Here is a 53158-nt window from a genome sequence, read left to right as displayed (position 1 = left end):
CTCGACATGACCAGGATCGAGTCGGGCGCTATGGAGCCAAACCACGCATTCCACTATGTCGGCGACGTCGTCGGCTCGGCACTGAACCGGGCGCGGAAGATCACCGCCGAACACAGAATAGAAACCGACATTCCGGCCGACCTGCCGATGCTGCGGCTCGATCCCGTTCTGTTCGAGCAGGCATTGTTCAACCTCCTCGACAATGCCGCCAAATACGCCTCGCCCGGCTCGGCCATCCGGCTGCAGGCCTGGGTCGACAACGGCGCCGTCATCCTGCAGGTGATGGACGAGGGACCGGGCATTCCGCCCGACGACCTGGAGCGGATATTCGACACCTTCTACCGCGTGCGCAAGCGCGACCAGGTGCGCGCCGGCACCGGTCTCGGCCTGTCGATCAGCCGCGGCTTCATCGAGGCGATGGGCGGCACGATCGCGGCGGCCAACCGCACCGACCGTCCGGGCGCGATCTTCACCATCCGCATGCCGGTGCCGGCTGAGTTGCCGGCGCTCGGCGCTTCCCTTACGGACGACGCGGCATGACGAACCAGACCGTCTCCATCCTGGTCGTCGACGACGAACCGCCGATCCGCAAATTGCTGCGCGTCGGCCTCGGCAGCCAGGGCTACGCGGTCTCCGAGGCGCCTAACGCCAAGGCGGCGATCGAACTCATGCAGGCCGAACGGCCCGACCTTATCCTGCTCGATCTCGGCCTGCCCGGCATGACCGGCCTCGAGCTGCTCGGCAAATGGCGCGGCGACGGCCTGGATGTTCCGGTCGTCATCCTGTCCAGCCGCACCGACGAGGCCGGTATCGTCGCCGCGCTCGAGCTCGGCGCCGATGACTATGTGACCAAGCCTTTCGGCATGAACGAGCTGGTCGCGCGCATTCGCGTGGCGCTGCGCCACAAATTCCAGCAGCAAGGCGAGAAGCCGGTGTTCCACACCGGCGACCTTTCCGTCGACCTGGTGAAGCGCATCGTCAAGGTCGAGGACAAGGAAGTGAAACTGTCGCCCAAGGAATACGACATCCTGCGCATGCTCGTGCAATATGCCGGCAAGGTGCTGACGCACCAGTTCCTGATGAAGCAGATCTGGAACGATTCCACCGACGTCCAGTATCTGAGAGTCTATGTGCGCCAGCTGCGGCAGAAGATCGAGAAGACGCCGGACCAGCCGCGCTACATCATCACCGAGACCGGCGTCGGCTACCGTCTGCGCGAGGTGGAGTAGCGAGGCAAACCGTGGTGGTTGGCCGAAGCCTTCCAACCTCGTCATCCCTGGGCGGAGCAGCCGCGAAGCGGCGTCGCGGAGACCCTGGGATCCATTCCGTAACCTGGATTGTAGAGCGCAGCGGTGCAGAATTCTGCACCGTGAGCGGCGCTCCTATGTCACGGAATGGATCCTCGGGTCTGCGCCGCGTCGCTTCGCTCCTTGCTTCGCCCGTGGATGACGAAGCGTTCAGCCGGCCGGTCTCCGACAAACTAGTCCGCCGACAGGTCCGCCGTCCGCGCCAGCGCGCTGCCGAAGCCGTTGAGCGAGATGGTGAAGGAGATCGGCTGCGTCGTGTCGGCCGCCGTGGCGTTGATTTTCAGCGTGGTGCCGTTCTGCAAGAGCGGCGTGGTATCGGCATCGAACGTCACCGGCACCAGGCAGCCAACCGCCTGGCAGGTGTTGAACTGCAGCGTCCCGTCCAGCTTCTTGTCGTCGATCTCGAGCGAAATGCCGTTGGCCAGGGCAAGCCCGAAGGGCAGCGCCAGCGTGCCGGCGGCGTCCTGGCCCGTCTTGGTCGTCAATTCGATCGCCAGCAGCCGCTGGCCGCTCTGCTTGTTGAACTGCTGATGCGACAGGCTGCAGACCTTGTTCGTGCCGGTGACCTGGCAGTTGACCGTCCAGTCGCCATGCGTTTCCGACAGCGCCGAGGCGCCGCCCGGCAGTTGCGGCTTGGCCGCTGCGTCGGCGGGCTGGGCCGCTGGCGCCACCTTGTCGCCCTTGTTCTGCGCGGCAAATCCCACCGCCGGCACACAGGCAATGCAGGCGGCTGCCAGCATCGCCGCGAGATACGCGTACTTCGTCCTCATGACTTCCCTTCTTGGCCGCCGCCCCGCGTCAGCTAGAAGCTGACCTTGAGAGACGCGCTGACCGCGTTCTGCTTGACCGTTTCCGCGAAGGCGCCGTTGTACCTGACCGCCAACCCGACTCCGTTGACGCCATTGAGCTCCAGCCCGGCGCCGACCCGATAGAGCGGCGAATCGATGGCTTCCGTCAAGTGCAATGCCGGGTTGCCGGGCAGATTCTCGGCGGCGGCGAAACGCCCCTCGATCTCCCACTGCTTGGTGGAGAATTCGACGCCGGCCTTTCCGTAGATGCGGAAGCTGGCGATGTCGCTGACCGGGATGTCGGCCCGACCTCCAGCGCCGGCGTCACGGCATAGCCAATCGCCCGGCTTCCGTGGGCCGCATCACGTTTCGCAGTGCCCATGGCGTTATTGGCCGCCCGCACTATATGAAGTGCATGGTTTTTCCTATGGGAGCCGTGCGGATGCTTCGTCACATTCAGGCTGTTCTGGCAGGCGCCGTGCTGGTGGCCGCGATTTCTCAGGTTGCGGCGTCTCATGCGCAGATCGTCATCCCGACGAATCGCGACGCATTGGTGCAGCAGAACCAGCTGCAGCAGTTGCAGAACCGCTTGCAGCGGCAGCAATACCAGCAGCAACAGCAATTGTATCGCGAGCTTGACCGGCAGAGCGCGCCCAAGCCCAAGCCCGATGTGCCGGTATATGACAAGACCTGTCGGATGGAAGCGGTCGGCAACACGATTTCACGGGTTTGCCGCTGACATTTTGTTTTTTTCAGTTTATTAGCCGACTTACTTGCTGGCAAAATGCCGGATTGCAAGGGCGGTGGTTCTAGCGCAATTCCAGGAAAAGTGTGACACGGTTTTCCGTCGGGAATAGCGTCAAAACTAAAGAGATAGAGCGGTTCGCCGTTTCCGAGAAACGGTGAAACGCTCTAGGGTTTGCAGGAGGACAGGTTTTTGCCGCGCGAGAGCGTATGGCAGGGATGCTGCTCTCACCGGAATTTGGGATGGCAACAACCAAGAAGAAAGCAGTTCGCAGAGCCAAGAAAGGCCAACGGATCCGCCAGGTGGCGGCCATTCCGTATCGCTTGCGGGAAGACGGCAACCTGGAAGTGTTGCTGGTCACCTCACGCACCACACGGCGCTTCATTGTGCCAAAGGGCTGGCCGATGAAGGGCAAGAGCGGGCGCAAGGCGGCAACGATCGAAGCCCAGGAAGAAGCAGGCGTTCTCGGCAGGACGCTGAAGCAGCCTGCCGGCATCTATTCCTATTGGAAACGCATGACCAATGGCTTCATCCGCGTGGACGTCGCGGTCTATTTGCTCGAGGTCACCGAGGAGCTTGCCGACTGGCAGGAAGCCGCGAACCGGCAGCGTGCATGGCTTCCAGCAGCCGACGCCGCCCTGCTCATCGACGAACCCGAGCTTTCGACGCTGCTTAGGGATCTGACCGTTCCGGCGGTCGATCCGGCATAAAGCAACCATCCTATTCGGTGTCGTTCGGGAAAGGTCGTGCCGGCGTGCCGGTATAGGCCCAAAGCCATTCCCTGGGCAGCGGCCCCTTGTTGCGGTCGCTTTGCTGCGGCTGGCGATTTGCTGCTTGACTCATACATATCCCAGTGGTTATACGTAATCAATAGCCAACGGGTTATTGATTGAGATGTCGGCCTCGCACGATATACTGTTCAGGACGCTTGCCGATCCGACACGGCGCGCCATCTTCGAACGTCTCTGCCGCCAGGGCGAGCAGACGGTCGGTGCCCTGACCGCGCAGGCCGGCGTATCGCAGCCGGCGGTGTCGAAGCATCTGGGCGTCCTCAAGGAGGCGGGACTGGTGCGCGACCGCCATGAAGGGCGCCAGACCCATTACAGCGCCCAGCTCAAGGCGCTGGCGCCGTTGATGGACTGGACGCGCGACATGGCGGGGTTTTGGGAAAGCCGGTTCGACGATCTGGAGGAACTGCTCAAAAGGATGGATCAATGAATGAAGTGCCGGCCGCAACGCGCTCCGTCATCGTCGAGCGCGAGATACCTTTTCCGCCGGAAAAGATCTGGCGCGCGCTCACCCAACCGCATCTCATCGAGGAGTGGCTGATGAAGAACAGCTTCAAGCCGGTCGTGGACCATCGCTTCAATCTGAGCGCCGAATGGGGAGGCGTCGACTGCCAGGTGCGGACGGTCGAGCCCAACAGGACCCTGTCCTACAGCTGGGACACCAAGGACCTCGAGAGCGTCGTCACCTGGACGCTCACCCCGACTGGCACGGGCACGCATCTGCGCATGGAGCAGGTCGGCTTCCGCACCGATCAGGAGCCGTACTACCGCGGCGCCACGGTGGGCTGGAAGCGCAACTTCACCGCCCTGGAGCAGCTGCTTTCGCGGATCGATTGAAGTCCGCCGAAGCTTCAAAAGACAGACACGGTCCTGGCGGGGCGGCAAACCGCGGGCGCAAGCAATGGAGACACGACAATGAAGATCAAGCTGACCAGCATCTATGTCGACGACCAGGAAAAGGCTCTTCGTTTCTACACCGACGTCCTGGGCTTCACCAAGAAGGCCGACTTCACCAACGGGCCTTTTCGCTGGCTGACAGTCACCTCGCCTGACGATCCGGACGGCACTGAACTGCAGCTGGCCCTCAACGACAATCCGGCTGCAAAGACTTATCAGCAGGCCATCTTCAAGCAGGGCCAGCCGGCCCTGATGCTATTCACCGACGACATCAAGAGCGACCATGAGCGCATAAAGGCCAATGGCGGCAGCTTTGCCATGGCGCCGACCGCGGTGACCGGCGCGACCATCGCCCAGCTCAACGACACCTGCGGCAACCTCATTCAGCTTTCGCAGCTGGCGCGCTGGTAGGCAGCTCGATCCGTATCGTCATTTGCAAGGGAGGTTAGATTGAACTGGAGCAAATGGATCAGGCAGCTTCACCGCTGGCTGTCGATCATCTTCACCGTCACCGTCATTGCCAATTTCGCCGCCATGGCCATGGGCCCACCGCCCGCCTGGATCGTCTATTCGCCGTTGATCCCGCTTTTCCTGCTGCTGTTCAGCGGGCTCTACATGTTCGTGCTGCCCTATGCCGTCAGGTGGCGCAGCGAGCAGACGGGCGAGCGGACGGGATCGGCCTGATGGCGAAGGCAAAAGCAAAGGTTGCGCGATCCGTGGACGCGGAACCTGTCCTGCTTTCAGGCGGCAACCCGCAGATCGCCAAGGGCTATGGCGACGCGCCTGTCCAGGCCTATATCGCGGCGATGCCAGGCTGGAAGAGCGAGGTCGGGCGCCGGCTCGACCAGCTCATCGTTGAGGCAGTTCCCAACGTGCAGAAGGCCGTCAAATGGAACTCTCCCTTCTACGGAATGGAAGGCGAAGGCTGGTTCCTCGGCGTCCATTGCTTCGCCAGGTACATCAAGGTGGCCTTCTTCCGCGGCCTGTCGCTCACGCCCGTGCCGCCCGTCGAATCCAAGAGCAGGGACACGCGCTATTTCCACATCCATGAGAGCGACCGGGCTCGACGAGGAGCAATTCGTTTCCTGGGTGAAGCAGGCGAGCCGGTTGCCCGGCGAACGGATGTAAGCGCACGAAAGATCAAGCGTCGCCTCCCTGAAAAGGCCATGGTGGCGATCTCTTATCAAGCCCGAAGGAGAACCGGATATGCAAGAAGGCAGCGCGCAGGACGACAAGTCTGCATCCGAGCTGATCGACGGAAGGATCGAGGAACTCGGCGACTGGCGCGGCGAGACGCTTGCCCGGCTCCGCGCCCTGATCAGGCAAGCCGCGCCGGAGGCCGTCGAGACATGGAAATGGCGCGGCGTGCCGGTCTGGGAGGATGCCGGCATGATCTGCACCGGCGAGACCTACAAGGCCGTCGTCAAGCTGACCTTCGCCAAAGGCGCGGCGCTGTCCGATCCCAAGAAGCTCTTCAACTCCAGCCTCGAAGGCAACACCAGGCGCGCCATCGATTTCAAGGAGGGCGACGCGGTCGACGCCGATGCCCTGAAGGCGCTCGTCCGCGAAGCCGTGGCCCTCAACAAATCCAAGACCAAGCGCTGAGACGCGGCTGCCGCGCAGCGCTATCGGATTGATGTTGCCGGCTTTTTCTTCCGGGTCCCCGCACTCTGGATCGATACTATGCACAAAAATATCGGCATCAAGCGGCGCACGCATCCTTTTGTTGCTGAGCAACAACTCATAAAACAAATACTGAACAAATTTATCGGCTGTTAAGCCAGGCACGCTATCTGGATTGATGTCGCCAGTAACCGGACGACATGTGGGGAAAAACATCGTCTCAACCGGCGGATGAGCCAGTCGGACAGACACCGAGGGAGCCCGCGCACGCTCCATGGGAATGGGATGAAGCTGTCATCGACCGATGCCGCCCCGCGTCTCATCGGGCTGGTCTGGCCTTTCGTCGCGGTCGTCCTGATCCAGGCACTGGTTGCGACGCTTAGCCTCCACACGCTGTCAGCTGTCCGCGCCTATGTCGGCGGCGAAAGCCAATGGTCGAAGGGACAGAAGCACGCCATCTATTTCCTCAGCCTTTATGCCGACACCGGCCGGGGAGAGTATTTCAGCGAATATCGTCAAGCCATCGCCGTGCCGCTGGCCGATCGCGCCGCGCGGCTCGCGCTCGAACAGGCCGAGCCCGACACGAATGCGGCCAGGCTCGGCTTTCTTGGCGGCAACAACCATCCCGACGATGTCGCCGGCATGATCTGGCTGTTCCGGAATTTTCGCGCCGTGAGCTATCTCGACATCGCCATCCGCCACTGGGCTACGGCCGACGAAATGATCCTCGCCATCGAAAGCCTTGGCGACGACATGCATCGCAGGCTCGAGAACGGACCGGCCTCGACGGCCGAGATCGGTCTCTGGAAGGCGCAAATCCACCAGCTCGATCTCCGGATCGGGCCGCTCTCCAAAGCCTTTTCCGACAGTCTGGGCGAGGGATCGCGCTTCATCAAGATGGCGCTGACGGCGGCCAATCTCGCCACCGCCGCACTGCTTATCCTGCTTGCCGTCTGGCGCACGCGCAAGCTGATGAAGCAACGCCAGGCCTTCCAGAACGCTCTCAATGCCGAGCGCGAGCGTGCCCAGATCACATTGGCTTCGATCGGCCAGGCCGTCATCAGCACCGATGCCGAGGGGCGGCTGGACTATATGAATGCCGGAGCGGAAAGGCTGCTTGCCTGTTCGCTGGCCGCCGCCAAGGGCAGGCCGGTCGCCTCATTGCTCCGGCTCGTCGACAAGGACAGCGGCGTCGAGGAGACCGATCTGGTCCCGCGCCTGCTGGCGGGCGAGCCGCGCCGCTCTAATGTGCGCCCGCAGCTTCTGGAGCGTCCCGACGGTTCGGTCGTGCCGGTGGCGCTGAACGGTGCTCCGCTGATCGTCTCCGGCACGATCCTGGGGTGCGTCCTTGCTCTGCACGACATGACACGTGAGCAGGACTATATCGAGCGGCTGTCGTGGCAGGCATCGCATGATGCGCTGACCGGTCTCGTCAACCGCCGCGACTTCGAGAACCGTCTGGCGAGCGCGATCTCCGAAGCGCCGGAAAGGCCCCGCCGGCACGCGCTGATGTATCTCGACCTCGATCAGTTCAAACTGGTCAACGATACCTGCGGCCATGCCGCCGGCGACCAGCTGCTGCGCCAGATCTCGGTGCTGCTCGCCAATGAGCTGCCGCCCGGCGACATCCTGGCGAGGCTGGGCGGCGACGAGTTCGGCGTGCTGCTCTTCGATTGCGATACCGACTGTGCCGCCGCCACCGCCGAACGGTTGCGCGCGACGGTCCAGGATCTGCACTTTTCCTGGGAAGGTCGTCCCTTCAACACCAGCGTCAGCATCGGCATGGTCGAAGTCGCCAATGTCGGCATGACGCTGGAGGAGGTGCTGCGCGCCGCCGATGTCGCCTGCTACATGGCCAAGGAAAAGGGCCGCAACCGCGTCCAGATCCACAGCGACGGCGACACGGCGTTGCGCGAGCGCTTCGGCGAGATGGCCTGGGTGCAGCGCCTGCATGCCGCACTGGACGAGAACCGCTTCAGGCTGCATGCGCAGGAGATCGCGCCGCTGCGGGACGATATTGCCGAGCCAGGCGCGCATATCGAAATCCTGCTCAGGCTGACCGACGACGACGGCAGCTTCGTCACCCCGCAGAGCTTCATTCCGGCGGCGGAGCGCTACGGATTGATGCCGGCGATCGATCGCTGGGTGGTGAACAACGCTTTCGCCACATTGGCGGCCAGACGCACCGATCCGCGCGCGACGCCGATATCCACCTGCGCGATCAATCTCTCCGGCGCCACGTTCGGCGACGAGACGTTTCTCGGCTTCATGCGCGAGCAGTTCGCCGCGCACGCCATTGCGCCCGAAACGATCTGCCTGGAGATCACCGAGACCAGCGCCATCGCCAACCTGACCGAGGCCATGCGTTTCATCGCCGACCTGCGCGGACTGGGCTGCCGCTTCGCGCTCGACGATTTCGGCTCCGGCATGTCGTCCTTCGCCTATCTGAAGCATTTGCCGGTCGATTACCTCAAGATCGACGGCAGCTTCGTCAAGGACATGCTCGACGACCGCATCGATCGCGCGATGGTCGAGATGATCCATCATATCGGCAAGGTGACCGGAAAACGCACCATCGCCGAATTCGTCGAAAGCGACGGCATCGTCGAAGCCTTGAAAGCGATCGGCGTCGATTACGCACAGGGCTATGCGATCGCGCGACCCCAGCCATTCGACGCGGCCGCGGTCCTGCACGGCGGGCACACGGCACAGGGTGCGGTGACGGATGCCTGGGACACGCTGGCCAAGACCCTGCGCCGCAAAGCTGGTTAGGCCTTGGCGCCGCTCGATCCGGCCGGCCTCTCCAACAGGATCGTCGGCTTTTCGTGATAGGTGGTGCGCAGGATTTCGCGATAGCCGTTCTTCTCGGCCACCTTGAGCGACGCGCCGTTTTCCGGATCGATGATGCAGACGGTTCTCGCCTGCCCCAACGCCTCGTCGCTCCAGGCGACGATCCGCCCGACGACTTCGCTTGCAAGCCCCTGGCCATGCGCCTCCGAGGCCAGCGCCCAGCCTGCCTCCGGCACGCCTTCGATCGACGGCTCGATCTCACGCTTCAGATCGTGGAACCCGGCCTCACCGATGAAGCGCTTCGTCTCCTTGTCCTCGATCGCCCAGAAACCGTAGCCGATCAGCGACCACAGGCCGGCATGGCGCAGGAAGCGCATCCAGCTCTCTTCGCGCGTGCGCGGCTTGCCGCCGATGAAACGGGTGACGGCGGGCTCCGCCCACATGACGGCATAGGTCTCGAAATCGTCCAGCCTGTGCGGCCGCAAAACGGTGCGCGCTGTTTCGAGAAGCGGCACGCCGGCTTCCGTCTTGATGCTCATGGCATTGCCCTCCATCGACGCGACAGCGCTTAGCAAAACAGCACGCTCGATCAAGAGCCAGGCCAATGTGTTGGCTCTTCCAGCCATAATGGCCAGGCACGGCTGCATCGCTATGGGCTTTTCGCCTGGCGATGCTAGTTTGCGCGCGAAACCGACCCAAAAGCGCAAGTCGACCGGAGACGCACCATGGACACCACGGACCTGTTGCTGGCGATCGCGCATCACCTTCTGGTGTTCTCGCTGGCCGGCATCATCGGCGCGGAGTTCGTGCTGGTGCGCGGCGATCTGGCAGCGGCGATGCTGAAGCGCCTCGCCGGCATCGACCGCCACTACGGCATCGTCGCCGCGCTCATCGTCATCGTCGGCGTCTGCCGGGTGTTCTTCGGTCTGAAAGGCTGGGAATTCTACGTCTACAATTGGGTGTTCTGGGCAAAGATGGTGGCCTTCGCCATCGTCGGCCTGCTGTCGATCGCGCCGACCATGCGCTTCATCTCCTGGAACAGGCAGGCGAGCGGCAATCCGTCTTTCGCGGTGCCGGCGGCGGAACTGGCTTCGGTGAAGAACTATGTCCGCGCTGAGGGCTTCATCTTCCTGCTGATCCCCGTCTTCGCCGCGGCGATGGCGCGCGGCTACGGCTACTAGGCCTCGGCCGGAAACGTCTCGTCCAGTGGCGTGATCGGCACCAGCGGGGCCGGCACGTCGGTGGTCTTTTCCTTAGACTTGCAGATATCGGCGATGACGCAGGCCGGGCAATCGGGCTTGCGCGCCTTGCAGACATAGCGGCCGTGCAGGATCAACCAGTGATGCGCATGGCGCATGAATTCAGCCGGGATGACCTTGAGCAGCCCTTCTTCGACCTGCTCCGGCGTCTTGCCCGGTGCCAGCCCGATCCGGTTGCCGATGCGGAAGATATGCGTGTCGACCGCCATCGTGTGCTGGCCGAAGGCGACGTTGAGCACGACATTAGCGGTCTTGCGTCCGACGCCCGGCAGCTTCACCAGCTCGTCGCGATCCTGCGGCACCTGGCCCGCATGGTCGTCGATCAGCGCCTTCGACAGCGCGATCACGTTCTTCGCCTTGTTGCGCCACAGACCGATGGTGCGGATGTAATCGCCGACCTTGGCCTCGCCCAGCGCCAGCATCTTGGCCGGCGTGTCGGCCGCCGCGAACAGCGCCTTCGTTGCCTTGTTGACGCCGGCGTCCGTCGCTTGCGCGGACAGCACCACCGCGACCAGCAGGGTGAAGGCGTTGACATAGTCGAGCTCGCCTTTCGGCTCAGGCCGCTGCACGCAAAAGCGCCGGAAGATCTCATGCACCTCGGCGGGGCTATAGAGCGACCGCGAGGCGGCCTTTCGCGGCCGCCGACCAGGCGCCCGGCTGCCACCGGCAGTGGAGGGTTGAGACTTTTTGACAGCTGCGGATTTTTTCGACTTGGGAGGCGCCATTTCCTTCCTATAATATTCCCTCATGAGCGACACAAACGCCTCGTTCCAGGCCGACGAGCCATTTTTCCAGGCCTTGCTGACGCCGCACCGCTCGCTCGGCCGCACCGGCTTCCTGATCCTGATGGGAGCGCTTCTGTTCGGCTGGGCGGTCACCGGCGCCTTCTTCCTGGCGCACGGCGCCTGGCCGGTGTTCGGCTTCTTCGGTCTCGACGTGATCGCCGTCTACATCGCCTTCCGCGCCAATTACCGGGCCGCGCGCGCCCGCGAGGAAATCTCGGTCTCGCGCACCAGTCTCGACATTCGCAAGACAGCGCCGTCCGGTCGTTCGGAGGCGCATCATTTCAATCCGTTCTGGACGCGGTTTTCGATCGCCCGCCACAGCGAGATCGGCATCACCAAGATGGCCGTCGAAGCGCAGGGCAAGAGCGTGGCGATCGGCGGCTTCCTCAATCCCGACGATCGCGAGAGTTTTGCCACCGCCTTCTCGCGCGCGCTGGCGACCGCCAAGACACGCTGAGCATGATCCCGAACCGAAGGTCCGCGTCAGCGAAAAGCGGACGCCGGTTTTCGGACAAGATCATGCTCGGAGCAAACAAGCCTTTCAGAACCGGTAGCGCAAGAGCCTGCCGACCTTGCGCATCGCTGGGATGAGCTTCCAGAGACCGACGAACAAACGCGCCGACCAGCCCAGCCGCGCCCCTTGCTCCGGCTTGTAGGATGGGATCTCGCCGATGAAGCGAAGTTTGGGTACCGCGCGCTCCAATTCGCGCGGATCCTCTATGGCCCAATGGACTGCGGCGCCGGTCGCCTTGATGGCCGGATTGAGGCGCATCAGCTTCAGGCCGAACCGGCTATAGGCGTCGAACATCAGCTCGCCGCCGGCAAGATGCGAGACAAGCCGCGCAAGCAGCCGCGGTCCCTCCTCGGCTGGAAGATAGGGTGTCAGCCCCTCGGCCGCCACGATCGCCAGGCGATTGCGGGGCACCGCGGCCAGCCAGCCCGGTTCGGTCACCGAGGAAGCGATCAGATGGTAACGGTCCCTGGACGGATAGAGCCTGCGCCTGAGCTCGACGACGTCCGGATAGTCGACGTCGAACCAGTCGACGCCTTGCGGCGGGTCGACGCGAAATATCCGCGTATCGAGCCCGCATCCCAGATGCAGCACGATCGCGTCCGGATATCTTGCGAGGAAATCCGCGACGCAGACGTCCAGTGTCTTCGCCCTGATTGCAAATCCCAGCCCGAGATTGCCGTCGACCTTGAGCCTTGCGAAATCATAGTCGATCTTGCGCACCGCCTCGTCGGCGAAGCGATCCTGAAGCAATGAATTGGGCAGCCGGCTCTCCAGCGCCTTGCCGTAGAGCGTCATCAGCAAGGTTTCCCTTGCCCCGGTCATATCGACCTTTTCGCCGGCCATGATCGTCCTTTTCGGCCCGAAGCTCACTCTATCTGGGTGTGGATGGCAGGAAGGCAAGTTTCGGGTGGAGGCAAAGTTCTGGAAGGCCGATATTCGGGACAAGGAGATATTGCCATGAACGCTCAGATGACCATGAATACCCGCATGAAACCGACCGCGATCCTCCAGAACGACATCACGCCGGAAGGCAGCGACTACGAGGTCGTGCGCCGCGCCATCGAGAAGATCAGCCTCGACTATCGCGACCAGCCCTCGCTCGAGGTCCTGGCCGAAGAGGTCGGCGAGACGCCCACCGGCCTGCAGAAACTCTTCACCCGCTGGGCCGGCCTATCGCCCAAGGCCTTCCTGCAGGCGGTGACGCTCGACCATGCGCGCAGGCTGCTCGATTCCGGCATGCCGCTGCTGGAGACCTCGTTCGAGCTCGGCATGTCCGGTCCCGGCCGGCTGCACGACCTCTTCGTCACCCATGAGGCGATGTCGCCCGGCGACTACAAGACCCGGGGCGCGGGCCTCACCATCCGCTACGGCTACCACATCTCGCCTTTCGGCATTGCGCTGATCATGGTCACCGACCGAGGTCTCGCGGGCCTCGCCTTCTGTGACGCCGGCGGCGAGCGGGCGGCCTTCGCCGACATGTCCGGCCGCTGGCCGAACGCGACTTACGTCGAGGACATGTCGGCCACCCAGGCTTACGCCGCGCGGGTCTTCGACCCGACGCAATGGCGCGCCGACCAGCCGCTGCGCGTGGTGATGATCGGCACCGATTTCCAGCTTCGCGTCTGGGAAGCGTTGCTGCGCATCCCGATGGGCAGGGCCTGCACCTATTCCTCGATCGCGGCAAGCATCGGCGCACCCAGCGCCAGCCGGGCCGTGGGCGCGGCCGTGGGCGCCAACCCGATGTCCTTCGTGGTGCCCTGCCACCGGGCGTTGGGCAAGTCCGGCGCGCTCACCGGCTATCACTGGGGGCTGACGCGCAAACGCGCCATCCTCGGCTGGGAAGCGGGGCAAGTAGCGTCGTGAAGTCGACGGCCAAGGCCCTGTGGAGATCTTCCTAGCACTTTGATTTTGCGCATGATCCTTTCTAAAATCGGTTCCGATTTTCAGGGGCATGCGTTAGCCTCCCGCGCAACCAGCGGGAGGCACTTTCTTGATTATCGTTGTCGGCTCTATCAACCTCGACCTCATCGCCAATGTCGACCGCTTGCCGGCGCCCGGCGAGACGGTGCGCGGTTCCGGCTTCGCCACCGCGCCCGGCGGCAAGGGCGCCAACCAGGCCCTGGCCGCGGCGCGCGCCGGCGCGCAAGTGCGCATGGTAGGCGCGGTCGGCAAGGATAGCTTTGCCGCCGAGGCGCTCGCCCTTCTCAAGGCCGGCAATGTCGATCTGTCCGGTGTCGGCCAGAGCTTCGCCTCCACCGGCACGGCGTTGATCCTGGTCGGCGCTGATGGAGAGAACGTCATCGCCGTCGTGCCGGGCGCCAATGATTCGGTGGTGCCGGGCGATATCGCCAAGGCCTTCCTCAAAAAGGGCGACGTCGTGCTCTTGCAGCATGAGATCCCGCTGCAGGCGGTCGACGCCACACTCGACGCGGCGCGCGCGGCGGGCGCTGTCAGCGTGCTCAACACCGCCCCTTTCCGTGCCGAGGCCGCCGGCTTCGTCGGCAAGGCCGATTATGCCGTCGCCAACGAAACCGAGTTCGATCTCTATGGCGAGGCGCTGGCGCTTTCGGGGCGCGATCGCCCTGCCCGCATGCGCGACTATGCCAAGAAGACAGGCCGCGCCATCGTCGTCACGCTCGGTGGCGACGGAGTGCTGGCCGCCACGCCGGACGATTTCCTCACCGTTCCGGCGCTGAAGATCACGCCGGTCGACACGGTCGGCGCGGGCGACACCTTCTGCGGTTATTTCGGCGCCGGCCTGTCGTCCGGCCTGCCGCTTCAGGAGGCGCTCACCCGCGCCGCCGCGGCTGGCTCGCTCGCCTGCCTGAAACCCGGCGCGCAGCCGGCAATTCCACCGGCAAAGGATGTCGACGCCGCCTTGGCGGCGGCGCGGTAATGGCCATGCGTCCCGTCACCAAGCACGCAGTGCCGCCGGCCGGCGATATCTGCCGCCTCCCCGCTGTCGAGCTTGCAGGGAAGATCAGGCAGCGCCATTTGTCGGCGCGCGAGGTGGCCGGCGCTTTCCTCGACCGCATCGAGGCGGTGAACCCGCTGGTCAACGCCGTCGTTTCGCTGCGCGAGCGCGCCGATATCCTGGCCGAGGCCGACAGGGCCGATGCTCATCTGGCCCGCGGCGGCGAGGCCGGAGCGCTCTTCGGCCTGCCGATCGCCATCAAGGACCTCGCCCTGACCAAGGAGCTCAGAACCACCTTCGGCTCGCGGATCTTCGCCGATTTCATCCCCGACGTGGACGATTTCTTCGTCGAGCGCGTCCGCAAGGCCGGCGCCATCATCATCGGCAAGACCAATGTCCCGGAATTCGGGCTGGGCTCCAACACCTACAATCCGGTCTTCGGGCCGACGCTCAACGCCTTCGACCCGGCGCTGACCGCCGGCGGCTCGAGCGGCGGCGCGGCCGTGGCGCTGGCGCTCGACATGGTGCCGGTCGCCGATGGCAGCGACTTCGGCGGCTCGCTGCGCAATCCGGCAGCCTACAACAATGTCTACGGCTTCCGTCCCTCGCAGGGCCTTGTGCCTGCAGGCCCGGACTTCGATGTCTTCCATTCGCAGATGGGCGTCGAAGGCCCGATGGGCCGCAACATTCGCGACATCGCGCTTTTGCTCGACGAACAGGCCGGCTATCACCCGCACGCGCCGCTGTCATATGCCAAGGAGGGTTCGTTCCTCGACGGCTTGGGCGCGAAAGCGTCCGGCGGCCGCATCGCCTGGCTGGGCGACCTCGGCGGCCATCTGCCGACGGAACCGGGCGTGCTCGACCTTTGCGAGGCCGCGCTTGCCCGCTTCGCCGCTGCATCCTTCCGCAGCGAGGCCCTGGTTCCGGATGTCGATTTCGAGGGGCTCTGGCAGGCCTTTGTCATCTTGCGCCAGGCGAGCAGCGGCTGCGGGCTGAAGGCGCACTACGACGACCCGGCAAAACGCAAACTTCTGAAGCCCGAGGCTGTCTGGGAAGTGGAGCAGGCGATGGGCCTGACCGCGCCGCAGGTCCATGCCGCCAGCGTCCGGCGCACCTCGTGGCACCGAACGCTGCTTTCGCTGTTCGAGCGTTTCGACCTGATCGCGCTGCCAACCGCGCAGGTCTTCCCGTTCGACGTCACGACCCACTGGCCGCGCGAGGTCGCGGGACGACCCATGGACAGCTATCACCGCTGGATGCAGGTCTCCGCCTTCGCCACCCTGGGCGGCTGCCCGGCGCTTAGCGTCCCGGCGGGGTTCGACGAAAAGGGCCGACCCATGGGCATGCAGTTGATCGGTCGCCCACGCGGCGACCTCGCTGTGCTCAAGGCCGGCGCCGCCTATGAGGCGATATTGCCGTGGACGGCGGGCGCCTGCTGAGCAGCCTCTGAATCGGGCAAGTCGGCACCGCTTGCGCCAACAGTGAAGCCGTGCATTGATCCAGCAGCCACCGCCGCACCACCTCTGTCGGTCCGAGGAAAGACCATGTCGCTGGAACTTTACGCAACCTATGTCGTTGCCTGCATCGTCATCATCCTGGTGCCCGGTCCGACGGTGACGCTGATCATCGCCAACAGCATCCGCCACGGCTCGCGCGCGGGCCTGGCCAACGTCGCCGGCACCCAGGCCGGGCTCGCGATCATGATCGCCATCGTCGGCATCGGCCTCAACACACTGATCGCCGGCATGGGCCACTGGTTCGAGTGGGTGCGGCTGATCGGCGCCGCCTATCTGATCTGGATGGGCGTGCAGATGTTCCGCTCCAAGGGCACGCTCAATCCTGACGGAACGGCGAGAAAACCGCGCGGCGGCTTCTTCCTGCAGGGTTTTCTGGTGGCGATCAGCAATCCGAAGACCTTGGTCTTCTTCGGCGCCTTCTTCCCGCAGTTCATCGCGCCGCAGGGCAATTACACGCTACAGATCGTCGTGATGGGCCTGACCGCGATGATCTTCGCCGCCATGTCGGATTCGACCTACGCGCTTGCCGCCGGGCGCGCCGGCCGGCTGCTGTCGGCCAGCCGCGTCAGGCTGATGTCCAGGATCAGCGGCAGCTTCCTGGTCGGCGGCGGGCTATGGCTGGCGTTCTCGAAGGCGAAGTAAGCGACGGACCCGCCGTCCCCCCAATTATTTTTGCAAGCATATTGAAGAGCTGTGAGCGCCCCCACAACTCTTGGTCATGAACAAGTCAAACGTTTCCTTCCGGAATCGCTTGCTTATTTGGCGATACGAGTACAGCGACGCCGTCCTCGGCGTCGCTTTCTTCTGCGCCTTGGCACTGACGGTTGGGGCTTCCGTCTTAAGGCTGCAGAACGATCCTGTCGTTGCAACGCAACGTGTGACGGGCGTAGTTGAGCATGTCAGCTTGGCACCTATTAATCCCAAAGCCGCAGTTGGTCGCGGGATCTACTATATCTACGACGTCCGTCTTCAAGACGACAATGCGCTGGTCTTGGTCGATGGCGATGTGGGGACTCCTCACTCTATCGGCTCGATCATCCCCATCGAGCGGCAGCACCACAAGCGGGGCGTCGACACCTACCGATTGTTCGACGGGTGACGGCGCACGCCTTGTAATCCTCGACGGTCAGTTGAGCCGCCCCAGCCTCTCGACCAGCAGCGCGAAGAAGCCGTCATGGTCGATGTCACGCATCACCATGGCGTTCTTTTTCCGCTTGGTGACACCCCACCAGTCGATCACCGTCATGCCCATGGTGAGCTCCGACGCGGTCTCGACGCTGACATTGCAATGGCGGCCCTTGAACAGCTCCGGCTTGATCAGATAGGCGATCACGCACGGATCGTGCAGCGGCCCGCCATCGGTGCCGTATTTTTCCTCGTCGTAGCGCTCGAAAAACTCCAGCATCTCGGCGGTCGCGGTGCCGACCTTGGTGCCGAGCTGGCGGAAAGCCTGCGTGCGCTTGGACGTGGTCAGCGCCTTGTGGGTGACGTCGAGCGGCATCATCACGATCGGAATGCCCGACTTGAACACCAGATCGGCGGCCTGCGGGTCGACATAGATGTTGAATTCGGCGGCCGGCGTGACATTGCCGCCCTCGAAGAAGCCGCCGCCCATCAAGACGATTTCCTTGATGCGGGGCGCGATTCTCGGCTCGCGGATCAGCGCCAGCGCGATGTTGGTGAGCGGTCCGAGCGGGCAGAGCGTGATCGTGCCGCTTTCCTCGCTCATCAGCGTCTCGACGATGAAATCGACGGCGTATTGTTCCTGCAACGGCATGGTCGGCTCTGGCAGTTGCGGGCCGTTCAGGCCGGTCTTGCCGTGCACTTCCTCGGCGGTGACGAGTTCGCGCGCCAGCGGCCGGATGGCGCCGGCATGGACCTTGATGTCGGGCCGGCCGGCCAGTTCGCAGATCTTGCGGGCGTTGTTCTGGGTCAGTTTCAGCGGCACGTTGCCGGCAACCGCAGTGATGCCGACGATCTCCAGCTCCGAACTGCCGAGCGCCAGCAATATGGCGACGGCATCGTCCTGGCCGGGATCGGTGTCGATGATGATCTTTCTGGACTGGGGCATTTCAATTCCTTTGGGGAGTCTTTTTGGGCGGGATTTAGAGCATGATCCCGAAAAGTGGGACCGGTTTTCGGACAAGATCATGCTCCAACGAAGTGCTGAACCAGGATGGCGGGTTCAACGAAACGTCATCCTGATTTCAGTGGCTTGAACTTGATCGCGCGGCGGACCATATCAAGACCATCGGGAAAAATGCCATCCGGGTTTTTCCAGTTTGTGTCGCTCTTCAGAGGACAGTGTAACAATGAGTCGAATGACGCCCTTCTCCAGCCCGCTTCTTCTGGGCTTCGATGCCATGGAAAAGACGCTTGAGCGTCTGGCGAAGTCCGGCGACAGCTATCCCCCGTACAATATCGAGCGCCTCGACGCCGCCGACGGCAAGGCCGAAAGGCTGCGCATCACGCTGGCCGTTGCCGGTTTCGCCGAGAGCGACCTCGATGTCACCACGGAGGAGAACCAGCTAATCGTGCGCGGACGTCAGACTGACGACACCGAGCGCGAATTTCTCCACCGCGGCATCGCCGCGCGCCAGTTCCAGCGCTGTTTCGTGCTGGCCGACGGCATGCGGGTGATCGCGGCGGAGCTGAAGAACGGCCTGTTGTCGGTCGATCTCGACCGGCCGGAGGCCGAGCGGCTGGTACGGAAAATAAACATATCGGTGAAAGACTGATCTTTGCCGATGGCTCTGTGCGAGGCGGCCAATCCTGGCGTCCTCGCGCCAAGGAGGCTTGAAATGACCAGAACTGACGAAACGACCACCATGACCAGCGGCGAACTCGCCCATCTCGGCGAAGGTTCGGTCGCCTATCTCAGGAAAGTGTCGAGCGACGACCTGCGCGGCCGCTTCCCCGGCCTCGACGAAATCGCGCCCGGTATGGAGCTGTGGGCGCTGTTTGCCGCCAACGGCCAGCCAATCCTGCTTTCCGATGCCCGTGACCGGGCGCTGGCGGGTGCGCTGGAGAACGACCTGACCACAGTCGCGATCCACTAACGCGACTCTCTGGCCTTCGAGACTCCTGGCCTTCGAAATGAAAAGGGCCGCCCACGGCGACCCTCCGAAGGTTTCAATCCTAAGATTTCAGGCCGCGTGCGAGGCCTGTGTGTCCGACAGCAAGGCGTGGATCGCCACCGCGTCGCGCGTGCCCCTGATCTTGGCCACGGTGTCGGCGTCGCGCAGCACGCGCGCGATGCGCGACAGCGCCTTGAGATGGTCTGCGCCGGCGCCTTCCGGCGCAAGCAGCAGGAACACTAGGTCGACCGGCTGGTCGTCGAGCGCCTCGAAATCGACCGGCGTTTCCAGTCGGGCGAAGACGCCGGCGATCCGCTTCACGCCGGCGAGCTTGCCGTGCGGAATGGCGATGCCGTTGCCGACGCCGGTCGAGCCTAGGCGTTCGCGCTGCAGGATGGTGTCGAACACCTCCCGTTCCGGAATCCCCGAAATCGCCGAGGCCCTCTCCGACAGCAATTGCAGAAGCTGCTTTTTGGAATTCGCTTTCAACGCCGGCATGATCGCCGGGACGCTGATGAGATCACTGAGATCCATGCTTGAAAAATCCCTTGCTCGCCTGCCGCGCCAGTCGTCGCCCCCTCGCGCGGCTGGCTTTTTATCCCTGCGCGACTTTGGTCGTCGACGGATCGATCCAGCCGATATTGCCGTCCGGCCGGCGGTAGACGATGTTGAGATGGTCGGTTCCGGCGTTGCGGAACAAGAAGACCGGGCTGTCGCTGTTGTCGAGTTCGATGACCGCCGAAGCTACCGACATGGTCCGCAGCGTCATGCTTGATTCGGCGACGATGACCGGAGCGAAGTCCTCCGGAATATCTTCCTCATCGTCGGTGAGAGGAGCCATCACGGTGTAGGCGATGTCGGTCGGCTCTTCGCCATTGCCGTTGCCCGTATTGCGCGACTTCAGCCGGCGCTTGTAGCGCCGCAGCCGTGTTTCCAGGCGGTCGGCGGCCGCCTCGAAGGCCAGCGTCGGATCCTGGGCGTCGCCGGTCGCCTGCAGCGAAGCGCCGGAATCGAGCCGGACCATGCAGTCGGCGGAGAAACGCGACCCCGATTTGATGACCGTGACATGTCCTGAAAAACCCCGATCGAAATATTTCTCGATCGCCTCGCCGACCCGGTCGTTGATGCGCGTACGGAACGCATCGCCGATGTCCATGTGTTTTCCCGAAATGCGTAGATTCATCTGAAAACTGACCTTCCTTGCTCAGGCTTCAAACTGTTCCCGAGTTTATACCCGTGGTGCGCGCGCACAAGCTTTGCAGCGGCATGCGCGCCGATTTTAGACCCGAACTTTCCGGTTGATCACAAGTCGCCTTCTTGGCCGTCCGCGGCCTTGTCTGACGGACCCATTCGCAAGCTGGCATTACCGCCCTGCTCATGCGGGCGGGCTTCTAGCCACTTCATTGCGGCTTGTCAATCAAGCTTGGGAATTGTGGAGAACTGTCGAGATTCAGGGGCGGCCTAGCGGCCGGCGTTCGCCAGCGCTCGCTTCTCCCGCCGCCGCTGCACCGACGATGGGATGTTCATGCCTTCGCGGTATTTCGCGACGGTACGGCGCGCGATATCGACGCCGCTTTCCTTGAGCATGTCGACGATGGCGTCGTCGGAAAGCACGTCGGCGGGCTTTTCCTCATCGATCATCTGCTTGATGCGGTCGCGCACGGCCTCGGACGAATGCGCTTCGCCGCCTTCGGCCGAGGCGATGGACGCGGTGAAGAAATAGCGCAGCTCGAAGACGCCGCGCGGCGTCAGCATGTATTTGTTGGCGGTGACGCGGCTGACGGTCGATTCATGCATGCCGATGGCGTCGGCCACCGTGCGCAGGTTGAGCGGCTTGAGGTGGCGCACGCCGTGGACGAGGAACGCATCCTGCTGCCGCACGATCTCGGACGCCACCTTGAGGATGGTCTTGGCCCGTTGGTCGAGACTGCGCGTCAGCCAGTTGGCGTTCTGCAGGCATTCTGCGAGAAAGTCCTTTTCCGCCTGGTCCTTGGCGTGGCTCGAAATGCGGGCGAAGTAGACATTGTCCACCAGCACGCGCGGCAGCGTGTCGGCGTTGAGCTCCACCGCCCAGCTGCCGTCATTGGCGGCGCGGACCTCGACATCGGCGACGATCGCATCGCTCGCGCCGCCCGAAAACGCCAGGCCGGGGCGCGGATCGAGCGCGCGGATCTCGGCCAGCATGTCGAGCAGATCCTCCTCGTCGACGCCGCAGATGCGTTTCAGCGTCTGGAAATCCCGCCGCGCCAGAAGCTCGAGGTTGGCGACCAGCGCCTTCATCGCCGGATCGAGCCGGTCGCGCGCAGCAAGCTGCAGCGACAGGCACTCGGCAAGGTCGCGCGCGAAAAGTCCCACCGGCTCGAAGGTCTGGCAGACGCCAAGCACATGCGCCATCGCCGCCTTATCCGCGCCGAGCCGGACCGCGATCTCATCGAGTTCGGTGCGCAAATAACCGGCTTCGTCGAGCCCGTCGGCCAGCTCACCCGCGATCAGCCGCTCGCCGGGGCTGAGCGAAGCAAGCGCGATCTGCTCGCCGACATGCTCGCGCAGCGTAATGGCGGCCGCGGCCATGTCGCCGACGTCGAACCCCTCGGACGATGCTGCGCCCGCGCCGCCCCCAGCGGCCGACTTCCATTGCGCCGTGAGATCCGGCCCCAGCCTCTCGCTGGTGCCTGGATCGTCGGGAAACAGGTTCTCCAGGGAAGAATCGAGCTTTTGCGAGATCGCTTCCGCGCTCCACTCCGTCTCGCCCTCGAACCAATCGCCTTCGGTATCCTTTTCCGGCGACGCCTCGCTTTTCTGGGATAGATCGCCGGCGGCATCGTCCTGCGGTTCGGCCCGTTCCAGCAGCGGGTTGCGCTCGATCTCCTCGTCGATGAAGCGCTCGAGCTCGACATGGGTGAGCTGCAGCAGCCGGATCGACTGCATCAGCTGCGGCGTCATCACCAGCGACTGGGACTGTCTGAGCTGCAGTTTGGCTGCCAGCGCCATGGTGTGATTCAAACGCCTCGTCTACGCATCGGACTGTGCCGAAGCAGATTTTCCCGGCCAGGCATAGAAACTGGCCCGGCTTTTGCTTGTCAAGGAAAACGCTAGCAGTTGCGGCTTACCGGAGCGTTATCGAGCGCTAAAATGACCGAAAACCGTGACGCGGCCATCGAAACCGCGTCGGAACCCGCGGGTCAGAGCGTAAAACCCTCGCCGAGATAGAGACGCCGCACATCGGCGTTGGCGACGATCTCATCGGCGCGGCCATGCGTCAGCACCTGGCCGGCATGGATGATGTAGGCGCGGTCGATCAGGCCGAGCGTCTCGCGCACATTGTGGTCGGTGATCAAGACGCCGATGCCGCGCGCCGTGAGATGGCGAACGAGCTGCTGGATGTCGGCGACGGCGATCGGGTCGATGCCGGCGAAGGGCTCGTCGAGCAGCATATAGGCCGGCCGCGTCGCCAGCGCCCGCGCGATTTCAAGGCGACGCCGTTCGCCGCCCGACAGCGACATGGACGGCGCCTTGCGCAGATGGCTGATGTGAAACTCCTCGAGCAGTTCGTCGAGCGTGCGCTCGCGTTCCTTGCGGCTCTTTTCCACCACCTCCAGCACGGCGCGAATGTTCTGCTCGACATTCAGGCCGCGAAAGATCGACGCTTCCTGCGGCAGGTAGCCGATGCCGAGGCGGGCCCGCCGGTACATCGGCATCGAGGTGACATCGAAGCCGTCGATCTCGATCGAACCTTCGTCGACGGGAACAAGGCCGGTGACCATGTAGAAACAGGTCGTCTTGCCTGCGCCGTTGGGGCCGAGCAGGCCGACCGCCTCGCCGGCGCGCACGCCGAGCGTCACCCCGCTCACCACCTTGCGGCCCTTGTAGCTCTTGGTCAGGCCCTTGGCGATCAGGGTGCCCTTGAACTTCGCCTTGTCGGTGCCGACCGTCGCCGGCGCAGCGGGTTGTGCGGCCGCCCGTCCCGGAAGACGGGCCAGCAGCGAAGTCACGCCGGCCATTAGTTGCTCGACGCTCCCTGCTGCTGCGCGTCCTGTTTCTGCGGCTTGAACATCATGATGACGCGCGGACAGCCCTCGACGTTGCCGAGGCCGCTCTTCATCTGCACGGTGAGCTTGCAGCCCTTGAGCACATTGTCGCCCTGCGACAGCACCACTTCCTTACCCGAAAGCACCAGCACCTGCGTCTTCATGTCGAATTTGCCGGTGTCGCCGGTGGCGATCTGGTCGTTCGATTTGATGTAGACTTTGTTCTCGACCTCGAGGTGGTCGATATTGGCCGCGCCCGTCATCGCCGATGCGCCGGCCGCCGCGCTTTTGTCAGCTTTTGGGTCCTTGACGTAGTAGACCGTCATCTTGCCGGCTTTGAGCAGGGTCGGCCCCTGATTGACGGTGACATTGCCGCTGAATATGGCCATGCTGTCGGCCTGGCGGACCTCAAGCTTATCGCTTTCGATCTGGATCGGCTGGTCGCCTGACAGTTTCAACCCCGGGATCTGGCTGGTCGCGCTCGATTGCGCGAACGAATGCACGGTTGCCAAAAGCAGCAATGCGGAAGCAGCGCCCGGAAGCCATGCGGATTTACTGCGACGCATTCTGTTCTCCACCGTTTACCCCCGCTGCCTTCAGCGCGGTTGGATCTATGTTGACGCGAACCCGGTTCTCGAAGACCACGAGCCTGCCATTGTCCTCGACCGACATCGAGTCCGCGGTGATGCGCGACCCGCCACGGCTGACGTCGACCGGATTGCTCGTCTTCATAGAGCCTTTGCCCATGTCTAGGAAGATCGATTTGAACTTCGCCACTAGGCCGTCCGTCGTCGTCACGCTGACCTCGCTGGTCAGGTCCATCGTATTGGCGTCGCGATTGTAGATACCGTGCGCGGCGTCGACCGACACGATGTTGTCGGTAGCGACGGGCAGTTTGGCATTGATGCCGTCGAGGTCGATGACGGCTTGCTGCCCGACATCCTGCGTCGCCCTGGTCGCCGTCAGCGAATAGGGCAGCTTCTGCTTGGTGAAGCCGTTGAGCTTCGGATTGGCCATCACCAGCTTGCCGTCGGAGAACGCCGTGCCATCGGCCTGCACCGAGACGGACAGGGGCGCCTTGAGGTAGGAGTAGACCGGAAAGGCGACGGCGATCGCGACAGCGAGCAGCGGCACGGCGAATTTCAGCACGCGGACGCGGCGCGAGTGCCGCTGCGCGCGGTTGAAGGCATCGCCACGCGTGCCGTCTTGGCTCGCGGGAGCCGATGCCTCACCGGCATCGCTCGTTTCGTCAGATCGCGCCAACATGACTTTTCTAATGGACCTTTGCCCGCCCAAACACCGCCTATAGGTGGTATGCCGGCACCTACAAGCAAGCACAAGCGGAGGAAAACTGCAAAAATGTGACAACTGCCGCCCGCAAAATCGAGAGGAATCCGGCGAGACGGCTTGTACTTCATAGCAGATACGGACTGCTTGCGTTAATTTTTCGTGAGGCCGGCGTCAACGCCGAAGCCCCAAACCAGGTCTTTCAAGGCAATTCCAGGACAAGTCCGAGCGGTTTTCCGACGGGAATTGCATCAGGACAAGGAATAGTGCGTATCACCATTCCGTGAAGCGGTGACCGCTCCAGGAAACGGTAGCCGTGCGCCGAGGCTTGCTTTAAAAGCGTGCTTCCACCCATCCACGAGGCTGACGATGGCAATGAGAGCCGACGACCTGATCGACCGCCGCCGCTTGCGCCGCAAGCTGACGTTCTGGCGCGTCGCCGCGTTTCTGGTTCTGGCGGCTGCAATTATCGCCTTCTCGGCCTGGGTCTATGACGACAATTTTACCGGCCGGGCAGTGCCTCATATCGCCAAGGTCAAGATTGAAGGCACCATCACCGAAGACGAGGAACTACTCAAAAGGCTGGAAGCTATCCGCACGTCGCCGGAGGTGAAGGGCGTCATCCTCTCGATCGATTCGCCCGGAGGCACCACGGTCGGCGGAGAGTCGATCTTCGATCAGGTGCGCAAGCTTGCCGGCGACAAGCCGGTGGTGGCCGAAGTCGGCACGCTGGCGGCATCCGCCGGCTACATGATCGCCAGCGCCGCCGACCACATCGTCGCCCGCAAGACCTCCATCGTCGGCTCTATCGGGGTGCTGATCCAGTATCCGGACGTCAGCGGCCTCATGGATAAGCTCGGCATCAAGCTTGAGGAAGTGAAATCGTCGCCGCTCAAGGCTTCGCCCTCGCCCTTCAAGCCGACCAATGACGACGAGCGCGCCATGGTGCGCAAGCTGATCCTCGACAGTTACGACTGGTTCGTCGGCATCGTCGCCGACCGCCGCAAGATGACGCATGATCAGGCGCTGGCGCTGGCCGACGGCTCGATCTTCACCGGCCGCCAGGCTTTGGCCAACCATCTGGTCGACGCCGTCGGCGGCGAGCAGGAGGCGATCGACTGGCTGGCGACAAAGGGCGTGGACGGCAAGCTCAAGGTCGTCGAGTGGAAGGACAAGGACAGGCGCGGCGGTTTCCTGTTTTCCCAGTCGATGGCAAAAATGGCGGCCAAGGCCCTCGGCCTGCCCGATGCCGGCGGCGATGTCATTCACGAGCTCGGTGCCGACCGCTTGTTTCTTGACGGTCTCGTTTCGGTCTGGCACCCTTGAGGGCCGTTGGTACCAGCCAAAAAAGCAATAAAATCATCCTGATAATCGATCGCTGTGGTTTTACGGGGAACGTTGTATGATCAAATCCGAGCTTGTGCAGATCATTGCTGCACGCAACCCGCACCTTTTTCTGCGCGATGTCGAAAACATCGTCGGCGCGATCTTTGACGAGATCACCGATGCGCTTGCCGAGGGCAACCGGGTCGAATTGCGCGGTTTCGGCGCCTTTTCGGTGAAAAACCGTCCCGCCCGCACCGGCCGCAACCCGCGCACCGGCGAATCCGTCGAAGTCGAGGAAAAGTGGGTGCCGTTCTTCAAGACCGGCAAGGAGTTGCGCGAAAGGCTGAACGGCGGCAAATAGGCGCCGCGCCGGCGGGTTGAAACGGGATCTTGGCGCAAAGCGGCTTCACCATGGAGATCTGATGTTCAATCGCTTCATCCTCGTCGTGGTCTTCGTGCCGCTGGCAATCATCCTGATCGCGCTCGCCGTCGCCAACCGCGGCGCCGTCGCCTTCACGGTCGACCCATTCCATCCCGGCAACCCGGCGCTGACGCTGAGCCTGCCGCTTTTCATCCTCCTGTTCCTGGCTTTGGCCATCGGCATGGTCGTCGGCAGCCTGGCCACCTGGGTGAAGCAGGGGCGCTACCGCAAGCTCGCGCGCCAGCGCGGCCTGGAAGCCGAAAACCTGCGCCAGGCGGTGAGCCGCCCGCCCGTGGCGCCCAATGGACCGGCGCTGCCCAAAGCGAACTAGCTAACGCCTCACGGAGCCTCCGATGCTGACCATTTCGGCCGCCGAGGTCGACCGCGCGCTGACCTTTCCGGGCCTTGTCGAGACATTGCGCACCGCCTTCCGCGAAGGCGCCGTGCAGCCGGTTCGCCATCATCATGGCGTGGCGCGCCCGGATGGCGCCGCCTCGACCCTGCTTTTGATGCCGGCCTGGACCGACTTCAACGCCGCCGGCACCTCTGCGGGAGGCCATATCGGCGTCAAGATCGTCACCGTGTCGCCGGACAACAACACAAAAGGCAAGCCGGCGGTGATGGGCCTCTACCTTTTGCTGGACGGCGTCACCGGCGAGCCGCAGGCGTTGATCGACGGCCAGCGGCTGACCCAGTGGCGCACGACCTGCGCCTCGGCGCTCGCCGCCTCCTATCTCGCCCGCAAGGACGCCTCGCGGCTTCTGGTGATCGGCGCCGGCGCGCTGTCGCCCTTCCTTGCCAAGGCGCATTCAGCGGTCCGGCCGATCACATCCATCCGCATCTGGAACCGCACGCCCGCCAACGCCGAAAAGGTGGCGGCCGCCTTGCGCGCCGAAGGCCTTCCGGCGAGTGCCGCCGGCGATCTCGACGCCGAGCTTGCCGAGGCCGACATCGTCGCCTCGGCGACGATCTCGAACACGCCGCTGGTCAAGGGCGCGCTGCTGAAACCGGGCACCCATGTCGATCTCGTCGGCGGCTTCACGCCCGATATGCGCGAGGCCGATGACGACGCCATTTCCCGTGCCCGCGTCTATGTCGACACCCGCGCCGGCGCCACCAAGGAGGCGGGCGACATCGTCCAGCCGCTGGCCTCGGGCGTGCTGAAGCCGGAAGCGATCGTCGCCGATCTGCACGAACTCGCGCGCGGCGAGAAACAGGGCCGGCAAGACGACAGCGAGATCACACTGTTCAAGTCGGTTGGCGCGGCGCTTGAGGATCTCGCCGCCGGTATCGCCGTCTACAAGGCGCTCAAGTAGCCGCTAATGCATGTCGCGCAAAAGTGGCCTCGGTTTTGCGACAACGACATGCATCAAGCAACGACCTAATTTAGGTCAGGTTGGCTCCCATCGCTTCGCTGATCAGCCGGAAATCGCGCTCGCTGATCTCGAACAGGCCGAAGCGCAACTGGTAGCCCCAGTTCGGCTTGCCGGCGGTAAAATCCAGCCTGTCGAGCAACGGCTTGATCGGCGCTTCCTTGGCCTCGCGCCAGTCGACGTCGCGCCGCGCAGGCGTGAACCCGCCGCCCATGACGCCCTCATAGACTTCCCCTTGCCGCACCGTGCCTATCGCCGTGAAGGATTGCAGCCCGTCCTTCTCGCGAGCACGGTGCTCGGCGAGTAGTAGACGATGCCGTCGCCCGGCTTGATACGGCGCAACGGGGCCGCCTTGCCGTGATTGACCTGCATGAAGCCATCTTTGCGGCCGATCCGCACGTGCTCGGCCGATGCGACGGCAACCCAGAAGGCGCTCATCCTTGCGCTCCCTCGAACGGCCAGTAGACGCGCAGACGATGATTGTCCGGATCGAGCGCGACGAAGGTACGGCCGAAATCGAGATCGGTTGGGGCCTGCAGCGCGTTGAGGCCTTTGCCAGTCCAATCCGCGTGGGTGGCATCGACCGCCGCCGCGTTCTCGACGACAAGCACAAGCTCGCCACCACCGCCTGTGGCCGTCGCAGCCGGCTCCACCGTGTGGCGTGACCAGAGGCCGAGCTTGAAACCCTTGTCGAGCACGAACATCGCGAAGGTCGGCGAGGATTCGACCGGCTCGCGTCCAAGCAACGAGGCGTAGAACGCACCGCTCCTTTCCGGGCTGTCGACATAGAGGATGACGAAATTCGGCGTGGTCATGTCTGATCTCCAAAGTGTCTGAACCTTGGGAACCATACGTGGGCCTGCTGTCAGATTCTGGCAGCAGCGATCAGCCGGAAGCGTCTTTCGCTCCATTCTGGCCCGGCGCATCGAGCGTCGCCCGCCACTCTTTCAGCATCGCCTGGCGGCGGCGCGGATAGCGGATGTCGGTCGCTGTCAGGTCGGATATCCGGTCGGCGCGGAAATGCCGGAAATCCTGGCGCGTCTCGCACCACGCCGCCATCACCCGCACCTTGTCGAAGAAGGCGAGCGCGAATGGCCAGACCACGCGCTTCGACGTCGAACCGCCGGCATCGCGATAAAGGAAACCGAGCTTGCGCTCCTCGCGGATCGCCTGCCGCACGACACCGAGGTCGATCGTTTCGACGCTTTCCGATCGCGGTCCGACAAGCAGCGTTGTTGCGTCGAGGTCCTCGCGCAAATCATCCGGCAGCACCGCCGCGATCTTTGCCAGCGCATCGGCCGCGGCGGCGGCCAACCTTTTATCCGGCTGCTTCGCCACCCAGCGCGACCCGAGCACGATCGCCTCGATCTCCTCGTCGCTGAACATCAAAGGCGGCAGCATGAAGCCGGGCTTCAGCACATAGCCAAGCCCGGCCTCGCCTTCGATCGGCGCGCCCTGCCCCTGCAGCGTCGCGATATCGCGATAGAGCGTGCGGATCGAGACGCCCATCTCGTCCGCAAGCATGCGGCCACTCACCGGCCGGCGGTGGCGGCGCAGGATCTGGACAAGGTCGAGCAGGCGGGCTGAACGGGACATGATTGCCTAACAGGTGTGCTGGACAATAGGGCTGGCCCGCACATCACGGCAAGCAGACCGATGCCACGGAACGCCTGCGTCCTGTTCCCGTTGTCTCCGCAATGGAGATGCGCGGATTCCTGCTGTTCTGGTCGGTGCTGACTGCTTTCGTCGCGGCGCTCAGCCTTGGGCCCTCCTTTGCCCATGTGCTGGAATCGCTGCCAAGGTTGACCAGATGGTCGCCGGCGCTCTGGCGTGAGGCGACGGTTTTCAACGCGCAGTTCCAGCTCTTTGCCGTGATCGGAGCGCCGTTGGACGTCGTGGCGATCCTTTGTCCGGCGCTGCTTGCCTGGATGCTGCGTCGAGACCCGCTTGCCTTCCGATTCGTGCTCGCCGCCGCATTGCTTTATGCGGCCTCGCTGGCGCTCTGGTTCGGCCTCGTCAAACCCGCCAACGACAGTCTTGCGACCTGGGCGCCCGGACCGATCCCAGACGATTTCGAGGCCGTCCGGCTCCGTTGGGAAACCGGCCACATGGCGGTGACCGTGGCGAAGGCGCTTGGCTTCATTTCGCTTTGTTTCGGCCTGCTCGGTCTCCGGCAAGGCTGATGACCCCACCATTGAATGAGCCGCGCTTTGTTGCGCCGGTGGGCTGAGCTGTGGCAGAAGCGGGCCGAACCGCCGGAGATGATCTTTCTTGAAATCTTTTCGCGACAAACGCCGCGATGGCCGCGCGCATCCCGCAAGGGCGGAACAGCCCCGCCCGCGTGATGCGTCCCCGGCCGGACGGCAGCAGGCCGCACCCGCCGAGCGACGTGAAACGAGACCGGCGGACCGGCAGGACGCCAAACCGGCGCCGCGCGTGCTCGCGCGCCGCGAGGGCGTGCTGCCCGCCGAGCGCCTGCCATTGATCCTCGAAGTCGCGCCCAACGCCGATTACGCGCTGCTGGACAGCGGCGCCGGCGAGAAGCTCGAGCAATACGGCCCCTACCGCATCGTGCGTCCCGAAGGCCAGGCGATCTGGCAGCGGGCCCTTCCGGCGAAGGAGTGGCAGCGCGCCGACGCCATCTTTACCGGCGACACCGATGAGGAAGGCATCGGCCGCTGGCGCTTTCCTAAGGCGCCGCTTGGCGAAACCTGGCCGATGAAGCATGACGGCATCGACTATCTCGGCCGTTTCACCTCGTTTCGTCACGTCGGCGTCTTTCCGGAACAGGCTTCGCATTGGGACCATATGGCGGGGCTGATCGCTGCGGCGAAGCGTCCGGTCAAGGTGCTGAACCTGTTCGGCTATACCGGTCTTGCCTCGCTGGTGGCGGCCCGCGCCGGCGCCGAAGTCACCCATGTCGATGCCTCGAAGAAGGCGATCGGCTGGGCGCGCGAGAACCAGGAAATGGCCGGCTTTGCCGACAAGCCGATCCGCTGGATCGTCGAGGACGCGGTGAAGTTCGCGGAGCGCGAGGAGCGCCGCGGCAGCCGCTACGACATCGTGCTGTTCGATCCGCCGGCCTATGGCCGCGGCCCCAAGGGCGAGGTCTGGCAATTGTTCGAGGACCTGCCGGGCCTCACCGACCTCTGCCGCTCAATCCTGACGCCGAAGCCGCTCGCCGTCGTTCTCACCGCCTATTCGATCCGCGCCTCCTTCTTCGCCATCCATGCGCTGATGCGCGATACCTTCGCCGGCATGGGCGGCACGATCGAATCCGGCGAACTGATCATTCGCGAGAAATCGGCCGGCCGCGTGCTGTCGACCTCGCTGTTCTCGCGCTGGGTGGCTTGAATGACGGCACATGACGGCGCGCGCCCTGTCGGGCAGGTCAAGGAAGTCACTAGCCTTGCCAATCCCCTGGTCAAGGACATCAAGGCGCTGGCGCTCAAGAAATTCCGCGACCAGCAGAACGCCTTCATGGCCGAGGGCCTGAAGCTGGTCATCGACGCGCTGGACCTCGGCTGGTCGATCAGGACCTTGGTCTTCGCCAAGGCCGGACGCGGCAACGCGGCCGTCGAAAAGACCGCCGCGCGGACCGTTGCCGCCGGCGGCACGGTGCTCGAAGTCTCGGAAAAGGTGCTCGCGGCCATCACCCGTCGTGAAAACCCGCAAATGGTGGTCGGTGTCTTTGCGCAGCAGACCGTGCCGCTGAAGGACATCCGCGCCAGGGACGGCGACGTCTGGGTGGCGCTCGACCGGGTGCGCGACCCGGGCAATCTCGGCACCGTGATCCGCACCGTCGACGCCGTCGGCGCCAAGGGCGTCATCCTGGTCGGCGACACCACCGACCCGTTCTCGCTGGAGACGGTGCGCGCCACCATGGGCTCGATCTTCGCCGTGCCGGTCGCCAGGGCGACCGAGCAGGCCTTCCTTGCCTGGCGGCGCGATTTTTCCGGCCTGGTCGCCGGAACGCACCTCAAGGGGGCGGTCGACTATCGCTCCGTCGACTTCTCCAGGGGGCCGGTCTTGCTGCTGATGGGCAGCGAGCAGCAGGGCCTGCCGGACAGCCTCGCCGAAAGCTGCGACCGGCTGCTCAGAATCCCCCAGGCAGGCCGGGCCGATTCGCTCAATCTGGCGGTCGCCACCGGCGTGATGTTGTTCGAGATCCGGCGCGGCGCGTTGAGGCTCGAGCCTGCCAACGACAGCCGATGAGGACTGCTACGTGAAATCCTGGTCCCCTTACGTCGTGCTGGTCGTCATCGCCATTGCGCTCGACCAGTGGATCAAGCAACTGGTCGAGAACGGTCTCGCCTTTCAGGACAAGGTCGATCTCCTGCCGTTCCTGGCGCTGTTCCGCACCTACAACACCGGCATCGCCTTCTCGATGTTCCAGTCCTTCGGCGATACCGGCCTGGTGGTCATCGCCGTGCTGGTCGTCGCCTTCGTGCTCTACCTCGCCGCGCGCACGCCTGCCGGTCATGTCGTCGCCCGCATCGGCTTTGCGCTCATCATCGGCGGCGCGCTCGGCAATCTCATCGACCGCGCCGTCTACGGCCACGTCATCGACTACATCCTGTTCCATACGCCCGTCTGGTCCTTCGCGGTGTTCAATCTCGCCGATGCCTTCATCTCGGTCGGCGCCGCGCTTGTCGTCTTCGACGAGCTGATCGGCTGTGGCCGCGAGGCCAAGCCGCAGGATCCGGGCAATTGACCTCACGCGGTTGAAACCGCAGACTTCTCAACAGCCAGAACCGAGGAGAAAAAAATGTCGGATACCTTCAAAGCCATCCTCGTTTCGCGCGATGCGGAGAAGAAGCAGTCCGTCGATGTCGTCGACCTCACCGAGGCCGACCTGATGGAAGGCGATGTCACCGTCGCCGTCGAGGCGACGACGGTGAACTACAAGGACGGGCTCGCCATCACCGGCAAGGCGCCGGTCGTGCGCCGCTGGCCGCTGGTTCCAGGTATCGATCTCGCCGGCACAGTGATCTCCTCCTCGCATGCCGACTGGCGCAAGGGTGACAAGGTGATCCTCAACGGCTGGGGCGTCGGCGAGACGCATCACGGCGCCTATGCCGGCCGAGCGCGCGTCAAGGGCGACTGGCTGGTGCCGCTGCCCGAGGGCATGAGCGCGCATGATGCGATGGCCGTCGGCACGGCGGGCTACACGGCAATGCTCTCCGTCATGGCGCTGGAGCGGCACGGCATCGTGCCGGACCGCGGCCCGGTGGTGGTGACGGGCGCCGCCGGCGGCGTCGGCTCCGTCGCGATCTCGATCCTGTCGAGCCTCGGCTACCATGTCATCGCCTCGACCGGCCGCAACGCCGAGAGCCCCTATCTGATCGACCTCGGCGCGGCCGAGGTGATCTCGCGCGAGGAGCTCAGCCAGCCGGCGAAACCGCTTGCCAAGGAGCGCTGGGCGGGCGGCGTCGACTCGGTCGGCAGCCATACCTTGGCCAATGCGCTGTCGATGACCTCCTATGGCGGCGCGATCGCCGCTTGCGGTCTGGCCGGCGGCATGGACCTGCCGGGAAGCGTCGCGCCCTTCATCCTGCGTGGCGTCTCGCTGCTTGGCATCGATTCGGTGATGGCGCCGAAGCCGGTCCGCCTGGAGGCATGGCGCCGCATCGGCACCGATCTCGACTTGAAGAAGCTGTCGACATTGTCGCGCACGATCGGTTTCGACGGCATTGTCGCCGCCGCGCGCGACATCGTCGAAGGCAAGATCAGGGGCCGCGTCGTCGTCGATATGTAGCTGGGAATGGCGGTTTCGCCCGCGCATGCGGTGGTTAGAATCCGCGCAATCGCTAAAATTCGAACGATCCGTCCCAGTCTTCCATAATTTCTGTCTGGCATGGTCTGCCCATGGTCGCGGACTCCGACATCAGACAGGACAGCAAAGCCGCGGGCGCTGACAGGCTCATACCCAATGCGCCGAAGCGGCGGGTGCTCGTCGCGCCGCCGCTGGCTCCTGAATTGCCCGCGGCGAGCCACGAAGGCTTGCCGTTCCTGACGATCGTTGCCATCGCCGTCATGGCGGGGCTGGCGCATCTTACCGGCGCGCCGCTCATCGTCACAATCGGCCTTGCCGCCGCCGCGCTTGCCAGCCTTGCCATGCATCTGCGCAGCCGTCGCGACGACCGGCGCACCGCAGCGCTTCTCGATGAGACCGCCGCCCGCAGCCGCGCCGAGATCGAGACTCTCGCCGATCGCATGTGGGAGATGCAGGAGAGCGAGGAACGCTTCCGCGGCCTGATCGACGCGCTTGGCGACCTCGTCGTCCACCGTGATCGCGACGGCCATATCGTTTACGCCAACAGCGTCTTCGCCTCGCTTGTCGAGGTCGACGCGCGCGATCTTGCCGGCAAGACCTTGTCCGAGCTTGGCATCGATGTCGGCATCGTTCCCGACGCCGCCTTCTCCGATCATGAATGCCTGAGTTCCACCGATGTCGCGATCCGCACCCCGAACGGGCCGCGCTGGTTCTCCTGGATCGAATTGTCGGTGCGCGACAAGGACACGGGCGCTGTCTCGCACCGCGCGATCGCCCGCGACATCACAGCCCGCAAGCGCGCCGAATCCTCACTGATCACCGCGCGCGAACAGGCCGAATACGCCAGCCTGGCCAAATCGCGCTTCCTGGCCACCGTCAGCCATGAGATTCGCACGCCGATGAACGGCATCATGGGCATGGCGAAGCTGCTTGCCGATACCGACCTCTCGCCCGAGCAGCGCACCTATGTCGGCGCCGTTTCCACCTCGGCCAGCGCGCTGCTCGCGCTCATCGAGGACCTGCTCGACTATTCCAAGATCGAGGCAGGCCGCTTCGAGCCCGAGCCGCAGCCGACCTCGCTGCGCGAGATCGCCGACAACATCATCGAGCTTCTGGCCGCGAAGGCCTTCGCCAAGAACATCGGCCTCGGCTGCCATGTCGAGCCCGACGTGCCGCAGATGATCACCGCCGATCCCGGCCGCGTGCGCCAGGTGCTGCTCAACCTCATCGGCAATGCGGTGAAGTTCACCGACGCGGGCGGCGTGCTGCTCACCGTGGCGCGCGCTCGCACCGAAACCACGGACCGCATCTGCTTCACCGTCGCCGACAGCGGCCCGGGCCTGCGCGAAGAGGACATGGAGCGCATCTTCGAGGAATTCGAGCAGTCCGACGGCACCTCGACCAGGGTGCATGGCGGCGCGGGTCTCGGTCTTGCCATCTCGAAGCGGCTGGCGACGGCGATGGGCGGCGCGATCTCGGTTTCGAGCCGGCTCGGCGAAGGGTCCGAATTCGTCCTCGAGCTTCCGGCAGTCGCCGCGACCGAGCCGCCGCCGCATCGCCACAACATCCTTGCCGACCGGCGGGCGGTGATCGTGTCGAAAAACGCCATCGAGGCCGATGCCATCGCCCGCACGATCAGGGCCCATGGCGGCATCGTCGAGATCGCGGCGACACCAAGCCAGGCCGCCCCCTTCGCCGCCGGCTGCAACGTGCTCCTGATCGACGCCGCGCTCGAAAACAGCGACGGCAGGCTGCTCAAGCGGTTGCGCGACTCGGGCTTCGCCGACTGCGAGGCCGTCACCCTGATCGCGCCGACGGATCGCGGCATGCTCGGCGAATTCCGCGCCAGCGGCTACGCCACCTTCCTCGCCAGGCCGGTGCGCGGCGAGACCCTGCTGCGGGTGCTGTTGACCAGCCATGGCTCCACGCTCGCCCAGCCGCGGCCGGAGCCGCGCGGGGCGCCCTCGGTGCGCAAGCGCGACCAGGGCCTGTCGGTGCTGATCGCGGAAGACAATGACATCAACGCCATGCTCGCGCGTGCCACGCTGTTGAAGGCCGGGCATCGCGTCAAGATCGTCGGCAACGGCAAGGCCGCGGTCGATGCCATTACCGATGCCGGCCTCAAGTTCCGCTTCGATGTGGTGCTGATGGACCTGCATATGCCTGTCATGGACGGGCTGGACGCGATCGCCGCCATCCGCCGTCATGAAGAGTCCCTGGCAATGCCGCCGATCCCGATCATGGTGCTTTCGGCCGACAGCCAGGAAAAGACCCGGCATGCCGTGCTCGCCCATGGCGCCAGCGGTTTCGTGACCAAGCCGCTCGACCCGGACGCGCTTGTCCAGGCAGTCGAGGGCCAGGTTGCCGCCTGAGGAAATTTTTAACCCTTGAACGCCTTGGCTTGCCTGGCTTTCGCGATCACAAGATAGCCGGGTGAGGGTATTGCCCAGCCGACAAAGTATTGCCCGCCACGTCGTATCACGGTACTGTCACAATCCTGTTGCACCTACACCGTATCCCCGTGCCAAGAGGGATGGCTCGAAGGAGAATCACTCGTGCATACAGTCGTGCCTGAATGTGACACTCGGCCGAATGCCGGCGGCGCCCTGCTCGCCGCCCGTACCGCCGACGCCGTCGCAAGCGGTGCTCCGCTGGGCCGCATCGGCAATCTCGAAGTGCGGCTCGCCCGCAACGAGGCCGAAATCGCCGCCGCCCAGGAAGTGCGCTATCGGGTATTCTACGACGAGCTTGGCGCCAGGAAAGACCTGTTCCAGGCGCAGGACCGGCGCGACGCCGACCGTTTCGACCCGCTCTGCGATCACCTTCTTGTGTCCGATACCTCCCTTCCCGGTCCTGAGCATCGCCGCATCGTCGGCACCTACCGCTTGCTGCGGCAGGAGATCGCCACGGCCGCCGGCGGCTTCTATTCCGAAGGCGAATTTGAGCTCACCAAGCTGATCGCGCGGCATCCCGGCCAGCGCTTCCTCGAGCTCGGCCGTTCCTGCGTTCTGCCGGAATACCGCTCAAAGCGCACCATCGAGGCGCTCTGGCAAGGCATCTGGGCCTATATCAACCATTACGGCATCGGCGTGATGACGGGCTGCGCCTCCTTCCATGGCATCGTGCCGGCGGCGCATGCCGAGGCGCTGACCTATCTCGCCCATCATTGCCGCACCGATTCCGCGTGGGATGTCCGCGCGGTTCCGGGACGCTACTGCTCCATGGACCTGATGCCGATCGAGGCGGTGAACACCAAGGCGGCGATCGCCGCCATGCCGCCGCTGGTCAAGGGCTATCTGCGCGTCGGCGCCCGCATCGGCGACGGCTGCGTCATCGATCACGAATTCTCGACTGTCGACGTCTTCGTCGTCATGCCGGTCAAGGAGATCGGCGCCCGCTACGTCAACTACTATGGCGGCGAAGGCCAGCGCTTCGCGGCGTGATTCTAGTGAGTAGTGAGTAGTGAGTAGTGAGTAGTGAGTAGTGAGTAGTGGTGGACACCATCACTCGAGCTTTGTCACTACTGACTACTGACTACTGACTACTCACTAACCCCTACTCACTAACCCCTGCTCCCTCAGGGAATATCCTCCGGCCTTCGCCCCGGCCGGCTCTTATAGGCCGGAAACGACCAGCCGAATTTAAGCGCCCCGCCGCGCACCATGAATGCGCCTGCGAAGCCGAGCACGCTGGACACCAGCGCAGGCAGGCCGGCAAGATCGCCAAGGGTGAAGATGGTGGCGCCGGCAAGGGCGGCCGTGACATAGATCTCGGGCCTGAGCAGAACCGAGGGCTCGCCGGCTAGCAGGTCGCGCAAAATGCCGCCGAAGGTCGCCGTCAGCACGCCCGTGATGACCGACACGACGGGCGAGCCGGTGATCGCCAGCCCCTTGGCCGCGCCCATCACCGAAAAAGCGGCAAGTCCGATGGCATCGAGCCACAGCAGCAATTTGTAGCGGGATTCGAACCGGTGGGCGCTGAAGAAGACCAGCACCGCGACCACGGCGCAGATCAGCACATAGCCGCTATTGGCGACCCAGAACACCGGCAGGTTGAGGATGACGTCGCGCAGCGTGCCGCCGCCGATGCCGGTGACGCTGGCCAGGAACAGGAAGCCGATGATGTCGAGCTCTTTGCGCGACGCCGCAAGCGCGCCCGTCGCCGCGAAGACGGCGACGCCGGCATAGTCAAGCAACGCGATGGGGTTCATGGCTGAGCGAGTAGTGAGTAGCGAATAGTAGCGAAATAGCACGAAGCCGCGGATAAATATCAGCCCCTGCTCACCACTCCCTATTCGCTACTCACTATCAAGCATCCTTCTCGGCCTGCTCGTTCACCGGACCCGGCTCGACCTTGGCCTCGGCGGCCGTCTTCGGGCCGCCCTTCGCGACACCGACCATCGCCGGCCGCAGCACGCGCTCGCCGATCGAATAGCCCGGCTGCACCACCTGGACGACGGTACCGGCCGGAACCTCCGGATTGGGCACCTCGAATATCGCCTGGTGGAAGTTCGGATCGAACTTCTCGCCTTCGGGCGCGAGTTTCTTCACGCCATGGCGTTCCAGCGCCGAAAGCATGGCGCGCTCGGTGAGGTCGACGCCCTCGATCAGCGCCTTGAAACCGGCGTCGCCGCCAGCCTTCGCCTCGGCGGGGATCGCATCCAGCGCGCGGCGCAGATTGTCGGACACTGACAGCATGTCGCGCGCGAAATTGGCGACGGCGTAGGCGCGCGCGTCCTGCACGTCGCGCGCGGTGCGCCGCCGCAAATTCTCCATTTCGGCCGCCGTGCGCAGCGCGCGGTCCTTCAGTTCCTCGTTTTCCTTCAGCAGCCGCACCAGCGCTTCGTAGTCGCCGTCGACGCCACCTTCCGCACGCTCGCCGGAAGCCTGGGTGGCTTCCATGTCTTCGGGCGTGCGTTCGTCTTTTGCCTGGTCGCTCATCGCGTTTCCCGTCATTCGGATTGGTCTGGATTTGCGCCCGATATCGAGGTTTGGAAGCGAAAAATCAAGGGGTAAGCGCTGGCGTCCGATGTCGGGCTGCCATTCCAAATTAATTCAAATTTTACCGTACCACGCGGCTTTGCTTGCCCTCAAATGCCGTTGCGGGAACCATAAGCGGGCTGGAGGAGTTTCGAAGCCAACACAGGATTTTGGGGCTATGAACGGCAACAAAGGCAACAGGCGCGCCGAATTGGCCAACGATATCAGGCGGCAGGCGGGCAGCGAAGCGACCAAGCGCTTTCTGCGCACCTTGCCCGCATTTCGCCTGGAAAAGGAAGTGCCCCGGCAACTGAGCGACCTGCTTGACCGCCTCAGCAGCGCAGAGGCTGAGAATGCAGGCGGCGGGCGGCGTCGGTAGCCGCGCGCCGCGACTGACGATTCAGGCCGCCTTCCGGTCGTCACGCATCAGCGCTTCGCCATGGCGGATCTCGGTGCCGAGCACTTTCAGGCATTCCCGCATGAAGGCGGCAAGGCCCGGCCAGCCCTTGGCTGAGACCAGATTGCCGTCGACATGCGCGCCGGTCGGCGCGACATCGATATAGATGCCGCCGGCAAGCGTCACTTCCGGCTCGCAATAATGCAGCGCCGCCACTTCCTTGCCGCGCACCACGCCATCGACCGCGATCAGGATCTGCGCGCCATGGCAGATGGTGAAGATCGGCTTGCCGGTCTCATGGAAATGCCTGACCAGCGCCTGCACGCGCTTGTCGATGCGGATATATTCCGGCCCGCGCCCGCCCGCCGCGTAGACCGCGTCGTAGTCGGCCGGGTTCACCTCGGCGAAGGTCTTGTTGAGGATATAGTCGTGGCCGAGTTTTTCGGTATAGGTCTGGTGGCCCTCGAAGTCGTGCAGTGAGGTCTTGAGCACGTCGCCGGCCTTCTTGTCCGGGCACACGACATGGACGGTGTGGCCGACCGCGTGCATGGCCTGTTCGAAGACGAAAATCTCGTATTCCTCGCTGAACTCGCCAACGAGCATCAATATCTTCTTGCCTGCCATGCCGTTTCCTCCCTTAGCTGGCTATTTATTTCGCAGCACGAAATAATGACCCTATCCTAAGGGCAAGACGATGGGAGGGGAAGTCAAAATCGTACAAGTGGTCTGACCAGATGAATTCGATTGCACCGGCCGGCGTACAGGAACGGCGCCGTGCAGGGAAAATCGAAGAGGTTGGTCCGACCAAGAAACCAAGGGTCAGGCGGTCGCCCGGATCATGTCCCCGGCCTTCTCGGCGATCATGATCGTCGGCGCATTGGTGTTGCCGCCGATCAGGGTCGGCACCACCGAAGCGTCGACCACGCGCAACCCCTCCAGCCGCGCACCTTGAGCTGCGGGTCGACCACGGCCATGTCGTCGACGCCCATCTTGCAGGTGCCCCGCGGGGTGGTAGATCGTGTCGGCGCGCGCCCTGATATGCGCCATCAATTCAGCATCGCTTGAAGCGCCGGCGCTGTAGATCTCCCTGGCGCGATACTTCGCCAGCGCCGGCGCCTCCAATATGGCGCGCGTCACCGCACGCCCTTGAGCAGAAGAGCGGCGAGCAGGCAGACCGTCTTCGACGGGTCTTCGGAAAGCCTGGCGGCAAGCGTCGAGCCGGCGGAGCCGCCGCCGGCGATGACATAGTCGTAGCGCATCCTCTCCTGCCGGCGGATGTTTCCGTCCGTTCACCTGAGAGAATGCCCGCCGGCGTGGCTTTCAAAGATGCCGCAGCGTCAGCTGGGACGCTTGCGCCGCCACGAATATTTCGGACCCCTGGGCTCCACTTCCACGGCCGGCTGGTAATAGACCGGCAGGCCACCGGTGCGGCCTTCCTCCAGGCGCTTCAAGAGCACCGGATTGGAGACCTCGAACTCGTCGAAGCCGAGCCGCAGCATGTGCGGCAACTGGTCGACCAGAACTTGCCCAGTGGCGCGCACCGCGCCCTTGAAGTCATGCCGGGCGCGCAGCAATTCGCCCTTGGAAAAAGAGCGGCCGTCATTGAAGGCGGGGAAGGCGAGCGCCACCAGCGACAGCTGGTCCAGCAGGCCGGTTATCTTGTCGAGCTCATCGCCAGGCTGCAGCAGCACGCCAAGGCGTTCGCGCGCCGACTTGCGGACCTCTTCGTCCAGCCCCAGGAAGACCTGCAGCGGCAGGATGAAGCGGCCATTGCCGGCCAGCGCCTCGGCGCTTTCGGCATGCGTCCACTCATCCTCGCGAAAACCATCCGGGGTCCAGAGGCGGGTCCCCCCTGTCGTCGATCCAGTCATCAAAATTCCTAAGTTCAAAAATCCAAGGTATGTCGAGAGTCAGGTCAGGCCGAGCCGAGAATGGTGGCTTCCGAGACCCGGAGCGGAGCGTACTTCAAGTACGTGAGCACCGGAAGCGCAGGAAGCCGCCGTTCGCAGGCCGGCCTCACCTGACTATCGGCATAGCCTAAAGTGAGGCGTCGGTCAGCGACTTTTCCAAACCGGAGAGGTGAATGCCGCACTCGGTCTTGGCGTGGCCAGCCCAGCGGCCACTGCGCGCATCCTCGCCCGGCTGCACCGGCTGCGTGCAGGGAAAGCAGCCGATCGAAAGGTAGCCATAGGCGACCAGCGGATTTTCGCGCAGCGCATGCGCGCGCATGTAGTCGGCCTGGTCGGCGGTCGTCCAATGCGCCAGCGGGTTGATGCGGATGCGCGAGCCGACCGCCTCGAAGACGGGCAGTGCCGCGCGCGTCGAAGCCTGGAAGCGCTTGCGCCCGGTGAACCAGGCGCGGAACGGCTCGACGCCGCGCGCCAGCGGCTCGACCTTGCGCACATTGCAGCAGGCGTCGGTGTTGGTCTCATGCAGCCTGCCGGTCGGGTCGACACGTTCTAACGCCGCCTCCTCCGGCTTGATGACCCTGACATCGGTCAGGCCGAAATCGGCGACCAGCGCGTCGCGATAGCCGAGCGTCTCCTCGAAATGCTTGCCGGTATCGAGAAAGATCACCGGCAAGGTTCGGTCGATCTCCGAGATCATGTGCAGAAGCACGGCGGAGTCAGCGCCGAAGGACGACACCGCGGCGACCTCGCCGCGGAAGGCTTCGCGCGCCGAGCGCTCGATGATCTCGATCGGCTTCAGATGGCCGAGCAGCGCGTCCAACCCCGCCGCTTCCGCGGCAACGCCGGCCTCGACGCCGACTACCCTGTCAAGCGGCCTTGGTTTCGCCAGCATAGAGCGCCTCCTTGAACGGCGCGGGACCGACACGGCGGTAGGCGTCGATAAAACGTTCTGCGGGATTGAGCCGAAGGCCAAGATAGGTATCGACGATCTGCTCGATGGCATCGGTGATCTCTTCCGAGGAGAAGCCACGGCCGATGATCTCGCCGACCGAAGTGTTCTCGTCGGCCGAGCCGCCGAGCGTCACCTGGTAGAGCTCGGAGCCTTTCTTCTCGACGCCGAGGATACCGATATGGCCGACATGGTGGTGACCGCAGGCGTTGATGCAACCGGAGATCTTCAGCTTCAATTCGCCGATCTCGCGCTGCCGCTCGAGCGAGGCGAAGCGGCGCGAGATTTCCTGAGCCACGGGAATGGAACGCGCCGTGGCCAGCGCGCAATAGTCGAGGCCCGGGCACGAGATGATGTCGCTGATCAGGTTCGAATTGGCGGTCGCCAGGCCGATCTCGACCAGCGCGTCATAGACCGCCTTCAGATCGGCGCGCGCCACATGCGGCAGGATCAGGTTCTGCTCGTGGCTGACGCGCAATTCGTCGAACGCATGCTTCTCTGCGATGTCTGCGACTGCTTCCATCTGACTGTCGGTGACATCGCCGGGCACCTCGCCGATGCCCTTGAGCGAAATCGTCACCGCCGCGTAGTCGGGATGGCGATGCGTCACGACATTCTGGTCGAGCCATTCCGAAAAGCTCTTGGAATCGAGCCGCGCTTGCTTGACGAGGGCATCGCCTTCCGGCCGGGCCAACAGCGCCGGCGGCGCGAAATAGGCGTTGATCGCCTGGATGTCGGCCTCCGGCAACTTCAAATCGGTGTCCTTGAGCTCCTGCCATTCGGCCTCGATCTGCCGCATGATCTCCTCGACGCCGGTCTCGTGCACCAGGATCTTGATGCGCGCCTTGTACTTGTTGTCGCGGCGGCCGTAGAGGTTGTACACGCGCAGGATCGCCGTGCAGTAGGACAGCAACTCGGCCTCCGGCAGAAAGTCCCGGATCTTCTTGGCGATCATCGGCGTGCGGCCCAGGCCGCCGCCGACATAAACGGCAAAACCCAGTTCGCCGGCCGCGTTCTTCTTCAGGTGCAGGCCGATGTCATGCGCCTGGATGGCAGCCCGGTCGCGCTCGGCGCCCGTCACCGCGATCTTGAACTTGCGCGGCAGGTACGAAAATTCCGGATGGACCGAGGACCATTGCCGCAGGATTTCCGCGTAGGGACGCGGATCGGCGACCTCGTCCGCGGCCGCCCCCGCGAAATGGTCGGCGGTGACGTTGCGGATGCAATTGCCGCTGGTCTGGATGCAATGCATCTCGACGCTGGCGAGATCGGCCAGGATCGCCGGAACGTCGGCGAGCGCCGGCCAGTGGAACTGCAGGTTCTGGCGCGTGGTGAAATGGCCGTAGCCCTTGTCGTACTTGCGCGCGATGTGGCCGAGCATGCGCAATTGCCGGCTGTTGAGCGTGCCGTAGGGCACCGCAATGCGCAGCATATAGGCATGCAACTGCAAATAGACGCCGTTCATCAGCCGGAGCGGCCGGAACTGGTCCTCGCTGATTTCGCCGGCAAGCCGGCGCTTCACCTGGTCGCTGAACTCGGCGACACGGGCCTGAACGAAATCGTGGTCGAACTCGTCGTAACGGTACATGCTTCGTCTTTCAGGGCGCGTCCGCCCGCTGCCTACCTTGGATTTAAGCCGCCCGCGCCGCTTGCTTGCCGAGATCGGGATGGATGGTCGGGCCGGCGGCGCGGATCTTCTCGCGCAACCGCACCGGCTCCACCAAGCCATCGACAACCGTGACGTCGATCACGTTGACGTCCAGGACTTCGTTGTTGGCGGCGGCAGCGGCGCCGATCGCTTCGAGCCGATCCTCCGCCGTCTTGTCATGCGCGATATCGGCGTGACCGACGGTCTCCGCCCAGCCGCCATCGGCGTACCAGACGGCGATGCCGTCGGAGAGCCTGTTCGCGGTCAGTACCTTCATTGCTCAACTCCTTGGGCGACGGCTGAAGCCGCGCCCTCATGCTTATGTGCCGCGAGCGGCTCGGATTGTTCAAAATTGGCCCCGGCGACGGCGTCGCCGATGATCGTCATCACCGGTCCGGTGAGATCGGCGCGCTCCTCCAGCGACGGCAGGTCGGCAAGGGTGCCGTGGAAACGGCGGCGCTCGCCGAGGCTGGCGTTTTCGACGACGGCAACCGCCGTGTCCGGCGACAGCCCCGCTTCGATCAGCCGGCCGGCGACTTCGGCCGCGACCGAACGGCCCATATAGACGGCGACGGTCGCACCCGAGATGGCGAGCTTGGCCCAGTCGGGCAGCGAGTTGCCCTTGAGATCGTGCCCGGTGGTGAAGACCATCGACGACGAAACACCGCGCAGCGTCAGCGGCAGCTCGAAATCGGCGGCGGCGGCAAAAGCGGCGGTGACGCCCGGAACCACCTCATAGGCGATCCCGGCATCGCGAAGTGCTGCCATTTCCTCGCCGGCGCGTCCGAACACCAGCGGATCGCCGGACTTCAGCCGCACCGCGCGCTTGCCGGCGCGGCCAAGCTCGATGAGCAGCGCATTGATTTCAGTCTGGCTCTTGGAATGGCAGCCCTTGCGCTTGCCGACCGGCAGGCGCTCGGCGTCGCGGCGGCCTATGGCCACGATCGCCTCCGGCACCAACGCGTCGTAGACGATGGCATCGGCTTCCATCAGCAGGCGATGCGCGCGCAAAGTCAAAAGGTCCTCCGCGCCCGGACCGGCGCCGACCAGCGCGATATGTCCTTCAACCGGAGCATCCTGGGCCAAAAGCTCGAGCGCCGCGCCATGCGCCTGAGCGAATTCGCCGGCTTCGATGGCCTTGGCCGGCGCGCCGGCGAAGAAATCGCTCCAGAAGCGGCGGCGGCGATGGCCCTTTGGCAGCGTCTCGGCGGCAGTGCGGAAAGAAGCGGCAAGCGCCGCCAGCCGGCCGAGCGACGGCGACAGCATGCGGTCGATGCGCCCGCGCAGCATCTGCGCCAGGACCGGTCCGGCGCCTTCGGTGCCGATGGCAATCGCCACCGGCGCCCGGTTGACTAAGGCCGGGGTGAAGAAATCGCAGAGATCGGGACGGTCCACGGCGTTGACCGGGATGCCCAGCCGGCGTGCGTCCTCGGCTATGCGGCGGTCGACCGCTTCATCGCCGCTGGCCGCGAACACCAGGACGGCACCTTGGAGATGCACGGCCTCATAGGCAGCGTTGATGTGGACGGCGCCGGCCGACGCGATGAAATCCAGCAGGCCGTCGCTGGCATTGTCGGCAACGACGCGCAGCACCGCGCTCGATTGCGAAAGTAGCCGCGCCTTGGCAAGCGCCTCCTCGCCATTGCCGACAATGGCTACGGCTTCGCCGTCGACCCGCATGAAGACGGGAAAGGCATTGAGCTTGGCGTTGGCTGGCGACATGGCGATGAGCAATAGTGGAACAGTTTGGCACTTTTACGCGGCCACGCCAAAAATCAGAAGGCAAGCACTCGCGCGCCGCCGAACGGCAGGCAATCGCTTTTTCGCAACCGCGAAAGGCAAGAGAAAAATATTCTACTTTGGGAGTGAAGCCGCCAGAGCGGCATAAGAAACTGCCTTGATCCGTCGTAATTTTTAGCGCCGGACGGGGAAAGCTGCAAAACAGTTTTTTCTAAATTCTACTAAGTTAGTAGATTAAAGCCTACCTTGGCTGTTTTGGCGCCAGCCACGTCGGGTGAGAGTGATCGAAGGGCCACCGCCAGATCGGAACAATCATGCTTCGCGGCTCGTTTGCTTAGCAATCCATTTGTCGATCCGAAGCTCCATCGATCGGCAATCATGCAAGCAAGGAGGAACGCGATGAGCATCAAGCTGAAGCACGGATTATGGGTCGTCGTGGCCGATGGCGAGAAGGCGCTCTTCCTGCGCAACCAGGGCGACAGCAAGTTCCCGAATTTGGAAGTGGTGCAGGAGATGGAGCAGGAGAACCCCGCCACGCGCGAGCAAGGCAGCGACAAGCCAGGCCGCCAGAGCAACGAGGGTCCGCGCAGCGCCGTCGAAGAAACCGACTGGCACCGTCTCGGCAAGGAGCGCTTCGCCGTCGAGATTGCCGACCGGCTCTACAAGCTCGCGCATCGTGGCGAGTTCGACGCGGTCGTGCTGATCGCACCGCCGCAGGTGCTTGGCGAGATGCGCCAGAAACTGCACAAGGAGGTCGGTGAGAAGGTACAGGCGGAAATCCCGAAGACGCTCACCAACCACACCATTTCCGACATCGAGAACCTGCTTCAGGCGGCATGAAGCGGCGGAACGAACGCAGCTTCGAAGCCTGATTGGTCTAAGAGCCGTCTCTTTGGCGGCGCGGCGCCGATTTTCCAGCGCGCGCCGTTGCGATTCTGCGCGGCGATGGTTGCATCATCGCCGCTCTCCCCGCCATATTGCCAGGAGGCGTCGACCCTTTGGACGACGCTCATCCGACATCGTCAGTTTTTGAAAGGCGCTCCATAGACAATGCCGCATGACACACCCCTTATCGCCACCATCGTCGCCGGTCTGGGGCTTGCTTTTGTCTTCGGGGCTTTAGCCAACCGGTTCCGCATCCCGCCGCTTGTCGGCTATCTTGTCGCCGGCGTCCTTGTCGGCCCGAACACGCCCGGCTTCGTGGCCGATGCCAGCCTTGCAAATGAGCTCGCGGAAATCGGCGTCATTCTTTTGATGTTCGGCGTCGGCCTGCATTTTTCGCTGAAGGACCTTCTGTCCGTCCGCGCCATCGCCGTGCCGGGCGCCATCGTGCAGATCGGCTTTGCGACGCTGCTTGGCGTTGGGCTTGCCTGGCTGCTCGGCTGGTCGCTGGGTGCCGGCCTGGTCTTTGGCCTCGCGCTTTCGGTCGCCTCGACCGTGGTGCTTTTGCGCGCACTTCAGGAGCGGCGGCTGATCGAGACCGAGCGCGGCCGCATCGCCGTCGGCTGGCTGATCGTCGAGGATCTCGCCATGGTGCTGGCGCTGGTGCTTTTGCCGGCGCTCGCCGGCGTGCTCGGCGGCCAGCCCCAGGTCGATGACCATGCGAGCCTGCTCTCGCTGCCCGCCAGCTACGGCATATGGGGCGTGGTCGGCATCACGCTCGCCAAGGTCGCCGCCTTCGTCGTCGTCATGCTGGTGGTCGGCCGCAGGGTCATTCCCTGGATCCTGCATTATGTCGCCCATACCGGCTCCCGGGAACTGTTCCGCCTCGCCGTGCTTGCCATCGCGCTCGGCGTCGCCTTCGGCGCGGCGAAGCTGTTCGGCGTCTCGCTGGCGCTCGGCGCCTTCTTCGCCGGCATGATCATGAGCGAATCCGAGCTCAGCCACCGCGCGGCGGAAGAATCGCTGCCGCTGCGCGATGCCTTCTCGGTGCTGTTCTTCGTCTCGGTCGGCATGCTGTTCGACCCGTTCAGCCTGATCAGCAACGGCCTGCCCATCCTCGCCACCTTGGCCATCATCGTCATCGGCAAGTCGATCGCTGCTTTCGTCATCGTCATTGTCTTCCGCTACCCGATCGCCACCGCGCTGATGATTTCGGCGAGCCTTGCCCAGATCGGCGAATTTTCCTTCATCCTGGCCGAGCTTGGCGTCGGCCTGAAACTGTTGCCAGAGCAGGGCCGCGACCTGATCCTGGCCGGCGCCATCCTGTCGATCCTGCTCAATCCGCTGTTGTTCCTGATCGTGGACTGGATGAAACCCTGGCTGGAAAAGCGTGCCGGCAAGGATGCCGCGCCGGCCGCAGAGCAGCGACCAATCGGCCCGGCGACCGAGCCCGGCCAGGTCGCTTCGGTGTCGGCCCCGGGTCAGGAAGACGGCCCGCCACCGAAAACGGCGCTTGCCGGCCATTCCATCCTGATTGGCTACGGCCGCGTCGGCAGCCTGGTGGGCGCGGCTCTGAAGGAAGCCGCCCTGCCCTTCCTGGTCATCGAGGATGCCGACAAGACGCTGGCGAAGCTGCGGGACGACGGCGTCGAAACCGTTGCCGGCAACGCCGCCAATGCGGACGTCTTCGCGGCCGCCAACCCGGAAGGCGCCAGGCGGCTTATCCTCGCTATCCCCAACGCCTTCGAGGCGGGGCAGGTTGTGCTCAGGGCCCGCGCGGCCAATCCGGCGATCAACGTCATTGCCCGCGCGCATTCCGACGCCGAGGTCGAGCATCTGAAAGGCCTCGGCGCCGACACCGTCATCATGGGCGAACGCGAGATCGCCCGCGGCATCGTCGAGGTGGTGACCGGCAAGACCGTCGATCGGGCCGGGCCTGCCATGGAGATCAACCCGCAGCCCGCTTGATTGGCATCACGCCACGAACGCGGAGCCGCCGTTTTGCGCGATATCGCTGAGATATTTGGCCGGCGGCTTGCCCAGTGCCTTCTTGAACATGGTGATGAAGGCGGTGACGGATTCGTAGCCGAGATCGCCCGACACCTGCTGCACGCTGGCGCCGGCGGACAGTTCCCTGAGCGCCACGATCAGGTGCAGCTGCTGGCGCCAGCGCCCGAAACTCAAGCCGGTCTCCTTCAGGACGAGGCGCGCCAGGCTGCTTTCACTGAGCGCAACACGGTTTGCCCATTGCGCCAACGTGCTGCGATCGGCGGGGTCGTCCGCCAACGCTTCGGCGATCCGTCGCAACCGCGGCTCGGCCGAGATCGGCAGGTGCAACTGCTGAACCGGCATAAGCGGCAGCTCGGCAAGCAGGACCTTTCCCAGGAAATCGCATCTCGGCTCGTCCGGCGCGCACTCCGATAGCTCGATGATCAATTCGCGCAGCAGCGGCGAGATCGATAGCGTGCAGCACCGGTCCGGCAACTCGGCGGCGCCCGGCTCGATATAGACGAAGAAAATCCGCGCATTCACCGTCGCGATGTTGCTGTGTTCCATGCGGCTCGGCACCCACACCCCGCAATGCGGCGGCACCATCCAAAGCCCGCTCGGAACGCGGCAGGTGACGCCGCCGCCGAGCGCGAAGACGAGCTGCCCTTTGTGATGCCAATGCGCCGGCACCTCGGCCTTGGTCCCGGTGACATCGACGCCAATGGCGATCGCCGGCGCGGCCACGTTGTCGACGTCGAAATCCAGCCAGGGCCAGCGGAGCGGTTGTCTCATCCTTGACGTCTTTTAGCGATCATCTGGCTTTATCTCTAAATTCAACAGCCGCGAAAGTCGATAGGTTTTCGAGCCGTTTCCGTCGCAATCGATCGCGGCGTTCGAGCGTCATTGAAGGTGGCCCCATGCTTGCTCTCGCTATCTCTTCAGACAGTCCGAACAGGCTGAAGCTCGTCGAAGTTGATGAGCCAAGCTGCAATACGAATGAAGCATTGGTGGCTGTTCATGCAACATCATTGAACCGTGGCGAGCTGCGCCTGCTCGGCATACGTCCCGACGGCTGGATACCTGGCCAAGACATCGTCGGCATCGTTGAGCGCGCGGCGGCCGATGGCTCCGGCCCGGCTGCCGGCACGCGCGTCGCGGCTTTGATCGACCAGGCCGGCTGGGCTGAACACGTCGCCGTTCCGACCGACCGCCTTGCCGTCCTGCCGGAAGTGGTCAGCTTCGCCGACGCAGCCACGCTCCCGGTGGCGGGCACGACGGCGCTGAGAACTTTGCGCCATGGTGGCGATCTCGCCGGCCAGCGGGTCCTGATCACCGGCGCGAGCGGCGCGGTCGGCCGCTTCCAGATCCAGATCGCCCGCGAGCAAGGCGCTTCGGTGACGGCGGTCGCTTCGGCCCGGCACCACGATGATCTTCGCGATCTGGGCGCCGGGCAGGTCGTCGAGTCGATCGAACTGGCCGGGGGACTATTTTCATTGATCACCGAGTCGGTCGGCGGCAAAAGCCTCGCCGACGCGATCGAGCGTGTCGCGCCCGGCGGGACCGTCGTCATGTTCGGCTCGAGCAGCGGCGAGCTCACGCCGATCGGATTCCGGCAGTTCGTTCCGGGCCACGAGGGCACAAGGCTCCAGACTTTCGCCTACTATACGTCCGGCTCGGCCATCGGCGCCGACATCGCCGCGCTGCTCGATCTGGTCGCGGCCGGCCGGCTGGAGACCCGCGTGGCGATGACCGTGCCATGGACGGACATCGGCCAGGCCCTGGACGCGCTGCGGCAGCGCGGTATCAGCGGCAAGGCCGTTCTCACCATGGCCTGAAGTCAGCCAATCACACGTGCTGGCCGCCATTGATGTGGATTTCCGAGCCGGTGACGTAGGACGCCTGGCCGGAGCACAGGAAGAAGATGATGTCGGCGACTTCCGAGGTGGCGCCAAGCCTTCTCAGCGGAATCGTCTCGACGATCTTGTCGGTGCCGGGCGAAAGGATCGCGGTGTCGATCTCGCCCGGCGCGATCGCGTTGACGCGGATGCCGTGCGGACCGAAATCATGCGCCATCTCGCGCGTCAGCGAGCCGAGCGCCGCTTTCGATGTGGCATAGGCCGTGCCGGCGAAAGGATGCACGCGGGTGCCTGCGATCGAGGTGACGTTGACGATCGAGCCCTTGGCGGCGGCGAGCTCCTTGAACAGCCCCCTTGCCAGCATGATCGGCGCAAAGAAATTGACCTGGAACACATCGCGCCAGACATGCATCGGCGTCTCGATCGAATCCATGCGCCTGCCGTCTTTCAGCTTCGGCGAGATGCCGGCATTGTTGACCAGCGCGTGCAACTGTCCGCCATGCGCCTCCAGCCGGTGGCGGATTTCCGAGACGGCGATGCCGACATCCTCCTGGTCGGCGAGGTCGACCTTGATGTGGTCCTCGGGGCCGGCCGGCCACGGGCAATCCTCGGCGAAAGCCTGGCGCGAGCAGGTGATGACGCGCCAGCCCTCGCGCGAAAAGCGCTTCACGGTCGCATGGCCGATGCCGCGGCTGGCGCCGGTGAGCACGATGGTTTTTCTGCTGTCGGTCTCGGCCATGGCTTGATCTCCGGCCGGACATGTAGCCGAAGGCGCCTGTCATTACGAGAGGGCGAGTTGCCGCTTCAACCGCCGCCCAGGATATCGAGAATCGAAGTCTGCCGCTTCTTCGTCGGTCCGCCGACATTGCCGGGCGGCACCGGATGCTTGATCGAGGCGGTCGATCCGCTGTCGCTTGGCATGTCGAAGCCGTCCGCATCGACGGTCTGGGCCGGGCGCGCCTGACGTACCGGCGCTGGCGCCGGAGCGACCGGCTGTGACTGGCCGACGGCCGCGGGCGGCGCTGGCGGCTGCGAGGCGTCAGCCGACGGGATCTCGTCCGGCACGATCGTATCGGACGGCGTCGACTTCCAGGTGCCGGGCAGCGGCCTGACCGGCACGCCTTCATGCGCGGCCACCATGAATTCGTGCCAGGCCTGCGCCGGCAGGGCGCCGCCGGTGACCTTCTTCATCGGGCTGCCGTCGTCATTGCCGAACCACACGCCCGTGGTGAGATTGGCGGTGTAGCCGACGAACCAGGCATCGCGCGAATTCTGGCTGGTGCCGGTTTTGCCGGCCGAAGGCCAGTTGAACGCCGCTTTCTTGGCGGTGCCGACCTCGACGGTGCCAGTCATCATCGAGTTCATCATGCCGACGATATCGGCCTTGATGACGCGCGGCGCGCTGCCGCCGCTATTCTCGTAGAGCACCTTGCCGTTGGCGGTGGTGATGCGTTGGATGAAGTGGATGTCCGGCTTGTAGCCGCCATTGGCGAAAGGCACATAGGCCGAGGTCAGTTCCAGCGGCGTCACCTCCGAGGTACCGAGCGCGATCGAGGTGTTGGCCTGCAGGTCCGACTGGATGCCCATGCGATGCGCGGCTTCCACCACAGCGTCGGGGCCGACTTCCATGGTGAGCTGGGCCGCCACCGAGTTGAGCGACTTGGCCAAAGCTGTCGCCAGCGTCACCTTGCCGTAATATTTGCCGCCGTAATTGTCCGGCGTCCATTTGCCGATCTTGATCGGCGCGTCGTTGCGGATGCTGTCAGGCGTGCGGCCGGCCTCCAGCGCCGCCATATAGACGAAGGGCTTGAAGGCCGAGCCCGGCTGCCGGCGCGCTTCCGAGGCGCGGTCGAACTGGCTGGTCGAATAATCGTAGCCGCCGACCATCGCGCGCACCGCGCCGGAATCGTCGATCGACACCAGCGCGCCTTGCGTGACGTTCAACTTCTTGCCGCTCTCGTCGATCAGCCGGCGGATCGAATGTTCGGCAAGCTTCTGCAGGTTGAGGTCGACCGTGGTGTTGATGACGATGTCGCCGCGCACGTCGCCGATGAGGTCCGGGAGTTCGTCCATCACCGTATCGGCGACATAGTTTTCCGAGCCGGTCCAGTAGGACGGCGCGCGCGTCGCCGGCGCGCTCAGCGCCGTCTTGTATTCCTTGTCGCTGATCTTGCCGGTCTCGCGCATGGCCGCGAGCACGAGCTGCGCCCGCTCCTCGGCCGCCTTTGGGTCGCGCGCCGGCGACAGCTTGGACGGCGCCTTCAGCAGGCCCGCCAGCAACGCGGCTTCCGAAAGCGTCACGTCGCGCGCGCTCTTGCCGAAATAACGCCGCGAGGCCGCCTCGACGCCATAGGCGCCCGAGCCGAAATAGACCCGGTTGAGGTACATTTCGAGGATCTGGTCCTTGCTGTGCTTGTGCTCGAGCCACAGCGCGAGCAGCACTTCCTGGACCTTGCGCTCCAGCGTGCGGTCGGGTGTCAGGAACAGGTTCTTGGCCAGCTGCTGCGTCAGCGTCGAGCCGCCCTGCGAGAAATGGCCGCCGATGAGATTGGCGACCATGGCGCGCGACAGGCCGATCGGGTCGATGCCGAAATGCGAATAGAAGCGCCGGTCCTCGATGGCGACCACGGCCTCGGGGATATAGGGCGACATTTCGTGCAGGCCGACGGCCTCGCCGCCCGACGCACCGCGATTGGCGATCAGCGCGCCATCGACCGAGACGATCTTGATGTTCGGCGCACGGTCCGGGACCGACCACGTCGTCGCAGCCGGCATCTTGGCGCCGTAATAGACGACGATGCCGGCCGTCGCGATACCGCCCCATATGCAGAGCACGAAGCACCAGTAGACAAGCCGCGTGGCGATGCCGAGCAGCCCGCGCCGATTGCGGTCGCGGCCACGGCCGCGCGATTTCGCCTTGGCGGACCTGCCCTTCGAAGCGGATTTACGACTGCCCGGCACGACACGATCCTCCTCGCTGACCGAAAAGCCTTCGGAGGATTTCGCGCGCGGCGATCCCTCGAAGCTCGGTTCGATGCGACTGTCTCTGCGGTTCGCCATGCGCTCTTGCTTGCTGCCCCGGTGCCGATGGCGTTCGGGTTGAAGACTAGATGCGGCGGTTTAAAGGCGGGTTAAAGCAGGGTTTATGCAGCCTTTTGAAAACCCTTACGATTTTCTAAATCCAACGGTCTCGCGCTATCTTTCGCAGTCGGGTCCATTGCGGGGCGCCGCATGATTACGAGTGGATGGTTGCTCAAAGTCCCGCTGCCTTGGCCAGATAGGGCGCCAGCGCCAGCGCGTAGGTTGCCGTCAGATGATGGTTGTCGCGCAGCACGACAATGTTGCCGACCACCGCCGGGCAGCTCTCCTTGCCGCATAGCGCATCGTTCATGTCCACCACGCTCACCCCCGGGACGGACCGGGCGGCGAGCGCAAAGATGTTTTCCCGTTCGACCTAGGCCGTAGTGACGATTTAAGGAATTGGGATTCCCACGGGCCGGCAAATCAGATTCAACGCTGATTTTTGGGGATCAGTGATGAACTGCGACGCGCTTCGGGACGACCAGTGGGACCGGATCAAGGGCTTTGTTCCG

The 53158-nt window shown here is 64.3% G+C and carries 63 protein-coding genes and 3 pseudogenes (1 of these 66 cut by a window edge); 35 read left to right on the top strand and 31 right to left on the bottom strand.

Annotated elements, in window-relative coordinates; all coding sequences use genetic code 11:
• Together FJ424_RS26530 and FJ424_RS26525 are read left to right on the top strand one after the other, a co-directional pair.
• A protein-coding gene (locus tag FJ424_RS26530; RefSeq protein ID WP_140658089.1) for a sensor histidine kinase KdpD crosses the window boundary here: on the top strand, positions 1 to 540 show its 3' end. The gene continues 2184 nt to the left of window position 1, outside the view; only the last 540 of its 2724 coding nucleotides appear in the window; its start codon lies beyond the left edge, outside the window; its stop codon occupies positions 538 to 540.
• A complete protein-coding gene (locus tag FJ424_RS26525) occupies positions 537 to 1229 on the top strand; it encodes a response regulator transcription factor (RefSeq protein WP_140647932.1) in 693 nt (230 codons plus the stop codon). Before FJ424_RS26530 ends, FJ424_RS26525 begins: the two co-directional genes overlap by 4 nt.
• Positions 1230 to 1480: 251 nt before the next feature.
• Here FJ424_RS26525 and FJ424_RS26520 read toward each other — a convergent pair whose 3' ends face one another.
• Together FJ424_RS26520 and FJ424_RS33715 are read right to left on the bottom strand one after the other, a co-directional pair.
• On the bottom strand, positions 1481 to 2077 hold the full coding sequence (locus FJ424_RS26520; protein WP_140658087.1) for an invasion associated locus B family protein: 597 nt from the start codon (positions 2075 to 2077) through the stop codon (positions 1481 to 1483).
• A 32-nt stretch (positions 2078 to 2109) separates the two neighbouring features.
• Positions 2110 to 2265, bottom strand: a complete 156-nt coding sequence (locus tag FJ424_RS33715; RefSeq protein ID WP_181182144.1) for a hypothetical protein — start codon at positions 2263 to 2265, stop codon at positions 2110 to 2112.
• Between the two features lie 272 nt (positions 2266 to 2537).
• Between FJ424_RS33715 and FJ424_RS26515 the strand changes: the two genes are divergently transcribed.
• Both FJ424_RS26515 and FJ424_RS26510 read left to right on the top strand, forming a co-directional pair.
• Positions 2538 to 2834 (top strand): hypothetical protein, encoded by a 297-nt coding sequence (locus tag FJ424_RS26515; RefSeq protein ID WP_246677356.1) that lies wholly within the window; start codon positions 2538 to 2540, stop codon positions 2832 to 2834.
• Positions 2835 to 3082: 248 nt separating this feature from the next.
• A complete protein-coding gene (locus FJ424_RS26510) occupies positions 3083 to 3550 on the top strand; it encodes an NUDIX hydrolase (RefSeq protein WP_140658122.1) in 468 nt (155 codons plus the stop codon).
• Between the two features lie 10 nt (positions 3551 to 3560).
• Here the strand turns inward: FJ424_RS26510 and FJ424_RS34390 are convergent, their stop codons facing one another.
• Entirely contained in the window at positions 3561 to 3683 is a 123-nt protein-coding gene (locus FJ424_RS34390; protein ID WP_281405450.1) for a hypothetical protein, read from the bottom strand.
• A 51-nt stretch (positions 3684 to 3734) separates the two neighbouring features.
• Between FJ424_RS34390 and FJ424_RS26500 the strand changes: the two genes are divergently transcribed.
• The 7 genes and pseudogenes from FJ424_RS26500 (at position 3735) to FJ424_RS26470 (ending at position 8920) form a co-directional block, all read left to right on the top strand.
• Positions 3735 to 4058, top strand: coding sequence for a metalloregulator ArsR/SmtB family transcription factor (locus FJ424_RS26500; protein ID WP_140647935.1), 324 nt, complete (start codon positions 3735 to 3737; stop codon positions 4056 to 4058).
• Positions 4055 to 4465, top strand: a complete 411-nt coding sequence (locus FJ424_RS26495; RefSeq protein ID WP_140658085.1) for an SRPBCC domain-containing protein — start codon at positions 4055 to 4057, stop codon at positions 4463 to 4465. Before FJ424_RS26500 ends, FJ424_RS26495 begins: the two co-directional genes overlap by 4 nt.
• Positions 4466 to 4543: 78 nt before the next feature.
• A complete protein-coding gene (locus FJ424_RS26490; protein ID WP_140647937.1) occupies positions 4544 to 4936 on the top strand; it encodes a VOC family protein in 393 nt (130 codons plus the stop codon).
• A gap of 39 nt (positions 4937 to 4975) precedes the next feature.
• Positions 4976 to 5209: a hypothetical protein gene (locus FJ424_RS26485; protein WP_140658083.1), complete on the top strand. Its 234-nt coding sequence runs from the start codon at positions 4976 to 4978 to the stop codon at positions 5207 to 5209.
• Positions 5209 to 5653: pseudogene (locus FJ424_RS26480) on the top strand (DUF1801 domain-containing protein). Before FJ424_RS26485 ends, FJ424_RS26480 begins: the two are co-directional and overlap by 1 nt.
• Before the next feature lie 78 nt (positions 5654 to 5731).
• Positions 5732 to 6130 carry a DUF1801 domain-containing protein gene (locus FJ424_RS26475; RefSeq protein ID WP_140658081.1) on the top strand — a complete coding sequence of 133 codons (399 nt, stop codon included), beginning with the start codon at positions 5732 to 5734 and terminating at the stop codon, positions 6128 to 6130.
• A 303-nt stretch (positions 6131 to 6433) separates the two neighbouring features.
• Entirely contained in the window at positions 6434 to 8920 is a 2487-nt protein-coding gene (locus FJ424_RS26470) for an EAL domain-containing protein (RefSeq protein WP_140658079.1), read from the top strand.
• On the opposite strand, the gene FJ424_RS26465 is transcribed toward FJ424_RS26470, so the two are convergent.
• On the bottom strand, positions 8917 to 9477 hold the full coding sequence (locus FJ424_RS26465; RefSeq protein WP_140658077.1) for a GNAT family N-acetyltransferase: 561 nt from the start codon (positions 9475 to 9477) through the stop codon (positions 8917 to 8919). The genes FJ424_RS26470 and FJ424_RS26465 overlap by 4 nt on opposite strands.
• A gap of 186 nt (positions 9478 to 9663) precedes the next feature.
• On the opposite strand from FJ424_RS26465, the gene FJ424_RS26460 reads away from it, so the two are divergent.
• On the top strand, positions 9664 to 10119 hold the full coding sequence (locus tag FJ424_RS26460) for a DUF2214 family protein (protein WP_140658075.1): 456 nt from the start codon (positions 9664 to 9666) through the stop codon (positions 10117 to 10119).
• On the opposite strand, the gene nth is transcribed toward FJ424_RS26460, so the two are convergent.
• A complete protein-coding gene (nth, locus tag FJ424_RS26455; RefSeq protein WP_140658073.1) occupies positions 10116 to 10922 on the bottom strand; it encodes an endonuclease III in 807 nt (268 codons plus the stop codon). The genes FJ424_RS26460 and nth overlap by 4 nt on opposite strands.
• 22 nt (positions 10923 to 10944) lie before the next feature.
• Here nth and FJ424_RS26450 point away from each other — a divergent pair, with 22 nt between their 5' ends.
• The gene (locus FJ424_RS26450) at positions 10945 to 11439 is read left to right on the top strand and encodes a DUF2244 domain-containing protein (protein ID WP_140644552.1); all 495 of its coding nucleotides are present in this window, start codon (positions 10945 to 10947) and stop codon (positions 11437 to 11439) included.
• Between the two features lie 84 nt (positions 11440 to 11523).
• On the opposite strand, the gene FJ424_RS26445 is transcribed toward FJ424_RS26450, so the two are convergent.
• Entirely contained in the window at positions 11524 to 12339 is an 816-nt protein-coding gene (locus tag FJ424_RS26445; RefSeq protein ID WP_140658071.1) for a class I SAM-dependent methyltransferase, read from the bottom strand.
• A gap of 114 nt (positions 12340 to 12453) precedes the next feature.
• Here FJ424_RS26445 and FJ424_RS26440 point away from each other — a divergent pair, with 114 nt between their 5' ends.
• The 5 genes from FJ424_RS26440 (at position 12454) to FJ424_RS26420 (ending at position 17026) form a co-directional block, all read left to right on the top strand.
• Positions 12454 to 13359, top strand: coding sequence for a methylated-DNA--[protein]-cysteine S-methyltransferase (locus FJ424_RS26440; RefSeq protein ID WP_181175567.1), 906 nt, complete (start codon positions 12454 to 12456; stop codon positions 13357 to 13359).
• A 127-nt stretch (positions 13360 to 13486) separates the two neighbouring features.
• Entirely contained in the window at positions 13487 to 14392 is a 906-nt protein-coding gene (locus tag FJ424_RS26435; RefSeq protein ID WP_140658069.1) for a ribokinase, read from the top strand.
• Positions 14392 to 15849 carry an amidase gene (locus FJ424_RS26430; RefSeq protein WP_210239441.1) on the top strand — a complete coding sequence of 486 codons (1458 nt, stop codon included), beginning with the start codon at positions 14392 to 14394 and terminating at the stop codon, positions 15847 to 15849. Before FJ424_RS26435 ends, FJ424_RS26430 begins: the two co-directional genes overlap by 1 nt.
• 105 nt (positions 15850 to 15954) lie before the next feature.
• The gene (locus FJ424_RS26425) at positions 15955 to 16569 is read left to right on the top strand and encodes a LysE family translocator (RefSeq protein WP_140644555.1); all 615 of its coding nucleotides are present in this window, start codon (positions 15955 to 15957) and stop codon (positions 16567 to 16569) included.
• A gap of 76 nt (positions 16570 to 16645) precedes the next feature.
• Positions 16646 to 17026, top strand: a complete 381-nt coding sequence (locus FJ424_RS26420) for a hypothetical protein (RefSeq protein ID WP_140658067.1) — start codon at positions 16646 to 16648, stop codon at positions 17024 to 17026.
• A 27-nt stretch (positions 17027 to 17053) separates the two neighbouring features.
• On the opposite strand, the gene FJ424_RS26415 is transcribed toward FJ424_RS26420, so the two are convergent.
• Complete coding sequence (locus FJ424_RS26415) at positions 17054 to 17998, bottom strand: nucleoside hydrolase (protein WP_140658065.1); 945 nt, start codon at positions 17996 to 17998, stop codon at positions 17054 to 17056.
• Between the two features lie 241 nt (positions 17999 to 18239).
• On the opposite strand from FJ424_RS26415, the gene FJ424_RS26410 reads away from it, so the two are divergent.
• Both FJ424_RS26410 and FJ424_RS26405 read left to right on the top strand, forming a co-directional pair.
• Positions 18240 to 18665 carry an Hsp20 family protein gene (locus FJ424_RS26410; protein WP_140658063.1) on the top strand — a complete coding sequence of 142 codons (426 nt, stop codon included), beginning with the start codon at positions 18240 to 18242 and terminating at the stop codon, positions 18663 to 18665.
• Positions 18666 to 18728: 63 nt separating this feature from the next.
• Complete coding sequence (locus FJ424_RS26405) at positions 18729 to 18986, top strand: DUF1150 family protein (protein ID WP_140658061.1); 258 nt, start codon at positions 18729 to 18731, stop codon at positions 18984 to 18986.
• Positions 18987 to 19073: 87 nt separating this feature from the next.
• Here the strand turns inward: FJ424_RS26405 and ptsN are convergent, their stop codons facing one another.
• The 6 genes from ptsN to lptC all read right to left on the bottom strand — a co-directional run bounded on the left by ptsN (position 19074) and on the right by lptC (position 24298).
• Positions 19074 to 19538, bottom strand: coding sequence for a PTS IIA-like nitrogen regulatory protein PtsN (ptsN, locus tag FJ424_RS26400; protein ID WP_140644559.1), 465 nt, complete (start codon positions 19536 to 19538; stop codon positions 19074 to 19076).
• 61 nt (positions 19539 to 19599) lie between these two features.
• Positions 19600 to 20187 carry a ribosome-associated translation inhibitor RaiA gene (gene raiA, locus FJ424_RS26395; protein WP_140644560.1) on the bottom strand — a complete coding sequence of 196 codons (588 nt, stop codon included), beginning with the start codon at positions 20185 to 20187 and terminating at the stop codon, positions 19600 to 19602.
• A gap of 278 nt (positions 20188 to 20465) precedes the next feature.
• The gene (rpoN, locus tag FJ424_RS26390; RefSeq protein ID WP_140658059.1) at positions 20466 to 21995 is read right to left on the bottom strand and encodes an RNA polymerase factor sigma-54; all 1530 of its coding nucleotides are present in this window, start codon (positions 21993 to 21995) and stop codon (positions 20466 to 20468) included.
• A 191-nt stretch (positions 21996 to 22186) separates the two neighbouring features.
• On the bottom strand, positions 22187 to 23005 hold the full coding sequence (gene lptB, locus FJ424_RS26385) for an LPS export ABC transporter ATP-binding protein (protein ID WP_140644562.1): 819 nt from the start codon (positions 23003 to 23005) through the stop codon (positions 22187 to 22189).
• Positions 23005 to 23598, bottom strand: a complete 594-nt coding sequence (locus tag FJ424_RS26380) for an LptA/OstA family protein (RefSeq protein WP_140658057.1) — start codon at positions 23596 to 23598, stop codon at positions 23005 to 23007. The genes lptB and FJ424_RS26380 overlap by 1 nt, the downstream gene beginning before the upstream one ends.
• Positions 23585 to 24298, bottom strand: coding sequence for an LPS export ABC transporter periplasmic protein LptC (gene lptC / locus FJ424_RS26375; RefSeq protein ID WP_140644564.1), 714 nt, complete (start codon positions 24296 to 24298; stop codon positions 23585 to 23587). Before lptC ends, FJ424_RS26380 begins: the two co-directional genes overlap by 14 nt.
• Positions 24299 to 24688: 390 nt before the next feature.
• Here lptC and sppA point away from each other — a divergent pair, with 390 nt between their 5' ends.
• The 4 genes from sppA (at position 24689) to FJ424_RS26355 (ending at position 27382) form a co-directional block, all read left to right on the top strand.
• Positions 24689 to 25645 (top strand): signal peptide peptidase SppA, encoded by a 957-nt coding sequence (gene sppA / locus FJ424_RS26370; RefSeq protein WP_140658054.1) that lies wholly within the window; start codon positions 24689 to 24691, stop codon positions 25643 to 25645.
• 76 nt (positions 25646 to 25721) lie between these two features.
• The gene (locus tag FJ424_RS26365; protein WP_027165368.1) at positions 25722 to 26006 is read left to right on the top strand and encodes an integration host factor subunit beta; all 285 of its coding nucleotides are present in this window, start codon (positions 25722 to 25724) and stop codon (positions 26004 to 26006) included.
• 61 nt (positions 26007 to 26067) lie between these two features.
• Positions 26068 to 26397: a lipopolysaccharide assembly protein LapA domain-containing protein gene (locus FJ424_RS26360; RefSeq protein WP_140658052.1), complete on the top strand. Its 330-nt coding sequence runs from the start codon at positions 26068 to 26070 to the stop codon at positions 26395 to 26397.
• Between the two features lie 22 nt (positions 26398 to 26419).
• Positions 26420 to 27382 (top strand): ornithine cyclodeaminase family protein, encoded by a 963-nt coding sequence (locus tag FJ424_RS26355; RefSeq protein WP_140658051.1) that lies wholly within the window; start codon positions 26420 to 26422, stop codon positions 27380 to 27382.
• 70 nt (positions 27383 to 27452) lie between these two features.
• Here FJ424_RS26355 and FJ424_RS26350 read toward each other — a convergent pair.
• The 3 genes and pseudogenes from FJ424_RS26350 to FJ424_RS26340 form a co-directional block, all read right to left on the bottom strand.
• Positions 27453 to 27877: pseudogene (locus FJ424_RS26350) on the bottom strand (EVE domain-containing protein).
• On the bottom strand, positions 27874 to 28254 hold the full coding sequence (locus FJ424_RS26345) for a VOC family protein (protein ID WP_140658049.1): 381 nt from the start codon (positions 28252 to 28254) through the stop codon (positions 27874 to 27876). The pseudogene FJ424_RS26350 and the gene FJ424_RS26345 overlap by 4 nt, the downstream one beginning before the upstream one ends.
• 70 nt (positions 28255 to 28324) lie before the next feature.
• Positions 28325 to 29035 carry a YafY family protein gene (locus FJ424_RS26340; RefSeq protein WP_140658047.1) on the bottom strand — a complete coding sequence of 237 codons (711 nt, stop codon included), beginning with the start codon at positions 29033 to 29035 and terminating at the stop codon, positions 28325 to 28327.
• Between the two features lie 101 nt (positions 29036 to 29136).
• Between FJ424_RS26340 and FJ424_RS26335 the strand changes: the two genes are divergently transcribed.
• The 7 genes from FJ424_RS26335 (at position 29137) to FJ424_RS26305 (ending at position 36658) form a co-directional block, all read left to right on the top strand.
• Positions 29137 to 29622 carry a DUF1772 domain-containing protein gene (locus FJ424_RS26335; protein ID WP_140658045.1) on the top strand — a complete coding sequence of 162 codons (486 nt, stop codon included), beginning with the start codon at positions 29137 to 29139 and terminating at the stop codon, positions 29620 to 29622.
• 88 nt (positions 29623 to 29710) lie between these two features.
• Positions 29711 to 30793, top strand: a complete 1083-nt coding sequence (locus tag FJ424_RS26330) for a class I SAM-dependent rRNA methyltransferase (protein ID WP_140658043.1) — start codon at positions 29711 to 29713, stop codon at positions 30791 to 30793.
• A complete protein-coding gene (locus FJ424_RS26325) occupies positions 30794 to 31654 on the top strand; it encodes an RNA methyltransferase (protein ID WP_140658041.1) in 861 nt (286 codons plus the stop codon). It abuts the gene before it with no gap.
• Positions 31655 to 31664: 10 nt separating this feature from the next.
• Entirely contained in the window at positions 31665 to 32153 is a 489-nt protein-coding gene (gene lspA / locus FJ424_RS26320; RefSeq protein ID WP_140658039.1) for a signal peptidase II, read from the top strand.
• A 54-nt stretch (positions 32154 to 32207) separates the two neighbouring features.
• Positions 32208 to 33197, top strand: a complete 990-nt coding sequence (locus FJ424_RS26315) for an MDR family oxidoreductase (protein ID WP_140658037.1) — start codon at positions 32208 to 32210, stop codon at positions 33195 to 33197.
• A gap of 110 nt (positions 33198 to 33307) precedes the next feature.
• A complete protein-coding gene (locus FJ424_RS26310; RefSeq protein WP_140658035.1) occupies positions 33308 to 35587 on the top strand; it encodes a PAS domain-containing hybrid sensor histidine kinase/response regulator in 2280 nt (759 codons plus the stop codon).
• A gap of 183 nt (positions 35588 to 35770) precedes the next feature.
• Positions 35771 to 36658, top strand: coding sequence for a GNAT family N-acetyltransferase (locus FJ424_RS26305; protein WP_140644577.1), 888 nt, complete (start codon positions 35771 to 35773; stop codon positions 36656 to 36658).
• A 134-nt stretch (positions 36659 to 36792) separates the two neighbouring features.
• Here the strand turns inward: FJ424_RS26305 and FJ424_RS26300 are convergent, their stop codons facing one another.
• A complete protein-coding gene (locus FJ424_RS26300) occupies positions 36793 to 37425 on the bottom strand; it encodes a trimeric intracellular cation channel family protein (protein ID WP_140644578.1) in 633 nt (210 codons plus the stop codon).
• Between the two features lie 97 nt (positions 37426 to 37522).
• The gene (gene grpE, locus FJ424_RS26295) at positions 37523 to 38155 is read right to left on the bottom strand and encodes a nucleotide exchange factor GrpE (RefSeq protein ID WP_140644579.1); all 633 of its coding nucleotides are present in this window, start codon (positions 38153 to 38155) and stop codon (positions 37523 to 37525) included.
• 217 nt (positions 38156 to 38372) lie between these two features.
• Here grpE and FJ424_RS26290 point away from each other — a divergent pair, with 217 nt between their 5' ends.
• Positions 38373 to 38573: a hypothetical protein gene (locus FJ424_RS26290; RefSeq protein WP_140658033.1), complete on the top strand. Its 201-nt coding sequence runs from the start codon at positions 38373 to 38375 to the stop codon at positions 38571 to 38573.
• Positions 38574 to 38594: 21 nt separating this feature from the next.
• On the opposite strand, the gene FJ424_RS26285 is transcribed toward FJ424_RS26290, so the two are convergent.
• From FJ424_RS26285 to cysG, 8 genes and pseudogenes are all read right to left on the bottom strand, one after another.
• Positions 38595 to 39215, bottom strand: a complete 621-nt coding sequence (locus tag FJ424_RS26285; RefSeq protein WP_140644581.1) for a DJ-1/PfpI family protein — start codon at positions 39213 to 39215, stop codon at positions 38595 to 38597.
• A 195-nt stretch (positions 39216 to 39410) separates the two neighbouring features.
• Positions 39411 to 39725 (bottom strand): annotated as a pseudogene (locus FJ424_RS26280) (GMC oxidoreductase); the annotation flags it as partial.
• Positions 39725 to 39850 carry a GMC family oxidoreductase N-terminal domain-containing protein gene (locus FJ424_RS26275; protein ID WP_140658031.1) on the bottom strand — a complete coding sequence of 42 codons (126 nt, stop codon included), beginning with the start codon at positions 39848 to 39850 and terminating at the stop codon, positions 39725 to 39727. The gene FJ424_RS26275 and the pseudogene FJ424_RS26280, both read right to left, overlap by 1 nt.
• 78 nt (positions 39851 to 39928) lie before the next feature.
• The gene (locus FJ424_RS26270) at positions 39929 to 40462 is read right to left on the bottom strand and encodes a DUF934 domain-containing protein (protein ID WP_140658029.1); all 534 of its coding nucleotides are present in this window, start codon (positions 40460 to 40462) and stop codon (positions 39929 to 39931) included.
• A 166-nt stretch (positions 40463 to 40628) separates the two neighbouring features.
• Positions 40629 to 41393: a phosphoadenylyl-sulfate reductase gene (locus tag FJ424_RS26265; RefSeq protein WP_140658027.1), complete on the bottom strand. Its 765-nt coding sequence runs from the start codon at positions 41391 to 41393 to the stop codon at positions 40629 to 40631.
• Positions 41368 to 43038, bottom strand: coding sequence for a nitrite/sulfite reductase (locus tag FJ424_RS26260; protein WP_140658025.1), 1671 nt, complete (start codon positions 43036 to 43038; stop codon positions 41368 to 41370). The genes FJ424_RS26265 and FJ424_RS26260 overlap by 26 nt, the downstream gene beginning before the upstream one ends.
• 43 nt (positions 43039 to 43081) lie before the next feature.
• Positions 43082 to 43375 (bottom strand): DUF2849 domain-containing protein, encoded by a 294-nt coding sequence (locus FJ424_RS26255; protein ID WP_140644585.1) that lies wholly within the window; start codon positions 43373 to 43375, stop codon positions 43082 to 43084.
• Positions 43372 to 44820, bottom strand: a complete 1449-nt coding sequence (cysG, locus tag FJ424_RS26250; RefSeq protein WP_140658023.1) for a siroheme synthase CysG — start codon at positions 44818 to 44820, stop codon at positions 43372 to 43374. The genes FJ424_RS26255 and cysG overlap by 4 nt, the downstream gene beginning before the upstream one ends.
• 417 nt (positions 44821 to 45237) lie before the next feature.
• Here cysG and FJ424_RS26245 point away from each other — a divergent pair, with 417 nt between their 5' ends.
• Complete coding sequence (locus tag FJ424_RS26245; protein WP_140644587.1) at positions 45238 to 45678, top strand: host attachment family protein; 441 nt, start codon at positions 45238 to 45240, stop codon at positions 45676 to 45678.
• On the opposite strand, the gene FJ424_RS26240 is transcribed toward FJ424_RS26245, so the two are convergent.
• Positions 45666 to 45851, bottom strand: a complete 186-nt coding sequence (locus FJ424_RS26240) for a hypothetical protein (protein ID WP_140658021.1) — start codon at positions 45849 to 45851, stop codon at positions 45666 to 45668. The genes FJ424_RS26245 and FJ424_RS26240 overlap by 13 nt on opposite strands.
• Before the next feature lie 37 nt (positions 45852 to 45888).
• Between FJ424_RS26240 and ybaL the strand changes: the two genes are divergently transcribed.
• Complete coding sequence (ybaL, locus tag FJ424_RS26235) at positions 45889 to 47688, top strand: YbaL family putative K(+) efflux transporter (RefSeq protein WP_181182143.1); 1800 nt, start codon at positions 45889 to 45891, stop codon at positions 47686 to 47688.
• Between the two features lie 6 nt (positions 47689 to 47694).
• On the opposite strand, the gene FJ424_RS26230 is transcribed toward ybaL, so the two are convergent.
• Positions 47695 to 48501: a helix-turn-helix transcriptional regulator gene (locus FJ424_RS26230; protein ID WP_140658019.1), complete on the bottom strand. Its 807-nt coding sequence runs from the start codon at positions 48499 to 48501 to the stop codon at positions 47695 to 47697.
• Between the two features lie 125 nt (positions 48502 to 48626).
• Between FJ424_RS26230 and FJ424_RS26225 the strand changes: the two genes are divergently transcribed.
• Positions 48627 to 49544: a zinc-binding dehydrogenase gene (locus tag FJ424_RS26225; protein WP_140658017.1), complete on the top strand. Its 918-nt coding sequence runs from the start codon at positions 48627 to 48629 to the stop codon at positions 49542 to 49544.
• Between the two features lie 10 nt (positions 49545 to 49554).
• Here FJ424_RS26225 and FJ424_RS26220 read toward each other — a convergent pair whose 3' ends face one another.
• The 3 genes from FJ424_RS26220 to FJ424_RS33710 form a co-directional block, all read right to left on the bottom strand.
• On the bottom strand, positions 49555 to 50304 hold the full coding sequence (locus FJ424_RS26220; protein WP_140644591.1) for an SDR family oxidoreductase: 750 nt from the start codon (positions 50302 to 50304) through the stop codon (positions 49555 to 49557).
• A 65-nt stretch (positions 50305 to 50369) separates the two neighbouring features.
• A complete protein-coding gene (locus FJ424_RS26215) occupies positions 50370 to 52625 on the bottom strand; it encodes a transglycosylase domain-containing protein (RefSeq protein ID WP_140658015.1) in 2256 nt (751 codons plus the stop codon).
• A 193-nt stretch (positions 52626 to 52818) separates the two neighbouring features.
• Positions 52819 to 53004 carry an SGNH hydrolase domain-containing protein gene (locus tag FJ424_RS33710; RefSeq protein ID WP_281405451.1) on the bottom strand — a complete coding sequence of 62 codons (186 nt, stop codon included), beginning with the start codon at positions 53002 to 53004 and terminating at the stop codon, positions 52819 to 52821.
• Between the last annotated feature and the right edge of the window lie 154 nt (positions 53005 to 53158).

It is taken from the genome of Mesorhizobium sp. B3-1-8 (assembly GCF_006439495.1).
Classification (GTDB): domain Bacteria; phylum Pseudomonadota; class Alphaproteobacteria; order Rhizobiales; family Rhizobiaceae; genus Mesorhizobium.
This window is presented reverse-complemented; position numbering and strand designations above follow the sequence as displayed.

Bases quoted from the DNA above. Each gene is read 5' to 3' on its own strand.
- FJ424_RS26415 (WP_140658065.1), bottom strand. From the start codon at position 17,998: ATGCCCCAGTCCAGAAAGATCATCATCGACACCGATCCCGGCCAGGAC.
- FJ424_RS26275 (WP_140658031.1), bottom strand. From the start codon at position 39,850: ATGCGCTACGACTATGTCATCGCCGGCGGCGGCTCCGCCGGCTCGACG.
- FJ424_RS26355 (WP_140658051.1), top strand. From the start codon at position 26,420: ATGCTGACCATTTCGGCCGCCGAGGTCGACCGCGCGCTGACCTTTCCG.
- FJ424_RS26440 (WP_181175567.1), top strand. From the start codon at position 12,454: ATGAACGCTCAGATGACCATGAATACCCGCATGAAACCGACCGCGATC.
- FJ424_RS26500 (WP_140647935.1), top strand. From the start codon at position 3,735: ATGTCGGCCTCGCACGATATACTGTTCAGGACGCTTGCCGATCCGACA.
- FJ424_RS26335 (WP_140658045.1), top strand. From the start codon at position 29,137: ATGGAGATGCGCGGATTCCTGCTGTTCTGGTCGGTGCTGACTGCTTTC.
- FJ424_RS26525 (WP_140647932.1), top strand. From the start codon at position 537: ATGACGAACCAGACCGTCTCCATCCTGGTCGTCGACGACGAACCGCCG.
- FJ424_RS26360 (WP_140658052.1), top strand. From the start codon at position 26,068: ATGTTCAATCGCTTCATCCTCGTCGTGGTCTTCGTGCCGCTGGCAATC.
- lptB (WP_140644562.1), bottom strand. From the start codon at position 23,005: ATGGCCGGCGTGACTTCGCTGCTGGCCCGTCTTCCGGGACGGGCGGCC.
- FJ424_RS34390 (WP_281405450.1), bottom strand. From the start codon at position 3,683: ATGAGTCAAGCAGCAAATCGCCAGCCGCAGCAAAGCGACCGCAACAAG.
- FJ424_RS26220 (WP_140644591.1), bottom strand. From the start codon at position 50,304: ATGGCCGAGACCGACAGCAGAAAAACCATCGTGCTCACCGGCGCCAGC.
- sppA (WP_140658054.1), top strand. From the start codon at position 24,689: ATGGCAATGAGAGCCGACGACCTGATCGACCGCCGCCGCTTGCGCCGC.
- FJ424_RS26225 (WP_140658017.1), top strand. From the start codon at position 48,627: ATGCTTGCTCTCGCTATCTCTTCAGACAGTCCGAACAGGCTGAAGCTC.
- FJ424_RS26290 (WP_140658033.1), top strand. From the start codon at position 38,373: ATGAACGGCAACAAAGGCAACAGGCGCGCCGAATTGGCCAACGATATC.
- FJ424_RS26365 (WP_027165368.1), top strand. From the start codon at position 25,722: ATGATCAAATCCGAGCTTGTGCAGATCATTGCTGCACGCAACCCGCAC.
- FJ424_RS26265 (WP_140658027.1), bottom strand. From the start codon at position 41,393: ATGCTGGCGAAACCAAGGCCGCTTGACAGGGTAGTCGGCGTCGAGGCC.
- FJ424_RS26420 (WP_140658067.1), top strand. From the start codon at position 16,646: ATGAACAAGTCAAACGTTTCCTTCCGGAATCGCTTGCTTATTTGGCGA.
- FJ424_RS26380 (WP_140658057.1), bottom strand. From the start codon at position 23,598: ATGCGTCGCAGTAAATCCGCATGGCTTCCGGGCGCTGCTTCCGCATTG.
- FJ424_RS26470 (WP_140658079.1), top strand. From the start codon at position 6,434: ATGAAGCTGTCATCGACCGATGCCGCCCCGCGTCTCATCGGGCTGGTC.
- ybaL (WP_181182143.1), top strand. From the start codon at position 45,889: ATGCCGCATGACACACCCCTTATCGCCACCATCGTCGCCGGTCTGGGG.
- rpoN (WP_140658059.1), bottom strand. From the start codon at position 21,995: ATGGCGCTGGCAGCCAAACTGCAGCTCAGACAGTCCCAGTCGCTGGTG.
- nth (WP_140658073.1), bottom strand. From the start codon at position 10,922: ATGGCGCCTCCCAAGTCGAAAAAATCCGCAGCTGTCAAAAAGTCTCAA.
- cysG (WP_140658023.1), bottom strand. From the start codon at position 44,820: ATGTCGCCAGCCAACGCCAAGCTCAATGCCTTTCCCGTCTTCATGCGG.
- FJ424_RS26460 (WP_140658075.1), top strand. From the start codon at position 9,664: ATGGACACCACGGACCTGTTGCTGGCGATCGCGCATCACCTTCTGGTG.
- FJ424_RS26520 (WP_140658087.1), bottom strand. From the start codon at position 2,077: ATGAGGACGAAGTACGCGTATCTCGCGGCGATGCTGGCAGCCGCCTGC.
- FJ424_RS26410 (WP_140658063.1), top strand. From the start codon at position 18,240: ATGAGTCGAATGACGCCCTTCTCCAGCCCGCTTCTTCTGGGCTTCGAT.
- FJ424_RS26300 (WP_140644578.1), bottom strand. From the start codon at position 37,425: ATGAACCCCATCGCGTTGCTTGACTATGCCGGCGTCGCCGTCTTCGCG.
- FJ424_RS26310 (WP_140658035.1), top strand. From the start codon at position 33,308: ATGGTCGCGGACTCCGACATCAGACAGGACAGCAAAGCCGCGGGCGCT.
- FJ424_RS26245 (WP_140644587.1), top strand. From the start codon at position 45,238: ATGAGCATCAAGCTGAAGCACGGATTATGGGTCGTCGTGGCCGATGGC.
- FJ424_RS26260 (WP_140658025.1), bottom strand. From the start codon at position 43,038: ATGTACCGTTACGACGAGTTCGACCACGATTTCGTTCAGGCCCGTGTC.
- FJ424_RS26325 (WP_140658041.1), top strand. From the start codon at position 30,794: ATGACGGCACATGACGGCGCGCGCCCTGTCGGGCAGGTCAAGGAAGTC.
- FJ424_RS26515 (WP_246677356.1), top strand. From the start codon at position 2,538: ATGCTTCGTCACATTCAGGCTGTTCTGGCAGGCGCCGTGCTGGTGGCC.
- FJ424_RS26510 (WP_140658122.1), top strand. From the start codon at position 3,083: ATGGCAACAACCAAGAAGAAAGCAGTTCGCAGAGCCAAGAAAGGCCAA.
- FJ424_RS26340 (WP_140658047.1), bottom strand. From the start codon at position 29,035: ATGTCCCGTTCAGCCCGCCTGCTCGACCTTGTCCAGATCCTGCGCCGC.
- FJ424_RS26215 (WP_140658015.1), bottom strand. From the start codon at position 52,625: ATGGCGAACCGCAGAGACAGTCGCATCGAACCGAGCTTCGAGGGATCG.
- FJ424_RS26495 (WP_140658085.1), top strand. From the start codon at position 4,055: ATGAATGAAGTGCCGGCCGCAACGCGCTCCGTCATCGTCGAGCGCGAG.
- FJ424_RS26285 (WP_140644581.1), bottom strand. From the start codon at position 39,215: ATGGCAGGCAAGAAGATATTGATGCTCGTTGGCGAGTTCAGCGAGGAA.
- FJ424_RS26465 (WP_140658077.1), bottom strand. From the start codon at position 9,477: ATGAGCATCAAGACGGAAGCCGGCGTGCCGCTTCTCGAAACAGCGCGC.
- FJ424_RS26270 (WP_140658029.1), bottom strand. From the start codon at position 40,462: ATGACTGGATCGACGACAGGGGGGACCCGCCTCTGGACCCCGGATGGT.
- raiA (WP_140644560.1), bottom strand. From the start codon at position 20,187: ATGAATCTACGCATTTCGGGAAAACACATGGACATCGGCGATGCGTTC.
- FJ424_RS26430 (WP_210239441.1), top strand. From the start codon at position 14,392: ATGGCCATGCGTCCCGTCACCAAGCACGCAGTGCCGCCGGCCGGCGAT.
- lptC (WP_140644564.1), bottom strand. From the start codon at position 24,298: ATGTTGGCGCGATCTGACGAAACGAGCGATGCCGGTGAGGCATCGGCT.
- FJ424_RS26425 (WP_140644555.1), top strand. From the start codon at position 15,955: ATGTCGCTGGAACTTTACGCAACCTATGTCGTTGCCTGCATCGTCATC.
- FJ424_RS26230 (WP_140658019.1), bottom strand. From the start codon at position 48,501: ATGAGACAACCGCTCCGCTGGCCCTGGCTGGATTTCGACGTCGACAAC.
- FJ424_RS26490 (WP_140647937.1), top strand. From the start codon at position 4,544: ATGAAGATCAAGCTGACCAGCATCTATGTCGACGACCAGGAAAAGGCT.
- grpE (WP_140644579.1), bottom strand. From the start codon at position 38,155: ATGAGCGACCAGGCAAAAGACGAACGCACGCCCGAAGACATGGAAGCC.
- FJ424_RS26255 (WP_140644585.1), bottom strand. From the start codon at position 43,375: ATGAAGGTACTGACCGCGAACAGGCTCTCCGACGGCATCGCCGTCTGG.
- FJ424_RS26240 (WP_140658021.1), bottom strand. From the start codon at position 45,851: ATGAGCGTCGTCCAAAGGGTCGACGCCTCCTGGCAATATGGCGGGGAG.
- ptsN (WP_140644559.1), bottom strand. From the start codon at position 19,538: ATGGATCTCAGTGATCTCATCAGCGTCCCGGCGATCATGCCGGCGTTG.
- FJ424_RS26450 (WP_140644552.1), top strand. From the start codon at position 10,945: ATGAGCGACACAAACGCCTCGTTCCAGGCCGACGAGCCATTTTTCCAG.
- FJ424_RS26445 (WP_140658071.1), bottom strand. From the start codon at position 12,339: ATGGCCGGCGAAAAGGTCGATATGACCGGGGCAAGGGAAACCTTGCTG.
- FJ424_RS26345 (WP_140658049.1), bottom strand. From the start codon at position 28,254: ATGACCACGCCGAATTTCGTCATCCTCTATGTCGACAGCCCGGAAAGG.
- FJ424_RS26405 (WP_140658061.1), top strand. From the start codon at position 18,729: ATGACCAGAACTGACGAAACGACCACCATGACCAGCGGCGAACTCGCC.
- FJ424_RS26315 (WP_140658037.1), top strand. From the start codon at position 32,208: ATGTCGGATACCTTCAAAGCCATCCTCGTTTCGCGCGATGCGGAGAAG.
- FJ424_RS26475 (WP_140658081.1), top strand. From the start codon at position 5,732: ATGCAAGAAGGCAGCGCGCAGGACGACAAGTCTGCATCCGAGCTGATC.